Source organism: Romboutsia maritimum, assembly GCF_002251085.2.
GTDB lineage: Bacteria > Bacillota > Clostridia > Peptostreptococcales > Peptostreptococcaceae > Romboutsia_B > Romboutsia_B maritimum.
On sequence record NZ_NOJZ02000007.1, the window covers coordinates 1 to 57,671 of the forward strand.

General features: G+C 25.4%; 53 protein-coding genes and 1 other annotated feature (1 of these 54 running past the window's edge). Of the genes, 19 read left to right on the top strand and 34 right to left on the bottom strand.

The features are described 5' to 3' along the window. Positions 1 to 759: 759 nt before the first annotated feature. The 3 genes from CHF27_RS14690 to CHF27_RS05615 are packed head-to-tail and all read right to left on the bottom strand — an operon-like array spanning position 760 to position 3,591. Positions 760 to 921: a TraX family protein gene (locus CHF27_RS14690; RefSeq protein ID WP_115975994.1), complete on the bottom strand. Its 162-nt coding sequence runs from the start codon at positions 919 to 921 to the stop codon at positions 760 to 762. Beyond that, positions 912 to 2,837 (bottom strand): ABC transporter permease, encoded by a 1,926-nt coding sequence (locus CHF27_RS05610; protein ID WP_095406913.1) that lies wholly within the window; start codon positions 2,835 to 2,837, stop codon positions 912 to 914. The genes CHF27_RS14690 and CHF27_RS05610 overlap by 10 nt, the downstream gene beginning before the upstream one ends. Continuing rightward, positions 2,824 to 3,591: an ABC transporter ATP-binding protein gene (locus CHF27_RS05615; RefSeq protein ID WP_095406914.1), complete on the bottom strand. Its 768-nt coding sequence runs from the start codon at positions 3,589 to 3,591 to the stop codon at positions 2,824 to 2,826. The genes CHF27_RS05610 and CHF27_RS05615 overlap by 14 nt, the downstream gene beginning before the upstream one ends. Before the next feature lie 202 nt (positions 3,592 to 3,793). Between CHF27_RS05615 and CHF27_RS05620 the strand changes: the two genes are divergently transcribed. The 5 genes from CHF27_RS05620 (at position 3,794) to CHF27_RS05640 (ending at position 8,639) form a co-directional block, all read left to right on the top strand. After that, complete coding sequence (locus CHF27_RS05620; protein WP_095406915.1) at positions 3,794 to 4,468, top strand: response regulator transcription factor; 675 nt, start codon at positions 3,794 to 3,796, stop codon at positions 4,466 to 4,468. A 15-nt stretch (positions 4,469 to 4,483) separates the two neighbouring features. Further along, positions 4,484 to 5,488, top strand: a complete 1,005-nt coding sequence (locus tag CHF27_RS05625; protein WP_095406916.1) for a sensor histidine kinase — start codon at positions 4,484 to 4,486, stop codon at positions 5,486 to 5,488. A gap of 151 nt (positions 5,489 to 5,639) precedes the next feature. Then, positions 5,640 to 6,710, top strand: coding sequence for an efflux RND transporter periplasmic adaptor subunit (locus CHF27_RS05630; RefSeq protein WP_095406917.1), 1,071 nt, complete (start codon positions 5,640 to 5,642; stop codon positions 6,708 to 6,710). A gap of 1 nt (position 6,711) precedes the next feature. Further along, positions 6,712 to 7,395: an ABC transporter ATP-binding protein gene (locus tag CHF27_RS05635; protein ID WP_095406918.1), complete on the top strand. Its 684-nt coding sequence runs from the start codon at positions 6,712 to 6,714 to the stop codon at positions 7,393 to 7,395. Continuing rightward, positions 7,395 to 8,639 (top strand): ABC transporter permease, encoded by a 1,245-nt coding sequence (locus tag CHF27_RS05640; RefSeq protein WP_095406919.1) that lies wholly within the window; start codon positions 7,395 to 7,397, stop codon positions 8,637 to 8,639. The genes CHF27_RS05635 and CHF27_RS05640 overlap by 1 nt, the downstream gene beginning before the upstream one ends. A gap of 153 nt (positions 8,640 to 8,792) precedes the next feature. Here the strand turns inward: CHF27_RS05640 and CHF27_RS05645 are convergent, their stop codons facing one another. The 5 genes from CHF27_RS05645 to CHF27_RS05665 all read right to left on the bottom strand — a co-directional run bounded on the left by CHF27_RS05645 (position 8,793) and on the right by CHF27_RS05665 (position 12,494). Continuing rightward, the gene (locus tag CHF27_RS05645) at positions 8,793 to 9,338 is read right to left on the bottom strand and encodes an NADH peroxidase (RefSeq protein WP_095406920.1); all 546 of its coding nucleotides are present in this window, start codon (positions 9,336 to 9,338) and stop codon (positions 8,793 to 8,795) included. A gap of 102 nt (positions 9,339 to 9,440) precedes the next feature. After that, the gene (locus tag CHF27_RS05650; protein WP_095406921.1) at positions 9,441 to 9,974 is read right to left on the bottom strand and encodes a (Fe-S)-binding protein; all 534 of its coding nucleotides are present in this window, start codon (positions 9,972 to 9,974) and stop codon (positions 9,441 to 9,443) included. 21 nt (positions 9,975 to 9,995) lie between these two features. Further along, the gene (locus CHF27_RS05655) at positions 9,996 to 11,132 is read right to left on the bottom strand and encodes an aminotransferase class V-fold PLP-dependent enzyme (protein ID WP_095406922.1); all 1,137 of its coding nucleotides are present in this window, start codon (positions 11,130 to 11,132) and stop codon (positions 9,996 to 9,998) included. A 137-nt stretch (positions 11,133 to 11,269) separates the two neighbouring features. Continuing rightward, positions 11,270 to 11,491, bottom strand: coding sequence for a hypothetical protein (locus CHF27_RS05660; protein WP_095406923.1), 222 nt, complete (start codon positions 11,489 to 11,491; stop codon positions 11,270 to 11,272). Between the two features lie 94 nt (positions 11,492 to 11,585). Further along, on the bottom strand, positions 11,586 to 12,494 hold the full coding sequence (locus CHF27_RS05665; RefSeq protein ID WP_095406924.1) for a DMT family transporter: 909 nt from the start codon (positions 12,492 to 12,494) through the stop codon (positions 11,586 to 11,588). Positions 12,495 to 12,816: 322 nt separating this feature from the next. Between CHF27_RS05665 and CHF27_RS05670 the strand changes: the two genes are divergently transcribed. Together CHF27_RS05670 and CHF27_RS05675 are read left to right on the top strand one after the other, a co-directional pair. Continuing rightward, a complete protein-coding gene (locus tag CHF27_RS05670) occupies positions 12,817 to 13,734 on the top strand; it encodes a polysaccharide deacetylase family protein (RefSeq protein ID WP_095406925.1) in 918 nt (305 codons plus the stop codon). Positions 13,735 to 13,955: 221 nt separating this feature from the next. Beyond that, positions 13,956 to 14,609: a TetR/AcrR family transcriptional regulator gene (locus CHF27_RS05675; protein ID WP_095406926.1), complete on the top strand. Its 654-nt coding sequence runs from the start codon at positions 13,956 to 13,958 to the stop codon at positions 14,607 to 14,609. Positions 14,610 to 14,726: 117 nt separating this feature from the next. On the opposite strand, the gene CHF27_RS05680 is transcribed toward CHF27_RS05675, so the two are convergent. From CHF27_RS05680 to CHF27_RS05690, 3 genes are all read right to left on the bottom strand, one after another. Then, on the bottom strand, positions 14,727 to 15,002 hold the full coding sequence (locus CHF27_RS05680) for a BMC domain-containing protein (protein WP_095406927.1): 276 nt from the start codon (positions 15,000 to 15,002) through the stop codon (positions 14,727 to 14,729). 212 nt (positions 15,003 to 15,214) lie between these two features. After that, positions 15,215 to 16,420, bottom strand: a complete 1,206-nt coding sequence (tyrS, locus tag CHF27_RS05685; protein WP_095406928.1) for a tyrosine--tRNA ligase — start codon at positions 16,418 to 16,420, stop codon at positions 15,215 to 15,217. Between the two features lie 66 nt (positions 16,421 to 16,486). Beyond that, positions 16,487 to 16,740 (bottom strand) — a binding site (T-box leader). A 165-nt stretch (positions 16,741 to 16,905) separates the two neighbouring features. Next, positions 16,906 to 17,895 (bottom strand): DUF2232 domain-containing protein, encoded by a 990-nt coding sequence (locus CHF27_RS05690; RefSeq protein WP_408638581.1) that lies wholly within the window; start codon positions 17,893 to 17,895, stop codon positions 16,906 to 16,908. 157 nt (positions 17,896 to 18,052) lie between these two features. Between CHF27_RS05690 and CHF27_RS05695 the strand changes: the two genes are divergently transcribed. Together CHF27_RS05695 and CHF27_RS05700 are read left to right on the top strand one after the other, a co-directional pair. Next, on the top strand, positions 18,053 to 18,493 hold the full coding sequence (locus tag CHF27_RS05695) for a GNAT family N-acetyltransferase (RefSeq protein ID WP_095406930.1): 441 nt from the start codon (positions 18,053 to 18,055) through the stop codon (positions 18,491 to 18,493). Positions 18,494 to 18,569: 76 nt separating this feature from the next. Further along, positions 18,570 to 19,499, top strand: a complete 930-nt coding sequence (locus tag CHF27_RS05700) for a LysR family transcriptional regulator (protein WP_095406931.1) — start codon at positions 18,570 to 18,572, stop codon at positions 19,497 to 19,499. Positions 19,500 to 19,563: 64 nt separating this feature from the next. Here the strand turns inward: CHF27_RS05700 and CHF27_RS05705 are convergent, their stop codons facing one another. Together CHF27_RS05705 and CHF27_RS05710 are read right to left on the bottom strand one after the other, a co-directional pair. Further along, positions 19,564 to 21,063 (bottom strand): UDP-N-acetylmuramoyl-L-alanyl-D-glutamate--2,6-diaminopimelate ligase, encoded by a 1,500-nt coding sequence (locus CHF27_RS05705; protein ID WP_330409759.1) that lies wholly within the window; start codon positions 21,061 to 21,063, stop codon positions 19,564 to 19,566. 364 nt (positions 21,064 to 21,427) lie between these two features. Then, positions 21,428 to 21,886 (bottom strand): metal-dependent transcriptional regulator, encoded by a 459-nt coding sequence (locus tag CHF27_RS05710; RefSeq protein WP_243444955.1) that lies wholly within the window; start codon positions 21,884 to 21,886, stop codon positions 21,428 to 21,430. 153 nt (positions 21,887 to 22,039) lie between these two features. Here CHF27_RS05710 and CHF27_RS05715 point away from each other — a divergent pair, with 153 nt between their 5' ends. The 3 genes from CHF27_RS05715 (at position 22,040) to CHF27_RS05725 (ending at position 24,898) form a co-directional block, all read left to right on the top strand. Further along, positions 22,040 to 22,267 (top strand): FeoA family protein, encoded by a 228-nt coding sequence (locus tag CHF27_RS05715; protein WP_095406933.1) that lies wholly within the window; start codon positions 22,040 to 22,042, stop codon positions 22,265 to 22,267. A 41-nt stretch (positions 22,268 to 22,308) separates the two neighbouring features. Then, the gene (gene feoB, locus CHF27_RS05720) at positions 22,309 to 24,429 is read left to right on the top strand and encodes a ferrous iron transport protein B (protein WP_095406934.1); all 2,121 of its coding nucleotides are present in this window, start codon (positions 22,309 to 22,311) and stop codon (positions 24,427 to 24,429) included. A gap of 247 nt (positions 24,430 to 24,676) precedes the next feature. Further along, entirely contained in the window at positions 24,677 to 24,898 is a 222-nt protein-coding gene (locus tag CHF27_RS05725) for a hypothetical protein (RefSeq protein ID WP_095406935.1), read from the top strand. Between the two features lie 31 nt (positions 24,899 to 24,929). On the opposite strand, the gene CHF27_RS05730 is transcribed toward CHF27_RS05725, so the two are convergent. From CHF27_RS05730 to CHF27_RS05750, 5 genes are all read right to left on the bottom strand, one after another. Beyond that, complete coding sequence (locus tag CHF27_RS05730) at positions 24,930 to 26,000, bottom strand: glycosyltransferase (protein WP_095406936.1); 1,071 nt, start codon at positions 25,998 to 26,000, stop codon at positions 24,930 to 24,932. Between the two features lie 146 nt (positions 26,001 to 26,146). Continuing rightward, complete coding sequence (locus tag CHF27_RS05735; RefSeq protein ID WP_095406937.1) at positions 26,147 to 26,713, bottom strand: chromate transporter; 567 nt, start codon at positions 26,711 to 26,713, stop codon at positions 26,147 to 26,149. Further along, a complete protein-coding gene (locus CHF27_RS05740; RefSeq protein WP_095406938.1) occupies positions 26,713 to 27,249 on the bottom strand; it encodes a chromate transporter in 537 nt (178 codons plus the stop codon). Before CHF27_RS05740 ends, CHF27_RS05735 begins: the two co-directional genes overlap by 1 nt. Before the next feature lie 110 nt (positions 27,250 to 27,359). Further along, on the bottom strand, positions 27,360 to 29,048 hold the full coding sequence (locus CHF27_RS05745; RefSeq protein WP_095406939.1) for a dynamin family protein: 1,689 nt from the start codon (positions 29,046 to 29,048) through the stop codon (positions 27,360 to 27,362). Between the two features lie 4 nt (positions 29,049 to 29,052). Further along, positions 29,053 to 30,786 (bottom strand): dynamin family protein, encoded by a 1,734-nt coding sequence (locus CHF27_RS05750; RefSeq protein WP_158534728.1) that lies wholly within the window; start codon positions 30,784 to 30,786, stop codon positions 29,053 to 29,055. A gap of 154 nt (positions 30,787 to 30,940) precedes the next feature. Between CHF27_RS05750 and CHF27_RS05755 the strand changes: the two genes are divergently transcribed. Next, complete coding sequence (locus tag CHF27_RS05755) at positions 30,941 to 32,266, top strand: MATE family efflux transporter (protein ID WP_095406941.1); 1,326 nt, start codon at positions 30,941 to 30,943, stop codon at positions 32,264 to 32,266. Positions 32,267 to 32,318: 52 nt separating this feature from the next. Here CHF27_RS05755 and CHF27_RS05760 read toward each other — a convergent pair whose 3' ends face one another. The 5 genes from CHF27_RS05760 to CHF27_RS05780 all read right to left on the bottom strand — a co-directional run bounded on the left by CHF27_RS05760 (position 32,319) and on the right by CHF27_RS05780 (position 37,221). After that, positions 32,319 to 33,074 (bottom strand): ABC transporter ATP-binding protein, encoded by a 756-nt coding sequence (locus CHF27_RS05760; protein ID WP_095406942.1) that lies wholly within the window; start codon positions 33,072 to 33,074, stop codon positions 32,319 to 32,321. A gap of 5 nt (positions 33,075 to 33,079) precedes the next feature. Continuing rightward, entirely contained in the window at positions 33,080 to 34,096 is a 1,017-nt protein-coding gene (locus CHF27_RS05765) for a FecCD family ABC transporter permease (RefSeq protein WP_095406943.1), read from the bottom strand. After that, positions 34,086 to 34,994: an ABC transporter substrate-binding protein gene (locus CHF27_RS05770; RefSeq protein WP_095406944.1), complete on the bottom strand. Its 909-nt coding sequence runs from the start codon at positions 34,992 to 34,994 to the stop codon at positions 34,086 to 34,088. The genes CHF27_RS05765 and CHF27_RS05770 overlap by 11 nt, the downstream gene beginning before the upstream one ends. 222 nt (positions 34,995 to 35,216) lie before the next feature. Further along, positions 35,217 to 36,101: a sigma-70 family RNA polymerase sigma factor gene (locus CHF27_RS05775; protein WP_095406945.1), complete on the bottom strand. Its 885-nt coding sequence runs from the start codon at positions 36,099 to 36,101 to the stop codon at positions 35,217 to 35,219. 589 nt (positions 36,102 to 36,690) lie between these two features. Continuing rightward, positions 36,691 to 37,221 (bottom strand): type I restriction enzyme HsdR N-terminal domain-containing protein, encoded by a 531-nt coding sequence (locus CHF27_RS05780; protein WP_095406946.1) that lies wholly within the window; start codon positions 37,219 to 37,221, stop codon positions 36,691 to 36,693. A 451-nt stretch (positions 37,222 to 37,672) separates the two neighbouring features. Between CHF27_RS05780 and CHF27_RS05785 the strand changes: the two genes are divergently transcribed. From CHF27_RS05785 to CHF27_RS05800, 4 genes are all read left to right on the top strand, one after another. Continuing rightward, complete coding sequence (locus CHF27_RS05785; RefSeq protein ID WP_115975997.1) at positions 37,673 to 38,449, top strand: CAP domain-containing protein; 777 nt, start codon at positions 37,673 to 37,675, stop codon at positions 38,447 to 38,449. 271 nt (positions 38,450 to 38,720) lie between these two features. Further along, entirely contained in the window at positions 38,721 to 39,281 is a 561-nt protein-coding gene (locus CHF27_RS05790; RefSeq protein WP_095405096.1) for a hypothetical protein, read from the top strand. 36 nt (positions 39,282 to 39,317) lie between these two features. Then, on the top strand, positions 39,318 to 39,944 hold the full coding sequence (locus CHF27_RS05795; RefSeq protein WP_095405095.1) for a hypothetical protein: 627 nt from the start codon (positions 39,318 to 39,320) through the stop codon (positions 39,942 to 39,944). A 238-nt stretch (positions 39,945 to 40,182) separates the two neighbouring features. Then, positions 40,183 to 41,280, top strand: coding sequence for a DUF1002 domain-containing protein (locus CHF27_RS05800; RefSeq protein WP_095405094.1), 1,098 nt, complete (start codon positions 40,183 to 40,185; stop codon positions 41,278 to 41,280). Positions 41,281 to 41,364: 84 nt separating this feature from the next. Here CHF27_RS05800 and CHF27_RS05805 read toward each other — a convergent pair whose 3' ends face one another. Next, entirely contained in the window at positions 41,365 to 42,741 is a 1,377-nt protein-coding gene (locus CHF27_RS05805; protein ID WP_095405093.1) for a D-serine ammonia-lyase, read from the bottom strand. A gap of 287 nt (positions 42,742 to 43,028) precedes the next feature. On the opposite strand from CHF27_RS05805, the gene CHF27_RS05810 reads away from it, so the two are divergent. After that, positions 43,029 to 43,583 (top strand): helix-turn-helix domain-containing protein, encoded by a 555-nt coding sequence (locus CHF27_RS05810; protein ID WP_095405092.1) that lies wholly within the window; start codon positions 43,029 to 43,031, stop codon positions 43,581 to 43,583. 58 nt (positions 43,584 to 43,641) lie between these two features. Here CHF27_RS05810 and CHF27_RS05815 read toward each other — a convergent pair whose 3' ends face one another. Then, complete coding sequence (locus CHF27_RS05815) at positions 43,642 to 43,953, bottom strand: (2Fe-2S)-binding protein (RefSeq protein WP_095405091.1); 312 nt, start codon at positions 43,951 to 43,953, stop codon at positions 43,642 to 43,644. Between the two features lie 197 nt (positions 43,954 to 44,150). Further along, entirely contained in the window at positions 44,151 to 45,896 is a 1,746-nt protein-coding gene (locus CHF27_RS05820; protein ID WP_095405090.1) for a methyl-accepting chemotaxis protein, read from the bottom strand. Between the two features lie 259 nt (positions 45,897 to 46,155). Here CHF27_RS05820 and CHF27_RS05825 point away from each other — a divergent pair, with 259 nt between their 5' ends. Then, entirely contained in the window at positions 46,156 to 46,911 is a 756-nt protein-coding gene (locus CHF27_RS05825; RefSeq protein WP_243444956.1) for an SGNH/GDSL hydrolase family protein, read from the top strand. A 13-nt stretch (positions 46,912 to 46,924) separates the two neighbouring features. Here CHF27_RS05825 and CHF27_RS05830 read toward each other — a convergent pair whose 3' ends face one another. The 8 genes from CHF27_RS05830 to CHF27_RS05865 form a co-directional block, all read right to left on the bottom strand. Continuing rightward, positions 46,925 to 48,121, bottom strand: a complete 1,197-nt coding sequence (locus tag CHF27_RS05830; RefSeq protein ID WP_095405089.1) for a DHHW family protein — start codon at positions 48,119 to 48,121, stop codon at positions 46,925 to 46,927. A 14-nt stretch (positions 48,122 to 48,135) separates the two neighbouring features. Continuing rightward, positions 48,136 to 49,551, bottom strand: a complete 1,416-nt coding sequence (locus CHF27_RS05835) for an MBOAT family O-acyltransferase (RefSeq protein WP_095405120.1) — start codon at positions 49,549 to 49,551, stop codon at positions 48,136 to 48,138. Between the two features lie 348 nt (positions 49,552 to 49,899). Beyond that, a complete protein-coding gene (locus CHF27_RS05840; protein WP_095405088.1) occupies positions 49,900 to 51,540 on the bottom strand; it encodes a hypothetical protein in 1,641 nt (546 codons plus the stop codon). Positions 51,541 to 51,542: 2 nt separating this feature from the next. After that, positions 51,543 to 52,328 carry an ABC transporter ATP-binding protein gene (locus CHF27_RS05845; protein WP_095405087.1) on the bottom strand — a complete coding sequence of 262 codons (786 nt, stop codon included), beginning with the start codon at positions 52,326 to 52,328 and terminating at the stop codon, positions 51,543 to 51,545. Between the two features lie 180 nt (positions 52,329 to 52,508). Then, a complete protein-coding gene (locus CHF27_RS05850; protein ID WP_095405086.1) occupies positions 52,509 to 53,786 on the bottom strand; it encodes a SulP family inorganic anion transporter in 1,278 nt (425 codons plus the stop codon). 182 nt (positions 53,787 to 53,968) lie between these two features. Continuing rightward, the gene (gene proC, locus CHF27_RS05855) at positions 53,969 to 54,772 is read right to left on the bottom strand and encodes a pyrroline-5-carboxylate reductase (protein WP_095405085.1); all 804 of its coding nucleotides are present in this window, start codon (positions 54,770 to 54,772) and stop codon (positions 53,969 to 53,971) included. A gap of 18 nt (positions 54,773 to 54,790) precedes the next feature. Then, positions 54,791 to 55,429: a DNA-3-methyladenine glycosylase gene (locus tag CHF27_RS05860; RefSeq protein ID WP_095405084.1), complete on the bottom strand. Its 639-nt coding sequence runs from the start codon at positions 55,427 to 55,429 to the stop codon at positions 54,791 to 54,793. Positions 55,430 to 55,479: 50 nt separating this feature from the next. Next, on the bottom strand, positions 55,480 to 57,671 hold the 3' portion of the coding sequence (locus CHF27_RS05865; protein ID WP_095405083.1) for a PAS domain-containing sensor histidine kinase. The gene runs 568 nt beyond the window's last position; 2,192 of the gene's 2,760 nt are visible here — the last part of the coding sequence; the start codon falls outside the window, past its right edge; it ends in the stop codon at positions 55,480 to 55,482.

Genomic DNA, 57,671 nt, shown 5'->3' on the forward strand with positions numbered 1-57,671 from the left:
GTGGTTTAATTTCACTTGTTACTCTTATTCCCATAGCTATTACCTCTCCATCATTTAATTTTGTCTAATTTTTGAACAATTCGTTCTTTTGTAAGAATGTTCTAAAGAAATTAATATATTTTTAAAACTTTACAATTAAAAGTATTGATTTTACAATATACATCTACCTATAAAATATGTCCTTTATTAAGTAGAATTCAAAGTAACTTATCAAATATAAACTATAAAGTTATTAAAAGCTAAACTACATTTAATATCAAAAATATTATTTTTAGTTGCCTGAACTATTATGATTAGATGGCCTCATTATATATAAATATAAAGGTATAATATCTAATAGTTCTTACTTATTTCTTCAGCCATCGGGCATGTTTTGTTGTGATAAAAAAACGTTTTATTTTTTTCCTTGAGTTGTCATTTCCTAACTTATTGCCTAAGAACATTCTACAATGTTACCCTAGGTAAGGGTCAACAATAAAAAACGTTTTTTTGAGTATAAGTTTTTTATTTATCAAAGTTAAAAAATCATTATAATACATATACATTTCTCGACTAAAATTTCATATTTAGTACTTCTTTCAACAGATATTTCATATTAATTTGTATCTTATTATAACTTTTTTATTTTTCTTTAAAATTTGTATTTTCTAATTATTCAAATTTGTTTCTTGTTTTAAAAAAAATAAAGATAATTGTTTAAAACAATTATCTTTATTTTCTATTATAATAATACTATTTTTCTTTTTTTGTTACATTTTTTTACTTTAATAAAAATTCTAATAATGCTAAAATCCATAAATGTAATGGATAGAATACATGAAATAAATATTTAGAGAATTTATTATTCAACCCTCTTTCTCCATTATATGCTAATATAAACAGTATTACTGATATTGGTAACAGAGCATCTTTTAATCTAATACCATATCTTTAGCATATTTAAGTGTTATAAAATAATACATAAAATATCCTGTGTAATAAATTGCTAAAGTTACAATAACTGGCACAACTATAGATCTAGGCATAAGCTTTTGTAAAAGTGCCATAGCAAATAAATTATGCATAGTTCCAACAATCAAAGGAAGCAAGAAAACTATCTTTAATTGCTTTGATAACATCCTTTCTATATCTTTATTGTTTGCACCTAATTTTTTAATCATTATATATCTGTCTTTATCATCATAAATACTAGATAATTGTTTAAATAAAATTATACTTCCTGTACATAATAAAAATACAGCTGATAAAAATACACCTATAAATAACATTAATCCATTCATTTCTATTAAACTTCTATATGATGCTATTTGTGATGTAAAATTAAATGGATAATTAAACTTCATATTATCATTGACCACTTTTTCTATTTCTAAAGACATTTTTAATAATTCTTTTCCTTGAGAAACATCTATTACTCTTAATTTAACTAAATTATCTTTTTTCTTTAATAAGTCAAATACATTATCTTTTACTACAACTAAGTCAAAGGTTGACTGTTCATTTAACTGTAAATGATTTATATCTTCTTCTACTTTAAATGTTTTTTTATCATCTTTAATGTTTAATTTTGTATTAGCTATACTTTTAATAAAACTTCTACTATATTCATCTGAAACAAAATGAATATTTTCATCTGAACTTAAATCATTATACTCTTCACCTTTATATTTTCTTAAAGATTTAAAATCACTTTCTCTTATTATATTTATAGATGCCTCTCTATTTTCCTTAAATCCATCTTTTTTATATTTATAAACTATATCATAATTTACATCTCTTTTTAATAACTCTATTACTTTATCATACTTAACTTTATTAGATTTATAATATTTGTTAAGTATATTATCTACTTTTTTATTAACAGCTTCATTCTCTGCATTTATTGTAAAACTATATTTGTAATTTTCTTGTATATTTCTATTTATGTCATAATAAAATGAAATTGTAAATCCAAGTATAGTTGCACTTGTTGCTATAAGTATTGCTATTGTAGCAAGTATCTTTGAATTACTTTTTATTTTATAACTTAACTCTGAAAATGCTATTAAGTTTCTTCCTTTATAATATAAACTTTTTTTATTTTTAACTAAATTTAATATTAACGATACTGCTGATGAAAAGAATAAAAATGTTCCAGGAACTATTGTAACTAAAATTACTGGAGCAAATGAAATTTCTTTAATTATAAAGTCACTGTTTGCTATAGCATACGATAAAACAATCAATGCTATTCCTAGAACTCCTTTTATTTTTACAAATTTATTTTTACTTTGTTTCTCTGATTGCTTCTTAAATAAATCTATAAGTTTTTTATTTTTTATAACTAATATATTTCTAACACCTATAATTATAAATATTGCAATAAATACTATAATTGTTTGAATTAAAGCCTTTACACTTAAATTCATTTTTACTATAACAGATACTCCCATGATTTTTATAAGCATCATAGTCATAAGCTTTGAAAATAAAAACCCTAAAATAATTCCTATAATTATTGCTCCTATTCCCATTAAAAATGTTTCATATAAAAATATTTTTCCTATTTGATTTTTTCTCATTCCTAACATAGAATAAGTTCCTATTTCTTGTTTTCTTCTATTTAAGAAAAATCCATTTGAATAGTATATAAATAAGAAAGAAAATAGTGCTATAACGCTTGAAGCTGCATTTATACTTGTTCTTGATTTATCACCAAGTATAGATAATGCTTCATTATACTGTATCGATTTAAAGCTAAAAAATATAAATACACTAAATATTATAGATACAAAATACATAATATAATTTGAAAAACTATTTTTAACATTTTTTAGGGATATATTAAATAAGTTCATTTTTATCTACCCCTCCCAATAAAGCTACTGTATCTAGTATCTTATGATAAAACTCTTTAGTGCTGTCTCCTTTAACAAGTTCCGTAAAAATTATTCCATCCTTTATAAATAATATCCGATTACAATAACTAGCACTCATAGCATCATGAGTTACCATAAGTATTGTAGATTCATCTTCTTTATTTAATTTTGAAAAAGAATCTAACAAACTTCTTGCAGATTTAGAATCTAATGCTCCTGTTGGTTCATCTGCTAGTATTAAAGCTGGTTTAGTAATTATAGCTCTACAAACTGCTCCTCTTTGCTTTTGACCTCCAGATATTTCATAAGGATATTTATTCAAAATAGATTCTATATCTAGAGATTTTGCAACCTCTTGTATTCTACTTTCTATAACAGATACCTTTTCATTTTTTAACGAAAGAGGTAACATTATATTTTCTTTTACAGTAAGTGTTTCTAATAAATTAGAATCTTGAAATACAAATCCTAAATTATCACGTCTAAAATCAGCTATTTGATTTTGATTCATTTTACTTATATCATTATTATTTATATATACTTTACCTGAACTTTGATTATCTATAGTCGATATTATATTAAGTAAAGTTGATTTTCCTGCACCTGACGAACCCATTATTCCTACAAATTCACCTTTATTAATTTTAAAGCTTACTCCTTTTAGTGCCTCATATCTTGCACCTCTCTTTCCATATTCTTTTTTTATATTTTCTACTATTAATATATCTTTCATAATTTTCCTCCTAAAAGTAATTCTATGGTTATTATATATCGATGATTATTTTATAACCATTTATTTATATTAATAAAATGTTACATTTCTGTAAGTATTCATTATATTTCTTCATTTTTTATTAAAATTTGTTTAAAATATAATTATATATAAAATTTCTATATAATTTTTTATTATATATAATTTCACTGGGAGGAAAATTATGTTTAAAATAATGATTATTGAAGATGATATTGCTTTAAAAAATCAAATAGGAGAAGGGTTATCTCGTTGGGGACATACTATACATAAAATAAATGATTTAGAAAAAATCATAGAAGAATTTAAATCTTTTGAGCCCCAATTAGTTTTACTTGATATAAATCTTCCTTTTTATGACGGATTTCATTGGTGTAATGAAATTAGAAAAATATCTAAGGTTCCTATAATTTTTATATCATCTAGAAATTCAAACATGGATGTTATAATGGGGGTTAATTTGGGTGCTGACGATTATATCCAAAAACCTTTTTCAATAGACGTTTTAGTAGCTAAAGTTAATGCACTTTTGAGAAGAACTTATAACTTTGTTGATAATTCTTCTGATAAAATAGTTCATAATGGAGTTACTTTAGACTTATCTACTGCTGTTGTAAGTTATGATAATAATTCTATTGAACTTACAAAAAATGAATTAAAAATACTTCACGAACTTATGAAAAATAAAAGTCAAATAGTAAGTAGGGATAAACTCATGAAAAAATTATGGGATAGTGATTGGTTTGTAGATGATAACACCTTAACTGTAAATATAAATAGAATACGCTCTAAGTTAAAGGAGATAGACTTAGACAATTTTATTGAAACTAAGAGAGGATTAGGCTACATAATACTGTAGACTACTATATCAATTATGAAATTTAAAGATTTTTTAAAAGACCAATTAGGACTATTAGTTTTTGATTTAACCTTTTTATTTGTTACTATATCAATTATTGTTCTTTCACCAATTAATGAGCCATTATTTGATATTATATTTTATATAACATTATTAAATTTAACTTTATTATTAATCTATATTTTTATAAGTTATTTTAGAAAATTAAAGTTTTTTAATCTACTAGATAATGGATTAATCTCAAGTAACCTCAATAACCTTAGTTTACTTAAAAATACTAATGAAGAAAATTTATATCTAAGTATTATAAAGAATTATCAAAATCAATATGAAACTATGGCAAATGAAAATTTTAATAAATTTGAAGAAAACACAGAAATAATGAGTATGTGGGTTCACGATATAAAAATGCCCATATCTATAATAAAACTTATAATTGAACAAAATCAAAGTTCTTATTGTGAAAAAGTTTTAGATGAAGTTGATAATGAAGTTATGAGAATAGAAAATGCAGTTGAAAGAGTTCTTTATTTATCACGTTTAGAAGATTTCCATAAAGATTTTTTAGTTCAAGAAGTAAATCTTGAAAAAACTGTAAGAGAAGTAATTCGAAAATATTCAAAATATTTCATAGCAAAAAAAATCAAGTTAGAGTTATCTAATTTAAACTATATAGTTCTTTCAGATAAAAAATGGTTATTATTTATATTTGACCAATTAATAAATAACTCTTTAAAGTACTTAAATACTCAAGGTAATATATCTATAATTGGAGAAAATTCTAAAGGATATATTTCAATTAAAATAAAAGATACTGGTTGTGGTATAAAAACAGAAGATTTAAATAGAATCTTTAACAAAGGGTTTACTGGAAACAATGGAAGAAATAATTCTAAATCTACAGGACTAGGCCTTTATCTTGTAAAAGAATTATGTAATAAGTTAGATCATCGTATTTCAGTAAATTCAATTTATAACGAATTCACTGAATTTACTATAAATTTAAAGCAAAATATATAATACAAGATATTCGTTAAATCCTTAATTTTTTATAAATTTTTATTTATTTAGTTACAATTTTGACTTAATTTTTCATTTCCTTTGACTTATATATTAGTATAACATTATAATTTTACTATATGAATTATCTTATATACATAAGGAGGAATATATGTCTTTTTTTGAAAAATTAAATAAAAAAGTTAAAATAGGTATTTGTATAGGAATTGTTGTTTGTCTAGGATCTGGTGTATTCGTTTGGTGGAAAATAAAAAATCCTAACAATTCTGCCAAAGATCAAGCAGAAAACCAAATAGAAACATATACAATAGCGGACAATGAAAAAATATTTGTAAACGGAACTATAGTTCCTAAAGAATCAAAAGATTTTAATATATCTGCTGATAATGAAATTGATAAAATAAAAGTAGAAAATGGAAAATCCGTAAAAAAAGGTGATCTTCTTTTTACTTGCAAAAACAATGCTTCTATAAGCGAAATTGAAAGTTTAAAAGCACAGGTAGATGACTTAAAAAAACAAAACATCACAAACTCAGAAGGTCAAGCTGATTCATCTGTAACAGTTGAAATAACTAAACTTAACACTCAAATAAGTGTACTTAATAAAAAAGCTTATACTAGTGTATATGCTCCTTTTTCAGGTAAAGTTTATTTAAATGAGCCTTCTGAAAATGTTGAACAACCTACTTCATTTATGACTCTTCAAAGTAATGAGTTTTATATGAAAGGACAAGCTAACGAGCAAGACCTTGCTAAGATGCAAGTAGACCAAACAGTTAAAGTTTTAATATTCTCTACAAATCAAACACTTACTGGTAGAATAAGCTTTATCTCTGATAGACCATCTACTCAAGTAAATGATATGAATATAGAACAAGGTTCTTTATCTTATTATGATGTAAACATAGCTTTTAACGACGAAAATAAATTAGTTAATGGATTCCATGCTCAAGCTTCTCTTGAGATTTCAGGTGGTTATGCTAAAGTACCTTCATCTGCTATTTTAAAATCAGAAGAAAGTCCTTATGTATTTAAAGATTTAGATGGAATTCTAAAAAAACAAACTGTAGAAATTGAAAGTAAAAATGATGAATATACTGTAATTAAATCTGGTCTTAGTCCAAATGATATTATTTTAAGATACCCTACTGAAGATATGAAAGAAGGAGATCCTATTTATCCTGATAGTTCTATAAACTCAGAGGAAGGTACGGTAAACTAATTTGAGTTCATTGATAAAACTAGAAAAAATTCAAAAATATTATAAAGTAGGGAAAGATAAATTACACGTTTTAAAATCATTAAACTTAGATATTGAAACAGGAGAATTTGTTATGATAATGGGTAAATCTGGTAGTGGTAAAACTACTCTACTTAATATCCTAGGATTTCTTGATAAATTTGATAATGGTAAATATATTTTTAGCGGACAAAATGTTACTAATTTAAATGAAAACCAACGTTCTACTTTTAGAAATAAAAATATTGGCTTTGTATTTCAACAATTTAACTTGATAGAAACATTGAATATCTATAAAAACGTTGAATTGCCTTTAATATATGGTTCAAAAATGAAAAAAGATGAAATGGAAAAAATAGTTTATGAAAAATTAAATGCCGTAGGTCTTAAAGATAAAAGTAAACAATTCCCGCTTCAATTATCTGGAGGTCAACAACAACGTATTGCTATTGCTAGGGCTTTAGTTAATAATCCTCAAATAATATTTGCTGATGAACCTACAGGTGCTTTAGATAGTGAAACTAGCGAAGAAATTATGACGCTTTTAAAGGAACTTCATAATGAAGGTAAAACTATCATAATGGTTACTCATGACCAAGACCTAGTTAAATATGCTACTAAAGTTGTAAAACTTAAAGATGGTGTGTTTACTGAGGAGGGGTATTGATGAGATTAATAAAAAGTGCTATATCTAATTTAAGAGGACATAAGCTTCGTGTATTTATGGCTTTACTTTGGATTATAATTGGTATAACTTCAGTCATAATTGTAAGTTCTATTGGAAATGGTCTAGAGGCTCAAGTCCAAAAATCAGTAAGTAAAGTAAGCAATAATAAAATCAAAATAAAGTTTGAACCAAATAATTATAGCATGCAAAGCATGAGTGCATTTTTAAAACCTTTTACAAATCAAGATATTGAAACATTATCTTTTATTGAAGGTGTTGATAGAATAGCTCCAAGCAAAGAAGATTTTGATATGGGTTCAACTCAATTTGCTAGTGCTATGTTTGATAAGAAGACTTCTGATATAGAAATTTCACCTTTAAAGAAAGATTCTACTGTCAAAGCTATGTATGGCAGAAACTTTACTCTTGATGATGAAAATAGAAGAGTTGTAATGATTACTATTCAAAATGCTACAGACCTTTTTGATTCTCCTGAAAATTCATTAGGTAAAGGTATCACTATTAATAATAATATCTATGAAGTAATAGGTGTAGTTGATGAATCTTCAATTAGCACAGATTCTCAAAATGAAGACCCTATGTCTACTGAGGGTGGATATGCAACTGCTTATATTCCTAAAAAAGCTTTTGATGATTTAATGACTCATTTTGCCTATACTCCTGAAGTATTAAGTTTAGATTTAGTATGTTCTAAGGGATATGATGTATTTGATGTAGCAAATACTGTTATAAGTAAATTATATGAGCTTCATCCAGGTATAGACGGAACATATATGACAGAAGATCCTTCTGAACAAGCAGCTCAGCAAGAAGCTGAACTTCAATCTCTTACTTACAATGTAAATAGATTCATACCTATAATTACATTTGTATCACTATTTGTCGGTGGAATAGGTGTAATGAACATAATGTATGTATCTGTTATGGAAAGACAAAGAGAAATTGGTATAAGACGTGCAATTGGTGCTAAGCCAAGAACTATATTGTTTCAATTTTTAGTTGAATCAACATTTATAACAATTTTAGGAGGTATTTTAGGAATTTTAATTGGATTTATTTCTACTAAATATGTTTCTAATTATCTTCCATTTAAAGCTATTCCTAATTTAAAAAGTTTTGTATTTGCTAGTATTACTACTATTTTAGTAGGTATTATATTTGGTATAGTTCCAGCATTTAAAGCTTCCAGATTAGATCCTATTAAAGCTATTTATAAACAGTAACAAAATATAAGTTATCTTCTATAATATAAATTTTAAGAAGGTAACTTTTTAATTTTGATTATGTTAATTTTTATAAAATGTTTATAATTTCTTGCTAATAAAAAAAGTTATCTTAAATTTAAGATAACTTTTTTAACTTAATTTATATTAAATTTACTTTCTAAAATATCTTTCTAATAATCCTAAGAATGCTTTACCATGTCTAGCTTCATCTTTACACATTTCATGAACTGTATCATGTATAGCATCTAATCCTAATTCCTTAGCTTTTTTAGCTAATTTTAATTTTCCATCAGTTGCTCCATATTCAGCTTCAACTCTAACTCTTAAGTTTTCTTTTGTATCTGCTACTACTACTTCTCCTAATAATTCAGCGAACTTAGCTGCATGTTCTGCTTCTTCAAATGCTATTCTTTTATACGCTTCTGCTACTTCTGGGAATCCTTCTCTATCTGCTTGTCTACTCATTGCTAAATACATACCTACTTCTGTACATTCTCCAACAAAGTTAGCTCTTAACCCTTCTAGTACTTCTTCATCTACACCTTGAGCTACACCTATTCTGTGTTCATCAGCCCATACCATTTCTCCACTCATTTCTTCAAACTTTTCAGCTCCAACTTTACACACTGGACATACTTCTGGTGCAGTTTCCCCTTCATATATATATCCACATACTGTACATACAAACTTTTTCATAATTATTCTCCTCCTAATATTTTCACTTTTAAATTTATTTTTTTATGTTGTAAGATATATATACCCGAAAGTATTCACCTTAAACATATTTTATATATTTATTTATATTTCATAACCTAGTAGTAACATCATCTCTTCTATTTTTACTACATTATCTTCATTCCCCTTTTCATATAAATTCAAACATTTTTTTATACTAACTTTACCTTTAACTAGTTTTGTTGCAAAAGCTAAACAAGTCTCTTGCCCACATTTTTTACAATTTAATTTAGGTAAATATGCATATACTTCAAATGGACTAGGTAGTTTTTTCATTTCATCTGAAGGATTTATCTCTTCCCTTTTTTCATATACAGTATTTATAATATTTTTCAATGAGTCTAACGTTTCAAACGCATCAGTTTCATTTATTAATTTAGATATAGCTACTTTATCTGGATACATTGTTATAATTTTATGTTCATTATTAAAAACTAATGTATTTGCTTTCTTATTATAAATTGCTGTTTTTAAATATGTATTCATATATGGAAATATACCTCTAATATCTCTTGAAAAATTTGCTTTTATTCTTATTCTTAATGAATCTGTAGTGCATGGTTGAATGAAGTCTAAAGTTACTTTTTCTAAATACATTATTTCTACCACCCTTTTGTATTATAAATTATTTAATGAAGTTACTAATTTATTTATATCTTCTTTCTCATTAAAATATCCAATACCTATTCTTAAAGTTCCTATTGATTTTGTATTAATTAAATCATGGGCATTAGGCGCACAGTGAAGTCCTGCTCTAACCATTATATTATGCTTAGTATCTAGATAATGTGCTACATCTTCTGCCTTGTAATTTTTTATATTAAAAGATATCACACCTACAATATCTTCATTATTTTTAGGACCATAAATCTTTATATCTTTTACTTTTTTTAATTCTTCTAATGCATACTTAGTTAGTTCTTTTTCTTTATCATGAATTTTTTCTACTGTTTCTTTATTTATGAAGTTAATAGCTTCTTTTAATCCTACTATTCCTGATACATTTAAAGTTCCTGCTTCTAGTTTATTTGGATAATAATTAGGTTGATATTCATACGAAGAATCTCCACCTGTTCCCCCTGATTTTAATGGATTTATATTATAATTACAATTTATAACAAGTCCACCTGTTCCCATAGGTCCTAATAAACTCTTATGACCTGTAAAAGCTAGTATATCTATGTTTTCTTTTTCTACATCAATAGGATACGCACCTGCTGTTTGTGCTGCATCTACTAAAAATGGTATTTTGTTTTTCCTACATAATTTTCCTATTTCTTTAATTGGTTGGATAGTTCCTAACACATTTGATGCGTGTGTAAATACTACTAGAGCTGTATTTTCTTTTATACAATTTTTAACATCATTAATATTTGTATATCCTTTTTCATCTGCTGATACTTTTGTTATACTTATATTTCTATCTTTTTCTAAAGTTTTTAAACATCTCCATACTGCATTATGCTCTAAGCTACTTGTTACTACATGGTCATTTTCCTTTAGAATTCCTCTTAAAGCTAAATTTAAAGATTCTGTTATATTGGATGTGAAAATCACATTTTTAGGATTGTTGAAATTAAATAAAGATGCTATTAATTTTCTAGTTTCATAAACTAAAAAATCTGACTGCATAGCTTTTTGGTAAGAACCTCTTCCTGAACTTGTGCCATTATTTATCATAAAATCATATATTGATTTTGCTACTTCTATTGGTTTTGGATATGATGTAGCTGCATTATCTAAGTAAACCCCCATGATATTTCCCCCTTAGTTAAACTTTTCCTAACCTTTTTAACTTAATAATATCACAATTTTAATACTATTTATACAATAAGAGCTGTCTTAAAATATAAAATCTTATTTTTAGACAGCTCTTTTTTAACAATTTCAAATTATTCTGGGTTATCTTCTCTATTTTTAAATCTATATTTAGTTTTTATATTATTTATTCTATTTGTTGTTTTCTTACTATACTTACTTTCTCCTTGAGCTGCTAGTTTTACATTTACTTCTACTCCACTTTCATGTTCTATCCCTAATTCTCTTGCTGCTTCTATTTTCATAGCATCAGGTTTTTTATTATATTTCGGTACTCTATTAGGATGCTTTGGCATATTGTCACTTCCTTTTTAATAATTATTGTCTTAATTATTATTTAACAAATAAATTTTTTAATGCAATTTTATTTACTTGAATATATTGGATTTTTTATAAACCAGCACTATCTTCACTATTTTGTAATTTTGCTTCTTTCTTTTTCAAAAAAGACAATTTAGTTTCTGCTGTTATAATAGCACTAAATATTAACAGACTTCCTAAAATCATTCTTATTGTAACAGGCTCTTTTAATACAATAACAGATAAAATTGTTCCAAAAACTGCTTCTGTTGACATTATAATTGCTGCTTTTGGTCCTTCAACCTTCTTTTGACAAATAGTTTGACCTAAAAATGCTATTGTAGTACAGAATATACCTAAATATATTACTCCTATATATGCGCTTTTGTCTGCTACTATTTTTCCTTCTCCTATAAAAATTTGAACTACTAATGATAATATAAATGCAACACTAAATTGAATGACTGTTAATACTAATGGATTATGTTTATTTGCAAATTGACTTGTAAAAAATATATGAAAAGCAAAGGCAAAAGCAGAAATTAAGGTTAAAAAATCTCCAAAATTAACCGAAAAATCATGTTCTAATGATAATATAGCTATTCCTATTATCGCTATTATACTACTTATTATTCCTATTTTATCTAATTTATCTTTATAAATTATAAATCCTATAAACGGTACAATCACAACATTTACAGCTGTTATAAAAGCATTCTTAGATGGCGTAGTGTATGTTAATCCTATTGTTTGGACTACAAATGCTATAAATAAAAATATACCAAGTACTATACCGCTTTTTAAAGATTCTTTATTCAAATTAATTTTTATTTTTTTAAAAAATATTATACTTAAAAGTATTGAACCTATTAAAAATCTTAATGTTAATAATTGCAATGGAGTGAGTCCATTATCCAAAGAAACTTGGGTCCCTATAAATCCACTCCCCCAAATTATTGCAACTGATAATAATCCTATTTCTCCCATGTGTTTATTCAAATAATTACCCCCTTTTCTATGCTAATATTCTAATTTTAAATTGAATCTTTAAAATATACCCTAATTTAACATTAATGTATATATATGACTTTGTAAACCCCTTCTATTCATTTTAACAGTTTATTTCATTATACTTTTTCTTTTAAATCTTTACCTGTTACAACTATACTCATTTTAATTTCTCTATATATTCTTAATTTTGATATTTTTGTATATAAAATATATAATCTTGTAAATTTACCATTTTACTTTTTTCTATTTTTTAGATATAATTATACTATAATTATTTCGATTATGTTCGACATAAAAGGAGATTAAACAGATGAGAAAGAAAAAAAAGAAAACAACACTTATGATTGCTTTTATATCTGTTGCAATTGTAAGTCTTTTTTCTATGTTTTTTGGAAATACGCAAAATCCATTAAAAAGTATTCTCCAAAAAAAAGTTAGTACTATTAAAGAAGAAAAATTTGAAAAAGAGAAGCAGATTGAAGAAAAAAAACAGATTGAAGAAGAACAAGAAGAAAAATCCGAACCAATTGTAGGAGCAATAAAAGATTCCTCAACAAAATATGGATATGACTCACGCAAAATCTCGGAAAAATTAAATTCTTACGATTATTCAAATAATGGAGAAAAAATAGTGTTTCTTACTTTTAATGATGGTCCTTCTACTACTAATACACCTGCTATCTTAGATATTTTAAATAAACATCAAGTTAAAGCTACATTTTTCATACAGGGTAAATCCTTAGAAATTGATGGTGCTGGCAAAATATTAAAAAGAACTCTTGATGAAGGTCATTCAATAGGTTATCATACCTATTCACACGATACATCTTCATTATATCCTGATGGAAACTTAGATATAAAGTCATTTACTTATGATCTTAAAAGTACAGAGAAAGTATTTAAAAAAATATTAGGTGATAAATTTTTCTCTAATATCTTAAGATGTCCTGGAGGTTCTATAAATTGGAATAACATGGATCCACTTAAAAAATATTTAAATGAAAATAATATGATTAGTGTCGATTGGAATTCTTTAAATGCTGATGATCAAGGTAAAAGAAAAAATAATGAAGAGTTATTTCAATATGCCAAACAAACATCTGCTGGTAAAGAAATAGTTGTTCTTTTAATGCATGATGGGTATGGTAAAGAAGAAACAGTAAAATCTTTAGATAAAATTATTAATTATTATAAAGATAATGGGTATAAATTTAAAATTTTAATATAACATAAAGAGTATAGTTCGGTTTGTATAAAGTTAAATCTAACTATACTTTTTTAAATGGTTAATAATGTATAAAATAACTTAATTTCTAATATTTTTATGAATTTTAATTATTTTTCAAAAATTTTTATATATTTCGTTTTATTTTTTTAATTTTTTAGTTATAATCTAATAATATCAGGAAATATATTTTTTAAATTTAAACTTTTACGGAGGATTTATTTATGGGCAGATATAAAAAAGGGTTGAATACTTGTAATGACATAGTTACTATATCTAAAAAATTTTTTTATGAAAAAGGCTATTCTCAAACTACAATACAAGAAATTTGTGATGAATGTAATATTACATTAGGTAATTTTACTTATTATTTTAAAACTAAGCAAGATTTACTTAGACGTATATATCAAGACTATGTATCAAATATAGTAACATTCATCAATAGTAACGTTAATAGTAATTTAAATAGTCTTGAAAAATTTGTACTTACATCTTTTGTATATTACTATAATATATTGGAAGATGACATATCATTACATTTTCACTATAAGGTATTAAAAAATCATTCTCTTTATGCATTTATGTCTAACGAATTACTAGATAACTTATATACTCCATTTATTAAAGAATTTGATTTAGGTATTGATCAAAAAGAATTAGAAATTTTATATCTTTGTGATTTTGGAGCTAGAAGAGAGCTTACTATAAAACATATTGAAGATAATGTATTTAGTTCGAAAATAGATTTTTGTCTGAAATCTTGTATTATGACAGCTAGATTATTCAAAATTCAAGATGATTTAATAATAGAATGTTTAAAAACTCATAGAGAACTATTAAAAAGTGTAGATGTATGTAATATTAATCTGCTTAAATAAATTATACATTTCTATTTAATAAAAGCATTATAGTATATATAATTTTACTATAATGCTTTTATTTTTTTAAATACTCATTTTTTTTCTCATAGATTTTTCTCATTTTTACTTATGTTTTTATTCTCCCTTTGATAAAATTTCTATAACTCCCTTATGAGGATTTTCTATAACGTGTACTGCATAAATTTCACCTATACATCCAGCTGCTTCTGCACCTGCTTCAATTGCAGTTTTTACATCACCTATATTTCCGCTTATTACTATAGTAACTAGTCCAAATCCAATTTTCTCACAAGCCTCTAAGGATACATTAGATGATTTTAATATAACATCTGTAGCTTCTAATGCAGCTACTAATCCTTTGGTCTCTATCATACCTAAAGCTTTTCCCATATTTTCATCTCCTTTGAATTCGTTAGTTAATTATATATATGCCTAAAAAAAATATTTTTCCACTATATTTAAATGATTATATAAATTATCATTTATATGTTGTGTAATTTATATAATTTTTAATCTTTAATAAAAAAACTCCTTCAATTTATTGTGTCATAAAACAATAAAATTGAAAGAGTTTTTTAGTTATTTAAAATTTTTATTAAAACTTATTCTATTACAATTTTAACAAATTTCTTTTTACCTATTTGAACTACTAACTCGCCTTCTGGTTTAACCTTCATTAAATCAGTAACTTTTTCTCCGTTTATTTTAACTCCACCTTGTGTAGCTAATCTTCTTACTTCACTTTTACTTTTTACTATATTAGTATCAACTAATATAGTTCCTAAATCAAATCCATCAATACCTACTTGAACTATTTGTATATCATCTGGTATTTGACCTTTTTGGAATACAGTTTTAAATCTTTCTTCAGCATCTTTAACTGCATCTTCTCCGTGGTATAATGTAACTATTTCTCTAGCTAAATTCATTTTTATGTCTCTTGGGTTTACTCTATCTAAAGCTAAATCTTCTTTTATTTTGTTTACTACATCAGGATGAACATCAGTTACTAAATTGTAATATTTAACTATTAATTCATCTGGTATTTGCATAGATTTTTCGTACATTACTGCAGCTTCTTCATCTATTCCAATATAGTTACCTAAACTCTTACTCATTTTATCTTTTCCATCAAGACCTTCTATTAAAGGCATCATTATTACTACTTGAGATTCTTGATTAAATTCTCTTTGTAATGCTCTACCCATTAATAAATTGAATCTTTGGTCTGTTCCACCTAATTCTATATCTGCTTTTATAGCTACTGAATCATAAGCTTGCATTAAAGGGTAGAAGAACTCATGAACTGATATTGGCATATGATTTTCATATCTCTTTTTAAAATCTTCTCTTTCAAGCATTCTAGCAACAGTTATAGTAGCCGCTAATTTTATTACATCTTCAAAGTTTAATTTAGCTAACCATTCACTATTGAATCTTACTTCTGTTTTCTCTTTATCTAATACTTTAAATATTTGTTCTTCGTAAGTTTTTGCATTTTGTAAAACTTGCTCTGTAGTTAAAGCCTTTCTTGCTTTAGACTTACCAGTTGGGTCTCCTATTTTTCCTGTAAAATCTCCTATTATAATTATTACTTTATGACCTAAATCTTGTAATTGTTTCATTTTTCTAAGAACTACCGTATGTCCTAAATGTATATCTGGTGCACTTGGATCTAATCCTAATTTTACAACTAAAGATCTATTTTCTCTTTGAGCTTTCTCTAATTTTTCTTTTAAATCTTTTTCATCAATTATATCGTCTACACCCTTCATTATTATTTTAATTTGTTCTTCAACACTTTTCATTTTGAATCCTCCTAAATAATGTATTTTAACTTTATAATTTTTTAAATTAAAAAAGCCCTCATCCTATAAAAGGACGAGAGCTTAACTCACGTGGTACCACCTTAATTCATTAATATATAAATATTAATCTCTTAAAGTACACAAATTTTCGTATACTACTGCACTGTAACGTGTGCAAACACGATAGTCGCCTACTAGTTGTTATCTTTCGGAACTACTGCTCATAGATGTATTCAATCTAACTTATTTTGCACCTCTCACCTTCCGGTAACTCTCTGTTAAACTCTATTAGATTTACTTCTTCTCTTCATAGCTTTAATTTATCAGTTATTAATTCTAATATATTCGGATTTTAATAATTTGTCAATATTTTTTATTATTATATTCAATTATTTTTTTATTATACAACAAAAATAAATATTTTTATAATTCATTTAATTTTATTAATTTATTAATCATAACTTTCAATTTTTATTTATGCTTGTTTATTTATGTACTAAACTATTTGCATAAGAATTAATTATATTTATTTGTTCAATACGTATATTGATTTTTGTATCTAAAATAATGTTAAATATTATCAATATAACTGCTGTAATTTTAAACATTGTAGCTAATAAAGTTATAGTTACTAATGTTAAGATTCTAGCATATGATATTTTTTGATATTTTGATAAAATAAAATTTTGTATAGCTGTATATCCATCTCTAATTACAAAATAATAACATAAATATTTTGCTGACATTAATACAGTTTTTATATATATATTATTTGACTTTATTCCTAAAATACTTATTATTTCCATAGTAAATATGAAAAATACACATCCATAAAATACTTTTTTAGAACAACAAATAAATCTACCACATTTTTTAAAACTCTGCATTATTAATAGCTTTTTCTTTGAATTTCCTTTTAATATATTTAGTTTTTTACCAACTATTAATGATAAATAATATATACTAAATACAGTCCCAAAAGGAAACAACCCTATTACCATATAATACGCTATATCTACTATGTTTCTTGGTATATTAAATTTATTTACTAATATATCTGAGTATCCTTGAAATTCTTGCATAAAACTATAACCTATTAATGCTGAACCGTAAATATCTATAAATATCATTATAATTATTCCTAATATAGATCCATAAACCATATCATCTAAAATTGTCGTTGATTTTGATAATAAAAAACCACATAAAATTCCAATCATCATGCCTTGACTTATCCATATAGCAGTTCCTATATTTCCTAAAACTAAAGATACTATCAATACAGAACTTACTGAAGATAAAATTGTATATTTAATTTCACATTTTAAACATATTATACAAAAGAATATCGGCACTATAAAATCTAAATAAATACCATATCCTAGTCCACTTCCAACAGCTATTATAGTACTAACAATAAATAGAGAAGACAAAATAGCTGCTTCTGTTAATTTTTTAGTTGTACTCAAACACATCCCTCCATACTAAATATTTTTAATTAAACTTAGTATACCACTTTTTATTATTTTGAAATACAATTTTGTATTAACTATAAATTTAGCCTTAATAATTAACTAAATTACTGATATAATACATATAATATTTATTATAAAAACAAAAGGAGGCTATATTATGTTTAAAATAAAGCACTTTAACGATTTATCTATAAATGAAGTTTACGAAATAGCAAAATGTAGATATGAGGTGTTTGCTTGTGAACAAAGAATTTTTCAAGAAAATGATTTTGACGATATAGATAAAAATTGTTACCATGTTTTTCTTGAAAAAAATAATAAAATAATCGCTTATTCAAGAATAGTTCCAAAAGAATTTAGTTCTTATAATGAAATATCTATTGGACGTGTATTGGTTTTATCATCTTCAAGAAAACAAGGTATAGCTAAACAAATGATGTATGTTGCTATAGATTTTATAAAATTCAATCTACATGAAAATAATATAACTTTATCTGCTCAAGAATACATAAAAGATTTATATTTATCTTGTGGATTTAAAGAAATATCAGATGTTTATGATGAGGTCGGTATTCCTCATGTTAAAATGAGATTATAATATATAAATTTTCACTAATCTGCTATAATAAATTTTGTAAATGTAATTTTATTTAATTTTTTATAGGGGTGAAATTATGACTTTTGAACAACTAAAATCTTTTTTAGCCATTGTAAAACATAACCACTTCACTCTAGCAGCCCAAGATTTATTTATTTCTCAATCATCTATATCTAAACAGATAAAATCACTTGAAAAGGAAATAGGTGTTGAACTATTTAAAAGAGAACATAGAAGCATTAAGTTAACTCCTGCTGGTGAAGAATTCTTACTATTTGCTAAAAAAGCTGTGCAAAACTGTGATGAAATAAAATCTATTATGAACAAATATAGGGTTGAGGAAAGTACAACACTTTCTATCGGTGTTACAGACACTATGGTAGAATATGGACTTGCTACTTTAATAGGTGATTTTCATAAAGAATACCCTAATATACATATAGAACTAATAGAAAGAGGTAATAAATCTATTTTAGAATATTTAAGTACATCTAAAATTAATTTAGGATTCATTAATACATTAAATACATACAAAGATATACTAGAATCTCACGAATTATTTACAGACAATTTAGTTTTAGTTACTTCTAATAATAATAATTTAGAAGATACTAAAAGCATAAGTTTATATGATACTCATAAAGAAAAATATATTTCACTCAACTCAGATTCTTCTATGCATAACATTTTTCTTAACATTTGGGGTAACTTAAATTTTTTCCCAGATATATTATATATAGATAGTCATACTAAGACTTTGTTAGCTTTAGTATCTGAAGACATAGGTATAACAATTATACCTTGTACTGTTGCTAATTCATTTAAAAACAATATCAACAAAAATATTAAGATTATAAATTTGAAAGATAATATTTCATCTAAAATTCTTTTAGTTAACAGTAAAAATAGACAACTTACTAAAAATGAAGCTATCTTTAAAAAATTTGCGATAAAGTGGTTTAATGTTCAAGTAAGTAATGAATCTACTCAACTGGATAGTTACTAAAAAGTAAAAGACCGTCTTAAATTTTTTATTTTAAGGCGGTCTTTTAAATAATTTTAAAAATATTTTATAATATATCCTTTTTTTCTTTTATACATTCTCTAGCAATTTCTCTATCATCAAAATAATATTTAACATCTCCTATTATTTGATAATTCTCATGACCTTTTCCTGCTATTATTACTATATCTTTAGGTTTCGCAATATTTATAGCTCTTTTTATGGCTTGTTTTCTATCTTCTATTATCATGTAATTTTCTTTATCTTTATTTATTCCAGACATAATTTCTTCTATAATTTTAATTGGATTTTCATTTCTTGGATTGTCTGATGTAATTATTAATATATCCGAATACTCTTGTGATATATTTCCCATTATAGGTCTTTTAGTTTTATCTCTATCTCCTCCACAGCCAAATACCGTTATTATTTTACCTTTAGAAAACTCTCTTACTGTACTTAATATATTTTTTAAGGCATCTGGTGTATGTGCATAATCTACTATTACACTTATTCCTAAATCATTTTTTATATTCTCTAATCTTCCTTCTACACCACTTGTATTTTCTAATCCTTCTTTTATAATATCAATTGATATATTTAGTATATAACATACACTTATAACTGCAAGTGTATTATAAATTGTAAACTTACCAGGCAATGGTATATTTATTTTTTCTTCATATGTTGGTGTTACTAAAGTATAAGAAACACTATCATAATGTAGATTTATATCCTTAGCCATAAAGTCTGATTTATTATTTATTCCATAAGTATAACATTTAGTTCTTAAATTTTTTATATTAGATAGTATAATTTGACCATTTAAATCATCTATATTTATAATATTTGCTACTTTTGTTTTAAAAAATAATAATTCTTTAGCTTTTCTATATTCATCTATATTCTTGTGAAAATCTAAATGTTCTGGGGTAAGATTTGTAAACACTCCAACTTTAAAGTCTATATCTTCTACTCTTCCTAATACTAATGAATGGGATGAAACCTCCATAGAGCAATATCTACATTTATTTTGAACCATTTTATTTATATATTTTTGTAAATCTATGCTTTCTGGTGTAGTATTTTGAGATTCTATACTTCGGTTTCCATCATCAATTTTAATGGTTCCAATCATACCAACCTTATTGTTTATCCCTAAAATTTGCTTTAGTAAAGTAGTTATTGTAGTTTTTCCATTAGTTCCTGTTACACCTATTATTGATATTTTATCTGATGGATTTTCATAGAAATTAGAAGCTACTTTTGACATGGACATTCTAGTATCTTTAACTTTTATAACTGTTATATTTTTTTTACTTTGAATATTTATATCTTCTTCTACTAAAAAAGCTTTTGCTCCTCTTTCTAGTGCTTCTTGTATAAATTTATGACCATCTATATTAAAGCCCTTAATACATATAAACAAGCTTCCTTCTTTAACTTGTCTAGAGTCATAATTTATATCAGTTATATCTCTGTCAGCTTCTCCTATTATTTCTATAACTTCTAGATTTTCTATAATTTTAGATAGCTGTATATTTATCCCCCCCTTTCTAATACATATTAAATTTTATTTTTTATTTTCTAAAATATACTAAATATATGATTATTACTTGAATCTATTATAAAAAATCACTTTTTTTATATAAAATTTTACTTTTTTATTAAACTTATTTTTTATAGTTTTATATTGTTGACATGAGATAAATTTAAAACTATAATTATATTAAGAATTACATATTGAAATAGAAAATTAGATATTTGAAGATATCTTATTTAAGTCAGGAGGCTTTAGCTTTCTGACTTTTTTTATTTCTATAATCAATGTTGACTATATATTATATGTTAACTTTTATTCTATATTCTACTTTCCCCAAAAGTAAGAATTATACCTAACTTATAAGATGGGTTCTACCCATCTTTTTCTTTTACTCTTTTTTTTGATATTCTCTAAATTCTTTAAGAATTTCTTCATTTTTATTTAAAAAATTTATTAGTTCATCAATTTTTATAAGTGTTTCTATACTTATTGTATGTTCAATTTTTTCCGTCTCCTCATGAATACATTCATTAACCCCTATAACTTTTAAAAATTCTTGAACTATATTATGTCTATCTAGTAATCTTCTTCCTATCATAGTCCCGATTTCTGTTAAATGAATTGAATCGTATTTCTTATACATTAATACCTTTTTTTGATCTAATTTTTTTATCATCTTAGTTACAGATGGTGGCTTTATATTTAATGACTTTGATAAGTCATTTACTTTGATATCTTCTTGATTTAAAGACAATCTATATATCATCTCTAAATAATCCTCTTCACTAGGTGTTAAAGAGTTATTTTTCATATATTCATTAAAGGTATAATACTCATTTCTTTTCAAAATAGTAACTCCCCCTATTTCAATTCTTATTTTCTATTATATTTTTTAATATTACATATATTACTATATTTAGTAACAAATTAATATTTATATGCATACTTTAAAATTAAGAATGTTAGCTTAGGCTAAAAATTTAATTACGGAGGTGAAATTATGACTAAGCTTACAGACATCCAGGTTAAAAACACAGTTAGAGTTGAAAATCTTTTATCTAGTGGTAATGTTAGAGAGAGAATGTTAGCACTTGGTCTTACTGAGGGTGCTTTAATAGATGTAATTAGAAAAGGTCCTAAAAATAATTTAACAATTTATAATATTAGAGGCAGTAAAATTGCATTAAGAAAAGAAGAAAGTAGTTTAATTTTAGTTTCTTCTATTTAATTTTTCAATTTATTTAATTTTTTTATTAGGGGGATACAACTATGGGTTTAACACATGAATCCACTAAAGCTAAATCATTAAAAGATATGTTTGATATAGAAAAAAAAGAAAATCAGTTTGTAATAGCATTAGCTGGTAATCCTAATACTGGTAAAAGTACAGTGTTTAATTACTTAACAGGTCTTAAGCAACATACTGGAAATTGGCCAGGTAAAACAGTCGCTACTGCTCGTGGTGACTTTAATTATAATAATACTGATTATTCACTTATAGATTTACCTGGCACATACTCTCTATTTGCACTATCTCAAGAAGAAATAGTTGCTCGAGACTTCATATGTTTTGGGAATTTAGATGCAGTTATAGTAGTTTGTGATGCAACTTGCCTTGAAAGAAATCTTAACTTGGTATTTCAAGTTATGGAACTTACAGATAAAGTTATTTTATGCGTAAATTTAATAGACGAGGCAAAAAAGAAAGGCATATATATTGATAAAGAAAAATTAGAACAAAAACTAGGCATTCCTGTAGTTTTAACTGCCGCTAGAAAAGGTACTAATATGGATGAACTTCAAGAAGTAATTTATAAAGTTTCCTTTAATGAATATAAATTTAGTAATAAACCTGTAATTTATAATAACCATATAGAAGATATGGTTAAATTGATACAACCTGATTTAGAAGCTTCAATACCTTCTATAAGTTCTAGATGGTTAGCCCTTAGACTTATAGATGAAGATGAAAGTATCTTTGAATCTATGAACAAATATATCGATGGTGACTATATGAATGAAATACTAAAAATAAAAGAAAAGCTTCATAATGACATAGATAAGCAAAAAATTAGAGATGAATTCACCAAAATAAATTATGACGTAGCTAAAGATTTAAGTGATGAAGTATATAATATAAGTTCAAAATCTAAACTAGATAAAGATGAAAAAATTGATAGTATATTAACTTCTAAAAAATTTGGGCTTCCTATTATGTTACTTTTGTTATCTAGTATATTATGGATTACTATACAAGGTGCAAATTATCCCTCTAAGTTATTAGCTACTTTACTATTTGGTGTTGAACCAACCTTTACTTCTGTATTAAACTCAATTAATTGTCCTATATGGTTAAATGAATTATTAGTTCTTGGTCTTTATAGAACTCTTGCGTGGGTAGTATCAGTTATGCTCCCTCCTATGGCAATATTTTTTCCTTTATTTACTCTACTTGAAGACCTTGGATATTTACCAAGAGTTGCTTTTAATTTAGATCATTTATTTAAAAAAGCATGTGCTCATGGTAAGCAATGCTTGACTATGTGTATGGGATTTGGTTGTAATGCTGCTGGTGTTATTGGTTGTAGAATTATAGATTCACCTAGGGAACGTTTAATAGCAATACTTACTAATAACTTCGTTCCTTGTAATGGTAGATTTCCTACTCTTATTGCTGTATCTACTATTTTCTTTAGTTCTGTAATATCTAACTCCTTTGTATCAAGTGTTACTACTTCTCTTTGTGTTACTTTATTAATAATATTTGGAGTTTTGATAACATTACTTATATCTTATACATTATCCAAAACCCTATTAAAAGGTGTTCCTTCTACTTTTACATTAGAACTTCCACCTTATAGAATTCCTCAAATAGGCAGAGTTATATATACCTCTATAATAGATAGAACTTTATTCGTACTAGGCAGAGCTGTTTGCGTAGCTATCCCTGCTGGTGTTATAACTTGGTTATTTGCTAATATATATATAGGAGATTTAAGTTTATTATCTTATGTTGCAAATTTTTTAGATCCATTAGCTAAACTAATTGGCCTTGATGGTTTTATACTTCTTGCATTTATTTTGGGATTTCCTGCAAATGAAATAGTAATTCCAATCCTCTTAATGTCTTATTTAGCTACTGGCTCTATGCTGGAATTAGATAGTTTAAATGCTTTAGGGCAAGTATTAAGAGACCATGGCTGGACTTATTTAACAGCTTTAAATGTAATGCTATTTAGTTTACTTCACTGGCCATGTGCTACAACTTTAATTACTATAAAAAGAGAGACTGGTAGCTTTAAATGGACTATATTAGGGTTCTTAATTCCTACTGCTATAGCATTTATAGTATGCTTTTTAACAACAACTGTATATAAGATTTTTATATAAATTTTATAGGATATATCAAAATAAATTTTTATATTTTGATATATTCTATTTTTTGTCTCTTTTATTCTTATATATATTATCATTTTCTACAATATATATTCTTAATTAAAGTCATTTGTTGGTTTTATTTGTAGAAATTTAATTTTTTTATAGGATATTTAAAATTATTTATGAGATGATAGTTAGTACATAATATAGTAAAATTATATTAAAGGACATGTTAAACTTAATACAGGGAGGTTTTACTATGTTTATCTTCATTCTTTTAATTTCAATTCTAACTTTAATTTATTTTTTATCTATGGTATGTATTCAATTTAGTCATATAACTAATATCAATTTACAATTTGGTATGGATGTAACAAAATTATACTCTGATGATAATTTTAAAGATAATCATCATTATATTAATAAGTTAATTAAAAATTCAGCTATGCTATTATACAAAATTACAAATACTTTTAAATAATTTACATAAGGGGATATATCAAAATATCCCCTCAATAATTTTTTAAAGAATTAAAAAATTCTTCATTTTTAATTACATATACATTATTAGGATTTATTTCTAGACATTTTTTATGATGATAATAAGATTTAGCTATATTGTTAATCTTAAAATAACATACACATAGATTTAAATGTGGTTTGAATCGACAACAGCATAAGTTAATACATTGATTGCAATCAGTTGGTATTTCTAATGATAATATCATTTCATACCACCTTATTGCTTGCATATATTTTCCTTCTTCATCAAATGAATTTGCAATATTATATAAAATTTCACCTCTCGGCTCTGAATATTCAAATGTTTTATAAAAATACGTTCTTGCTCTAACTTTTTCTTGTTTTAATAAATAGCATTCGCCTATTTTAGATAATGCATCTATCATTTCTTCTTTCCAAACATTTTTTGTTATAAACTTATTTAAAACATTTATACAGTCATCATAAAATCCATTGCAGTATAGTTCTTTTCCATAGTAATATAAATCTCTATCACTTAATTCAATTCCCTTTTTTATATTAATTTTGTATATTTTAAGGTTTCTGTCATTATTTAATTTTATTTTATCATGTATAATTGATACATCACTATCAAAAACATTTCCTGATCCTTTTATATACTCATGGACAAATCCAGTCCACTTAAAATCTCTATTTTTTTTAACTATTCTATTTCTTCTTGATATTATTCTAGGATTATTATTTTCATCCATACACATATGAGTTTCTGTTGTAACTAAGTCAATATCTTTATTTAGGTTTTTCTTTAAATCTATTAGTCTTTCTTTGCTTTTATCAGTTAAAAATTCATCAGCATCCATCCACATTATATAATCTTTTGTTGCTTTACTAAAAGAAAAATTTCTAGCATCTGAAAAATTATCTTCCCACTTAAAATCATATATATTTGAGGTATAACTGCTAACTATTTCTTTAGTTTTATCCACTGAGCCTGTATCAACTACTATTATTTCGTCAACTACATCTTTTACACTATTTAAACATCTTTTTATAACATCTTCTTCATTTTTTAATATCATACATAAACTTAAAGTAAGCATATCTATATACCCCTTTGCTATATACTTATATATTAATATATGATAATATTACATTTTTTGTTAAAATATAATAAAAAAGAACTATTTAAAAATGAATTTCATTTTTAAATAGTTCTTTTTTCATTTACTATATATGTAATTGTAGTTTATAATCCAAATACTATACCCGCTATTGCACCTATTACTAAATACAACACAGGATGTTTTTTATATTTATTTGAAACAATAAGTAATACTATAAATAAAATTAATGACTTATAATCAAATATATTTATTATACTTTTATTTTGTATATACTTATCCCAAGTAATAACTGATAATTTTACTATTTCAAATCCTGCTATTGCTATAAGTCCAGTTACTGCAGGTCTCAATCCAAAGAATACAGAATTCACCAATTTATTCTCTCTAAATTTATTAAAAAAACGAGCAACTATAATAATTATTATAAATGATGGCATTACAAGCGCTATAGTAGCTACTAATGAACCTATTATTCCCCCTGCTTCAAATCCTGCGTAAGTAGCCATATTTATACCTATTGGTCCTGGTGTTGATTGAGATACTGCTACCATATCTGCTAACATACTCTTATCAAACCATGGATATCTTGACTCTATATCATATAAAAATGGTAATGTAGCTAGTCCTCCTCCAACAGCAAATAATCCTGTTTTAAAAAATTCGATAAATAATTGTATATATGTAAACATTATTTTTCTCCTCTATATTTAATTATAATGCCTAATATAGATGCTGATACAACTATATAAACAGGAGAAATATTTAAAAATCCACCTATAATAAACGTAGCAACAAAAATTATAACTCCTACTTTATCAACTACAGAATTTTTCCATAATTCAAAAATTGCATTTAAAATTAGCACCGCAACTGCCACTCTAATTCCTGAAAATGCGTGTTGTACTGATACCATTTTGGAAAAACTTTTTAAAAATGACGCTATAATCATTATTATTAGGAAAGATGGAAACACTACGCCTACTGTTGCAAAAAGAGCTCCTGGAATTCCTTTTATTTTATATCCTACAAATGTTGCTGTATTAACAGCAATCACTCCTGGCGTTGCTTGGGAAATTGCATAATAATCTAATAATTCTTCATGTGTTGCCCATTTATTTTGTTCAACAACTTCTTTTTCTAACATAGGAAGCATTGCATATCCTCCTCCAAATGTCAGAGCACCTATTCTAGTAAATGCCTTAAATAAATTAAATAACTCTTTCATTTTACACCCCTATATAGTAATATCACAAATCAAAAATATATTCAATTTATTTATAAATAAAACTGATAATTAAAATCTTTCAAAGAAAACATTAACTATCAGTTTTATTCTTAGTTATTTATATATTTTTTTAATTGTTTAATATACAATTCTAATTCATCTATTAATTTTTGTAATTCATACTTATTCATAAAAATACTTTTAGAGCTTTTAAATATTGATTGTGTAGTATCTACTATATCCTTACTAGAATTATAATAACCTTCTTTTAATTCACTTATTATATTAATTTGTAATTCTTGTATAAAGTTATCTATATCATCTAAAATATCTTTATTTTTTTGATTGCTTTTCACTTTATGATACACTAATTTTGCCAAAGCTCCGGTTATAGTTCCAGCTAATAATAATGGTGGGCAATATGACATCATTGCAGAACCTATTGTAAGTGTAGCTGATGATGAACCTATAGATGCTGCATAAATTGATGCAATTGATCCTGATGTAGCTCCTAATATTGCTCCTGTGCCTACTGTTGCTAACATTTCATTTAAATCAACTTTATCATCATCAAACTTAAATACTGGTGCATCTAATAATTTTTTTTTATAATTTATGTTGTTTATATGTTTATTTATATCTTCATTTATCTCATTGTTTATTTCCTTTAAACATTCAGTCCACTCTTCAAAAAACAAATTATCTAACTCTGACTTCTTTTTATTTATAATTCCATTTATATATTTTTCATTTATATATACACTAGCATTTTCTATATTATCTTTTATATTATTTAGTTCATCTACTAAAAATATTTCATTAACCCAATTCTCTATTTCAAAGTTAATTTTAGAATTTATATAATTAAATTTATTATCAAGCAGTTTTTCATATCTTATAAGTTCATCATTTAAAACTGATATACTCTTTTTATAATCATGATGATTTATAATCTCTTTATGAATTATTGCTTCTAATGATAAAGACATACTACTTAATTTTGTTTCATCGCAACTATAATAAACATTTTCTATGTATTTGCTAAGATTTAAAAAATTTTCTTTTAATTCCGAGTAATTAGATATAACTAAATCGGTACTTCCTACCTCTGCATTTTTACTTATTCTATCTTGATATTCTAAGTAAGAAGATATCATAAAAAAGTCATCCATATAAATTCCATATTCATTTTTTATATACTCTTCTATTTCTAATTTATTTGACTCTAGCAAATCACATTTGTTTATTATTCCCACTAATGGCTTTTTATATGATACTATTAAATCCAATACTTCTTCTATATCATCTTGACCTAAGTGAGTTGCATCAAATAAGAACAATATTAAATCAGCATTTTGAATATATTTTAATGTTTTTTGCTCATTTTTTACTGTTATACTTTTTAAACCCGGTGTATCTACTATATTTATTTTTTTTAATTCTTCTAAGTCTACACCTATCCTTCTAATATCTTCATAAATTTCATCATATTCTTCTTTGTCATATGTTATTTCTATAATATCAGAAGTAGCTTCTAAAACATCCACCTCACTAACTTCTTTAGATAAAAATGCATTTATAAAACTAGATTTACCTGATTTAACTTCTCCTACTATAACTATTTTTAAAGGATTATCAATTTTTCCTTCTAATATTTCTATATTATCCAAAACATCATTTAAATTTTCAAGTACTAAATCTTTAAATGGTATATTATATTGATTTTCCATACATTTTCTAACAGGAGATTTAAATAATAATTCTTTTATATCACTTATATGATCTATTCTATTTTTCAAAATATCACCCCAAATTTTTAAGTGTTATATCTATATCATTTATATTTTTTATATGTTCTTTTATTAACTCATATTCTATATATTTATTTTCAAAGCTTTTTTCTCTTAACTCATTTATAGTTATCTCTATAAAATTTAATTGTTCATCTAAGCTTTTAATACAATCCTTTACTATATTGTCTATCTTACTTATTAATAGTTTTTTAATATAATTTTGATTATTTGTGCTTTTTTTAGATTGTTCTATATCAAATGAACTTAAAATTCTGCTTAATGAAGTACTTTTTTCTTTTGTTTTACTTAGTATTACTTTTGTTTTATAGTCTAAAATAATATATTTACTTTTAGAAAAATTTACTCTAAAATCAATTTGCTTTATCTCTTTATTTTTATTAAAGTTTGATTTTATATATAATGAATCATAAAGTTTTTCTAAATTCAAATTACACATATCTTCAATTGACTTTAAATTACTTTTTAATTCTCTAAATTCTAAATCACAAATATATTTATCATTTTTTAACTTATTTAAATGTTCTACTATATATATTCTTATATTTTTAATTTTTTCATATAAATCAAATTCTCCTTCATTATATTTAGATATATCTTTGTATAATTGTCTTTTATAATTATTTATTTCATTATTTATACAATCTTTCATGATTTTTAAGTTTTGATATTTTGATTTAATTTGACTTTCTTGTGACACTTCTTTAAATTTTTCATTTATACAATTAATCAAATCATTTATGTTACTATCATATATAAATTCTTCATTATCTGATACAATTCCATTTATAGCTTTTTTAGCTGATATAAAAACTATCTCTGTAAATTTATCTTTATAAATTTGATTTGCTTTATTTTTAATCTTTATTGTATTTTGCTTGTCATTTTTATGTATTATGTCCATTTTATTTATCACTGCTATCATACTCTTATTATTATCATATAAATTATTCATTTGTGTAATTTCCTCAATTAATGTATTACTTTCCTTAGATACAATATTTTGTGCATCTAAAATCCATATAACGCCGTCTGATCGTAAATAATACTCCTTCATTCTATTTACAGTATTTTTAAGTAAGTTTTGGTTAAGACCTGGGGTATCTACAAGTATAAAATCATCTAAAATACCACTTTTATTTAAAAAATATCTTACTTGTACAATATTCGATTTGTATAAATATTTACTTTCTAATTCTTTTTTATAATTTTTTAATGTAGGAATGTCTACTTGTTTATCTTTTTTATAATTTTTTAAAATACTAGATATGTATTTTTTTGATTCCTTAAATTTTTCTTCTTCTTTTTTAAGTGATTTTATTCCACTGTGTAAAGATTTTGTTACTTTATTGCTATCTTGATAAGTTATTTCCATTTTTTCTATATCTGATTTTATAAATAAATCTATCTTCCATGTATTAGGTAAATCATTAGTAGTTATTATTTTTTGACCTAATAAAGAATTTACTATTGTTGATTTACCATAATTGCCAGAACCTATTACAAATAACAAAAATGGATTTTTTAACTCATTTATACTTTCTATATTTTTTAAAATTTGTTGTTCTAGATGTTTTATAAATATTATTGTTTTATTTTCTAAATTTAAATCCTTATTAAATTTACTAGGATATTCTATATTTTTTTGAATTATTTTAATTTTATTAAGTAATTCATTAAGTATAGATGACATTTTTAAAAATTCTTCTTTTCTGCTTAAATACACTTGTACCATCCCTTCATACATTCTTATTAATAATATATGTATATTAAAATATATCAAGACCTAAACTACGTATTAGAACAACCGTTTTTAATATTAGTCATTCACTTAATTTACATTTTGTGGTAATATATAACTTATTTTGAGGAGGTTATTAATGGAAAAATCATTTTCTAAAAAATTTACACCTATAGAGTTTCTAAAATTTGTCTCTCCTGCGATTATATCTATGGTATTTATATCTTTATATACCATAATAGATGGAATTTTTGTATCTACATTAGTTGGATCAGATGCACTTGCTAGTATAAATGTATCTTTTCCCATAATTAATATTTTTTGTGGATTTGGTATTATGATGTCAACTGGTGGAGCTGCTATTATTTCCATTAAAATGGGTGAAAATAATTATGATGAAGCTAACAACTCTTTTTCATTTATTTTACTTTTTTCTATTATTACAGGAATTTTATTTATGATAATTTCTATGTTCTTTGTTGAAGATATGTGTATAGCCTTAGGTGCTACAGATAGACTATTACCATATTGTGTAACCTACGCAAAAATATCTATTTTATCTGCACCTTTTTTAATTACTAAGCTTTTATTTGAATATTTTACTAGGACAGATGGAAATTCTAATTTCAGTTTATTTTTATCTATAATTGGAGGTGTAACTAATATTTTTTTAGACTATGTATTTATTAAAATATTTAATATTGGAATTTTAGGTGCTGGTCTTGCTACTTTATTAGGTATAATTATATCTAGTATTATAGGCCTTATGTATTTTTTATCAAATAAATCTACACTTAAGATTGTAGTTCCTAAAATTGATTTTAAACTTGTTTTAGATGCTATGATTAACGGTTCTTCTGAGATGGTTACTGAGTTATCCACTGGATTTACAACTTTTTTATTTAATATTGTAGCTTTACGATTTGCTAAAGAAGATGGTATTGCAGCACTTACTATAATTCTTTATGCTCACTTTTTAATGACATCAATTTATTTAGGATTTTCAGCTGGAGTAGCACCTCTAATTAGTTATAACTTTGGTGCAAATAATTACGATAAATTAAAGGAAACATTTAAGTATTCATTAAAATTTATAGCTATCACATCTATATTAGTATTTATTTTTTCTTTAATTTTTACTCCTTTCATTGTTGGGGTATTTGTAAAACCATCTGATGATGTGTTTTATTTGGCATTGGAGGGATTAAAGATATTTTCAATTACATTTTTATTCGTTGGTATAAATATTTTTGCTTCAGGATTTTTCACAGCTTTTCATAATGGAAAAGTTTCAGCTGTTATTTCTTTTAGTAGAGCATTCTTATTTGTTCTTATAGGAATATATTTTTTACCTAACTTATTGAAATTAAATGGATTATGGCTTACTGTTCCATTTGCAGAACTTATGACTATATTTATATCTATTTTGTATATTAAAAAGTATAAGTATAAATACAATTATTAATATACCGCTCGAGCTAAATACAAAATAGGAGTAATCTCTAATAACTTAGAGACTACTCCCACTTTTTTAGTATATTTATCATAAATTTTTTTATATCTAATCCATAAATATCTTTTAATATTTCTTCTTTTAATACTTCTTCTGGCTTTCCATAAGAAATTACATTCCCATGATTTAATATAAGTACATTATCTGCAAAATACTGTACTAAATTCAAATCATGCAATACTCCTACTACTATTTTATTGTTATCTTTAATCCATTGTGTTAAATGCTCTAAAAGTTCTATTTGATGTTTTAAATCTAAATGATTTGTAGGTTCATCTAATAATATAACATCTGGATTTTGTGCCATAGTTCTCGCTAGAAATACCCTTTGTAATTGACCTCCTGATAATTCATTAATCATCTTATCTTTATAGTCATATAATTTTACTTTTTCTATACTATCTAATATTATATCTCTATCGTGTGATGATAAACTTGAAAATGCACCTTTAGAATGAGCATATCTTCCTAAAGCCACTGTTTCATATACAGTATATGGAAAATAAATTTGTGAAATTTGGCTCATTAACCCTATTTTAGTAGCTAATTCTTTTCTATCTAATGAAGATGTGTCTTTTCCATCTATTTTTATACTTCCTTTATAATCGATAATGCTAGCAATAGACTTTAAAAGAGTACTTTTCCCACATCCATTTGGACCTACTATACATAAATTTTCTCCTCTATTTACAGTTACATTAACACCTTTTATTATATCAACATTATCATACCCACTATAAATATCATTTATTTCTAACATTTACATCACCTAGCTTTATTAAAATATACATATGCAAAGAATGGAGCTCCTATTATAGCTGTTATAGCTCCCACGGGTAATTCTCCCGGTGAAACTATAGTCCTTGCGATAAGGTCAGTTATAACCATCAAACATCCTCCAAATACAAATGACATTGGGATTACATATTTATGTTTAGACCCAAATATTTTTCTTACAACATGTGGTGCTATTAAGTCTACAAATCCAATAGTACCACTTAATGATACTGCACCTGCTGTAAGAACTGTTGAATAAATAAATAATTTTTTCTTCACTTTTTCAGTATTAACTCCAACTGCCTTTGCTTGTTCTTCTCCAAATGTAAGTATGTCCATTTCCTTAGTGTATCTAAAAACTCCTAACATTCCAACTATGAAAAATGGTATTATTACTAATACATAAGACCATCCTTTCATTGAAAAACTTCCCATTTGCCAAAGAGCTATACTTTTTAAATCTTGAGAGAACAAAGCTGTTAATGTTGTAAGCATCGCATTTACAAATAATGAAAATACCATCCCTGCAAGAATTATTGTGTTATTAGACATAGTTTTATCTATTTTTGATGAAAATAATATAACCATATAAACTGTACCAAGTCCAAATAAAAAACCAACTATAGGCAATGTAAATACTCCTAAAATCGGTATTGACATTCCACTCACTATTACAAATCCTGCTCCAAATGAAACACCGGAAGAAACTCCTAATGTATATGGCGATGCTAATTGATTTTTAAGCACAGACTGAACAACTGCCCCACTTGTTGCTAGACATCCTCCTACAATAAAAGCTAATAGAACTCTTGGTAGCCTTAGTTTCCAAATAATAGATACATTTTTAGGATCTATACCTTCATTCAACCTCATCTTAAATATCTTATTCCCTAGTATTGACATACTATCCCATAAACTCACATTAGAACTTCCTATTGATATTCCCATACAAATAATTATAAATACTAATACCATACTAACTATTACTAACTTTTTACTTTTCATAGTTCTCTGGATAAATAGCTTTAGCCATTTCATCTAATGCTATTAATATTTTATTTGAAGGTCTAGATGATGAATTTGCATTTATCTGGTAAACTTTATTTTCTTTTACAGCATTTATATTTTCCCATCCTTCACGTGATTTTATTTCTTGCGTAGGATTTTCTATATAATTTACATTTGTTAATATTACATCTGGATTTTTTTCTATTACAGATTCTGAACTTGGAGATATCCATGCTTTTTCTTCTTTGAATATATTTTGTGCTCCAATTAATTCTATCATTTCATTTAAAAATGTTGAATTTCCAAAACTATAAAGATTTGGAGATGGTCCTATTTCAAAATAAACTTTCTTTTTATCTTTTATATTTTTTCCTATTTCTGATACTTCTTGTATTTTTGACTTCATATTAGTTACTAACTCTTTTCCTTTTTCTTGTTGTCCTACTACATCAGAAATAAACTCTATATCTTTATATATACCATCTATACTATCACTACTTGGAATGTATACAACTGGTATTCCTGAATCAGAAACTGATTTGAAAGGATCTTGTCCTGAACCTGTTTTATTGTGTCCTGAAGCTATTACTATGTCTGGTTGTAGCCCAACTATTGCTTCTGCATCTGGATTTGAAAAATCAATTTTTGTTATATCTTTTTTTACACCTTTAACATCACTAGAATATGTATCTATAGCTATTAAATTATCGCCTAAACCAAGATCTACTAAAACTTCTGTATTAGATGGTGCTGTTGAAATTATTTTTTCTATTTTGTTTGGTATCTTTACTTGTGTTCCTTCTCTATCTGTAACTACTTTATCCTTTTTGTTACTACATCCAGCCATTATAAACATAATCGCTACCATTAAAATTGACAATATTCTTTTTTTCATAAATTTTTCTCCTTGTTTTTTAAATTATATATAGCCCTTTTTTAGTTTGTGTACTACAATATATAATTATAACTCATTATAAATTAATAAATTTATTGCATAGATAATTATAATTAATATTTGCATTTTGTCAATAAATTCCATGTTTTTATGTTTTATTCTTGGTCATAAAAATAAGATAGGGCTATTATAATAAATAAACCCTATCTCATATAAATACAATTAATAAAAATGTTTTAATTGCTTTAATCTACTTGGGTGTCTTAGTTTTCTTATAGCTTTTGCCTCTATTTGTCTTATTCTTTCTCTCGTTACGCCAAATACTCTTCCAATTTCCTCTAATGTCTTTGGATCGTCATCATCTAGACCAAATCTCATTCTTAAAACTTTTTGTTCTTGTTCACCAAGTCCTACTAATAATTCCTCTATTTTTTCCCTTAAGTTATGTTGTTCTACTTCATGCATTACTACATCATCAAAATTTGCATCTGATGGAATAAATTCTACTAAACTACTATCTTCATCTTCTTTTATAGGAGTATCTAGTGATACTATATTTTTATCACGTTTTAATATATCTATAACTTTTTCAACTTCGAGTTCACAAATTTCCGCAAGTTCTTCTAATGAAGGTTCTCTTTGAAGTATATTAGAAAGCTCTTGTTTCTTTCTTTTTACAAAGTTTATTCTCTGATGAAGGTGTACTGGAATTCTAATGGTATTTTCACAATCATCTATATATCTTGTTATGCTTTGTTTTATCCACCATGTAGCATAAGTACTAAATTTATATCCCTTTTTATAATCATATTTTTCAACAGCTTTTATAAGTCCAAGGTTACCTGCTTGAATTAAATCTAGCATATCAACACTTTCTTTTCTATATTTTTTCGCAATACTTACAACTAGCCTATAATTTGCATTTATAAACGTTTCCTTAGCTTCTGGTGAACAATTAATTATTGCTTTTGCTAATTCTACCTCTTCTACTGCAGACAACATTTTGTACTCTTCAATCTCTTTTAAGTACATTTTCATTGCATTTGATGCATTTGATGAGTCCCCATAAATATAATTTTCATAAGTATGTTCTCTTTTAGCCCCCATAATCTAACCCCTTCTATACATATAGTTTATTAATTGGAATATAAAGTGTCTGTAGTTTTATTTAGTTTTATAATATGATTATTACAATAAAAAAATGCCTGTTCAATCACTCTTAAATGTCAATAATTTTATTTATCTAATATTCTACAATCATATCGAAAAACCTTCCTTTTTATTTAAATACTTGTAAAATAATATTTAAATTTATAAATTTAACATTCATATTATTGATTTATTTATTCTTATACATAATATTAGTATTATTTAACTACATAAAAACTTATATTTTTCAAACTAAATAAAAATATTACATTAATTATTAATATAATTTATTTTTAATATAATTCTACTAGTAGTTTCAATTTTCCTTCTTTTTTGTTGTTTATTTTAAATAAAAATTTGTCACAAAAAAGAATAAAAGGCCACACAATGTGCGACCTTTTATTCTCGAACGACGTTATAAATCCCTATATTAATAAATCCTTAGCGTTTGCCCCAACACTTACGGTTTTATAGAGAAATTTTTAACCATTTAATAATAACATCATTAAAAATTATAGTCAAGTTCTGTTATTATGTAATATTATTTTTAGTGTTTATCCTTACAACATCCACCGTCTTCATGATTACATCCACACTCATGATCTTCATTATGCTCATGATTATGTCCACATCCACATCCTTCTTCATGATGATGTTCTGCTTCTAATTCTTTCATTTTTTCTTCCATTTCAAAAAATTCTTTAACCATTTGGTCATATGTAGGTAATGAAGCTTCTGTATTATATTCTTCTCCTGTCCAATCTGCATACATCATTTCATTACCATTAGTTAATATTAATCTACCTGCCATAGTTATGTTATCTACATCTTCAAGGAAATCTATTTGTTTTTGTACTGTTTCGCCCTCTAATTTAACATCTTCATCCATACATCTTATTATCATTACAGGTGCATAGTAATCTTCACTATCTTTTACATTTACAACTACATCTAACATCCCTTCTGCATCATCTTCAAACTCAGCTAAAGGTACATCAGTATCTATCATATCTTGTGGAACTAATAAGTCCTCCATTAAATACTTAATAACTCTTTCTTTTACTAATTGTTGTGACATAGTAATTCTCCTTTCATTTCTTTAATCATAAGTTGTCCAAACTTTTCCTCTTTATAGTATACTACATTAATCAATATTTCAATCTCTTCATTAAAATATTTTTTAATATGAATTTTAATATTCTTTAATACAAAATTTGACTTCAAATTCAAAACAGATATTCAATATAATATATTAAATTGTTAAACAAAATTAATACAAATATCAGAAATTTTCATATTAGTTTTGTTCTTTGTTTATATTTTGTAACTTTTTTGTAACTTTTCATTTCTTATATATCCTAGTATATAACCTACTTTCAGCATTTTTTTATCCATTTTTACATATCTTTACAGTAAAATGTGACACTTTTCTGTGTTACTATAAGTGCATGAAGGGTAACCCCTAAGGTAAAGGTTACAATTCAGTAACAAAATCTAATTTTTCAAATATAATAGTGAGGTGTTTAGATATGACAAAAAAAATAAAAACTTTATTATCTTTAGGAGTAATAACTATAGTTACAGCTTCTAACATGGTACCAGCAAATGCATTAGTTAAAATTGATAGTGCTAAATTTATACCAAAAGGTGTATCATATTTATGTATAAATGGTGTAAAATATAAATTTCCTGTAAATTCAAACTGCATAAATAAACCATCAGCACCAGGTACTGCTACAGATAAAAATGAATATAACTCTGGTTCTACTGAGAAGCCTGTTACTACTCCGGATAATAACCAAAATAACTCTGGCTCTACTGAGAAGCCTGCTACTACTTCAGATAATAACCAAAATAACTCTGTTTCTACTGAGAAACCTGATAGCAACACTGGAAATAATGAGCAATCAGCTGGAAATTTTGCAGCTTTCCAACAAGAAGTTCTTAGATTAGTAAATATAGAAAGAAATAATAGAGGAATAAGCTCTCTTGTATTAAATTCTAGTTTATCTAATGTAGCTACTATGAAATCACAAGATATGATAAATAAAAACTACTTTGACCATAACTCTCCAACTTACGGTTCACCATTTGATATGATGAAACAATTTGGAATAAGTTATAAAACTGCTGGTGAAAATATAGCAATGGGACAAAGTACTCCAAAAGAAGTTGTTACTGCTTGGATGAATTCAGAAGGTCATAGAAAAAATATATTAAATTCTAGCTTTACTGATATTGGAGTTGGAGTTGCAAAAAATTCTAACGGTACTATATACTGGACACAAATGTTTATAGGAAAATAAAAACTATAAAATAATATAATATCAAAAATTATAAAAAAATGGTTAACTTTTCAAAAGTTGACCATTTTTTTATATTGAAACGAATTATAATGAAAGATTTTTTAAGTTAATCACATATATCTATACACTATTTTCTGACTTTTTAATATGTGTTTTTTAAATGTGACAAAATTATATTTCATGTAGCAACTTTAATGATATTTATTAATATATTATATTAGAAGGTTTTTAACTTTCGATTCATTTAAATATGTAAATTGGAGGAATATAAATGAACATAAAATGTGCACAACCATTTGAAATTGAATTTAAAACTGGTATTTTAGTTGACTGTACAATGGATGCAAAAAGAAAGAAAGATGATATAAAAGATTTTACTATCGCTGTAAATACAGATAAATTATTTATTTCTGTTGTAGAAAATAAAGTTGATCTAAATCCGTCAATAATTGTAGATAATCCTTGTAAAGGTGGAGATTCAATAAAAGTAGACTCTGCTCTAGTAAATGAAATTCATGCTAATGGAGTTATCACTTACGTTCTTGCTGCTGATTTATTATTATCTAGTAGTAATGTTACTATTGTGCCACCTCAAACTCAAGGTTGGTCATCTTCAACTAGTAATACTGGTCATATTTGTTTAGATGATAAGCTAATTGGGTACGCAGAAAACTTAAATGATAAGTATGAACTAAAAGTTACTATTTCAAATCTTATTTTAGAAGATATAAAAGAAGTAACACAAGATAATCAATTCTTATATGTAATATCTGGAGATGTTAAGGTAGAAGCTGTTAAGATTACCCCTCCTGATCCTGATCCTGCTGGATAATTTTCAATAAAAATAATCATAAAAGGAGAGTTTTCTATGAATAATAATCTTGATAACATTTTAACTAAAGATGCTGTAGAATGTAATAATATTTATGTAGAACAACCACCTATCTATCTAAGTGTTTCAAAAAATGATTTTAATAATATGGGAATAGGCGATCCTTTAAATCCTTATAACTATCCTGCTATTATATCTAAGGTTACTGGAAGTTATAATAATGTTAAACCTACATGTGCAAAAGATTTAATTACCACTGTTTTTAAACCTACTACTTTAATTGTATCTTGTGATGAAAATTTAAATAGTGAAATTAAACAAGAAATACCAGCATTAGTCGAACTAAATCAACTTAGAGTTCTTGCATCTTGTTTATACAATCCGATTTTAACTTCTACTGGTATTGGTATTTTTGCCGTTAGTCAAGAATTCGTTGGATTGGATCAAATAATTGGATATTATGGTCCTAATGATACTATTCCTTCTCTTGATGATTTTAATATACATTTAAAATTAAAAGATGGAAATCCTAATGATCCTGATAATCCAGGTGGAATAGGATTTGATGGTATATTATTTAGACCAGATGATGAAAATTATCCAAACGGTCCTGGAACTTACTTCTTTAGAATAATCGTTTCAGCTAGAATAGATATTAAATAACATATATAATATATCTATGTTTTATTAACAAATATACAAGGCTGTTTTTACACAGCCTTGTTTTATTATAATTTGCCTATTTTTTTATCGTGTGTTACAATCTTGTAATCGAATTCTATTGTTAAATAGTTTATAGTATATTTAATGATAATACAAGTTATTGTATAATATACATATGTGTATACCTGTTTGATAAAAATATTCAAACTAAACATTTATGAAATTTGGGAGGAATACTATGAAATTCAAAAAAAAAATTAGCTCATTATTAATATGCGCTACTCTTATATTAGGAAGTGTTAATCTATCATTCGCTGATGGATCAAAAGTAGTTACACTTGGAGCAAACTTAAAACCTGCTCAAAAAGAACAAATGTTAAAATACTTTGGTGTAAATGAAAACGAAGCTGTAGTATTAGAAGTTAACAATGCAGAAGAAAGAAAATACTTAGAAGGTGTTGCAAGTGAAGCACAACTTGGAAAAATAACTATTTCTTGTTCTTATGTTGAACCAACTAATAAAGGAAATGGAATAAACGTTAAAACTGCTAACCTTACATGGGTTACAAGTTCTATGATAGCAACGACTTTATCTACTGCTGGTATTGAAGATGCAAATGTAATAGTAGCAGCACCTTTCCCTGTATCAGGTACAGGTGGATTAACTGGTGTTATGAAAGCATTTGAAGATGCCACTGGTAAAAAATTAGATGAAAAAAAGAAAGAATTAGCTACTGAAGAACTAGTAGTTACTGGAGACTTAGGTGATGAAGTAGGTCAAGAAAAAGCTACAGGTGTTATAAATGATATAAAAACAGAGATAATAAAAAACGGAACTAAAGATGTAGCTCAAATAGCAGATACTATAAATAATATAACTAATAACTATAATATTACATTATCTCCTGAACAACAAAAATTAATAGAAGATATGATGTTAAAAATATCTAATCAGAACTATGATTATAATAAAATAAAAGATACATTATCAAATGTTTCTGATAACATAAGCAAAGATTTACAAACGATGGGCGAAAGTATTAAAGATTCAGGATTATTCTCTAAAATAGGTGATTGGTTTAAAAACTTATTTGCTAAAGAAAGTACTAGTAATAAAGAACTAGGTATATTAGAAACTACTAATGATGATTTACTTGGTCAAAATGCTAAGATAGATGCTACAGATGATAAAGCTATACAATTACCTGATAGCGACCAAGTAGAAGGTTTCTTTGCTAAGATGTGGGGTTGGGTTACAGGATTATTTGATAATAATAACTCTGAACCTACTTCAAAAGAAAATACGTCTACTGAAAATACTACAAATGTTAACTAATTAATCAAATTTACAAACTACCTTTTTACCTATATTTCAAGGAAAAAAGGTAGTTTTATTTTGCTTATAATTACTCAAATTCATCTAAATTTCTATATGTTTATTTTTAATAAATTTTATACCTTTGTTATAATAATCATCCATTATTTCTTTTGGAACCATACTTCCACCAGTTGCCCATGCAATATGATTTATGTTTTGAAGTTTATCTTCAAGATTATTATCTTTCAAATATTTTTTTCCATCTTTACTTGTAAGTATCTTTACTATGCCGACCAAACCAGCAAGAGCTGATGGCTCTAAGAATATATTCTCATTATCAGCCATCATAGCTAATAATCTATATAGATTTTCATCTGTTATTGTGTAACATCCACTCATTAAATTTTCTAATGTTTTCCCAACGAAACCAGATGCACGGCCTACTGCTAATCCATCTGCAGCTGTTATATTATCTATTCCGAAATCTTGTACACTTATTTTATCATGTTGTCCAGTCATTGATCCTATCGTCATACATGGTGAATGTGTTGGTTCAGCAAAGAAAAAATGAACATTATCTTTATATAAAAGTTTAAGACCAAATGCAACACCTCCAGGTCCTCCACCTACTCCGCATGGAAGATAAACAAACAGAGGATTATTATCATCTATATTTATATTCATTTCTTTTAATTGTTTGTCTAATCTGCTTGCAGCAACAGAATATCCTAAAAATAAGTTTTTAGAGTTTTCATCATCTACAAAATAGCTATTTTCATCTAATTCAGATTGCTTTCTTCCTTCGTCAACAGCTTTGCTATAATCAGATTCATATTCTATAACCTCTACCCCTCTACTTCTTAGAAGATCCTTTTTCCACTGTCTCGCATCTGCTGACATATGTACAGTAACCTTAAATCCTAGCTTAGCACTCATTATACCTATACTTAAACCTAGATTTCCTGTAGAACCTACTACTACAGAGTACTTAGAGAAAAATTTTCTAATCTCATCACTGTCTAATTTCTCATAGTTGTCTTCTAATGTTATTATATTATTTTCTAATGCTAAATCTTCTGCATGTTTTAAAACTTCATATATTCCACCTCTAGCTTTTATAGATCCTGATACCTTAAGATGACTATCACATTTTAATAAAAGATTTCCTAAAAGTTCTTTACCACATATTTCTTCTAACTTATTTTTCATATTGTTTATTTTCACTGTTTTAGATTCTATTATTCCCTTATCCTCTTTTGTCTCTGGAAATACCTTAGCTATATATGGTGCAAATCTATTTAGCCTTTCTTGAGCATCTAATACATCTTCTTGTGAAATAGAAACTTTTTTCATTCCTTCTTCAAAGTCACTATAATTAGAATTAATCCATAATACTTCTTTTAAATCTATCATTTCTTTTAATTGTGGATATTCTTCTATCCACGTTGATATTTCCTTACCTAAAACTTTTGCACTCATTATGATTTCTCCTTTTTATATTTCATATAATATTTACTAGTTATATTTGTACTACATCAATAGTTTTTCTCAATGTGTAAACCTTTCATTAAATTACACTTACTTTTCATGTATTAAAGTAAATATAATTTACTTTTTAAATATATCATTTTTTTAATTTCACGTCAATACAATTTAATTTTTATTATATTTTTTAAATATAATTTAATTTTATTGATAAAATTTCTTTAAATTGATATAATTATTTAGATAAAATTAGTTTAATATATAAAAAAGAGGTTATAAAAATGAGCGATTTAAATATATCAGAAAATATTACTAAATTTAGAAAAGAAAAAAATCTAACTATTAAAGAACTTGCTACTCTTGCAGGAGTAACCCCTTCTTTGCTTAGTCAAATAGAAAAAGGTTCTGCTAATCCATCTCTTAATACCTTAAAGCAAATTTCAAAAGCTTTAGATGTGCAATTATTTAATTTTTTTATACAAGATGTTTCTAGCGAAAATTTAGTAGTAAGACACAATAATCGTAAAAAGATGATTTTTCCTGAAACAGATAATTTTACTTATGAATTATTAACACCTAACTCTAATAGTACTATTGAGTTTATGCTGATGAAGATACCACCTGGACTATCTTCTTCTGATCAACTTTTTTCTCACAAGGGAGAAGAAGTTGCATATGTATCCAAAGGTAGTGTTAATATTTATTTAATGAATGAAATTATTACACTTACTCCTGGTGACAGTGTTATGATTCCTCCTCATGTAAATCATAAATGGGAAAATATAAGTGAATTAGAATGTGAGATTTTATTTGCAGTAACTCCTCCATCTTTTTAATTTACAAAATAAATGAGTTGGCTCTTTATAAAGAACCAACCCATTTATTTTATTATCTTTAATTTTCTATAATATCAGCTATTAAAGTCTTACATCTTGTGCATATAGTTCCTGCCTTAGTTGTTTCACAAACTTTCTCTACTGTATTTGCTCCATTTTCTTTAGCTTTAAGAATTTGGTAAAGAGATATATTTAGACAGTTGCATATAGTTTTGCTTTTATGTACCACTTTTATTACTTCTTGTATTTCATTTTCGTATTCATCATCTACTATGACTATATCTACTATTTTTTTAATGTCTTCTATATTCCTTGCACCCTTTTCTACTGCTTGTCTTATAATTAAGTACTCTTGTGTTGTTAATTTCATTTTTTACCTCCATTTTTAGCGTCTAAATTATTTAATTCTCACTAAGATAATTAATACCCTTTTATAGAAGTTTTAATCCATATTTTTCAAATTCTTATATTTTTTAATATTAATCAGTAAAAGACCTTCATGTAAAAAATGGAAGCATAAAAGCTTCCATTTTTAGTAATTCATAAATTATAGTATTTATTATTGTATTATTCATTCATTCCAAAATAATTAATTTCATCACTATTAAAATTTATTTGTTTATGAGAACCATTTGTATCTTTTAATCTAAAGTTCTCAATAAGTGATTTCATCATCTGTGCTTGTCCACTTAATTCTTCACTAGCAGCAGCACTTTCCTCTGATGTTGCAGAGTTAGTTTGTACTACCTCTGAAATTTGTTCTACTCCTAATGTAACTTGAGCAATCGCACTAGCTTGTTCATCAGATGCTTTAGCTATTTCATCAACTAATACAATACTTTGATTCGTTGTATCAATTATTTTTTTAAGTGACTGAGCTGTATTATCTACAATCTTACTTCCATTATCAACTGCTTGTATTGAATTTTCAATAAGTGTAGCAGTATTTTTTGCAGCTTCTGCTGATTTAGCAGCAAGATTTCTTACCTCATCAGCAACAACAGCAAATCCTTTACCAGCAGAACCGGCTCTAGCGGCTTCAACAGCAGCATTCAATGCTAATATATTTGTTTGGAATGCAATGTCATCTATTGTCTTTATAATTCTACCAATTTCGTTAGAAGTAAATGAAATCTCCTCCATAGCTTTAACCATTTGTTTCATTTGTTCATTACCATCTTCAACTTCACGACCAGCGCTTACTGATAAAGCATTAGCTTCTTTTGCATTATTTGCAGTATCTTTAATTTTATCAGATATTTCTATAATAGTTGCAGATAACTCTTGAATTGCACTTGCTTGTTCAGTTGCACCTTGTGCTAACATTTGTGATCCACTTGACACTTGATCTGATGCCGCCCCAACTTCTTCTGAAGCTACATTTATTTGTGTCATTGTTTCACTTAAATCATTAGTTATCCTAATTACTGAATTTTCAATATTTTTAAACACTCCTATGTATTCTACTTCAGGTTCAACATCAAAATTACCTGATGCAACATCTCCTAAAACACGAACTGTGTCATTTATAACTTCCTTAGTTTTGTTACTCATTTGACGCATACTGTTTGATAAACAACCTAATTCATCTCTTGATTCATAATTAATATTAATATCAAAGTCACCTTCAGCCATTTTATTTGCAGCTATTTCTATTTCTTCAATTGGCTGCTTTAAGCTCTTAGTAATAAACAGACATATAAATACTCCTGCTATTATATTAACTATACCAATTACTATAGATGTAAAAGTTGCTTTTGAAGATGTCTCTTGCACTTCTTTATTAAACTTAATACCACGATCTTGTGCATCTTCATAAAGTTTTTTTGCTTCTTCTTCACTCTTAGTATATGATTTATAATATTCACCATCTTTTTTTACTGACATTTCTTGTGCTGCTTTATAATCTTTTTTTTCTATAAGTGAATAAATTTTTTCGTTTTGTTGTCTTAGCTCAGCTATCGAGCTTTCAAGGTTATCAATTAATTTTTCATCTCCCATAAAAACATCACGAAGTTTTTTAATTCTTTCATTAATACTATCAAAATCTCTCTGAACTAAAACTTTAAATTCTGACGAATTGTTTGAAGCAATTGAATTCATAAGATTTTGGTCAGTAGAAACTATATCTCTACAAATCCCCATAGATTGACTTGTTGATTCATAAGGACCATGAAATAAATCTTGACTTAGTTTTTCTGCTTGTTTTAAATTAGATATTGCATAAAAATTTGTAAACGCTGTAATGATTAACAATACAAAAAATGATATACCTATTTTTTTACCTATTTTTAAATTTTTCAAATTTTCCATTTACATTTCTCCCCATACTTTTGATTTATTAAAATTTTTGATACATATATTTATATAATATATATTATATGTAATTTTACATATTTTTACATTTTACATTATATTATTACATTTTTGTAGATTATAAGTCAATTATTTATTTTTAAAGATTTTAATTTTTTAATATCATATAATCTTCAACCTAAATTCGGTGAAAATTCTAAGGAATAATATACATCTTAATAATCATACTATAAATAAAAGCAAGGAGGTTAAACATTTGAAAAAGAATTTACACATACCATTTTTTATTATTACAATAATTTGTATATTTTCTATTCTACTTTTTAATAATAACGCATCAATAGACGCTAATAATAATACTGGTTCTATAATAAATAATCCTGATATCTATTTTAATAAATGGTCTAATAAATCTTGGGTTACTTTAGGAGACAGTATAACTAGAGCAAACGGATATCAGTCAATAATTAAGCCTATTTTAGGATTTTCAAATATTGATAATCAAGGTATAAATGGTCAAACTATGGCCTATCAAAATAAAAACAAATCAACATATACTATGGGTAAAAATATAGACTATAATAAATATGATTTAGTTACTATATTTTCTGGAACTAATGATTTTAGATATAATAAAAAACTCGGTTCTATTAAACCTCTTGGAAGTAAGAACTTTGATAAAAATACATTTACAGGTTCTTATCAATTATTAATAGAATATATCTTATCATCTAATCCTAATATAGACTTAGTATTAATAACACCAATTCAGAGAAATCGAGATGGATATAACGTTAATTTTAGAAATAAAGTAGATAGTAAGCTTATTGACTATGTAAATACAATTAGAGAGTTAGGTAATATGTATTCAGTACCTGTACTTGATTTGTATTCAGAAAGCGGAATAACTGAAAAAACAATGGATACATTTACTAGAGATGGACTTCATCCTAATGACGTTGGATATAAGCGTATATCAGAAAAAATATATAGATTTTTATTGAATATATAAAAAGACAGAAGTTTTAATTCTTCTGTCTTTGTTCTTTCATTACATCTATCATCATTTTAAAATCTGTGTTATCAAACATAAACATAGCTATATCTGCATCACTATCTCTCATAATTTCATCTATAGACATTCCCAAAGTTTCAGTATATCTAGGATCTACTAATTGTACTTCTGAAAATATGTCTGCATATAACCATGATGTAGGTGCTTGATAAGAGTCTCTAAATATAATAATTTTTTTATTACATAATGCATTTTCATTTCTAATTTTTAATATAGAGCAAGCATTTCCAAACATATATGCTCCTCCATATAATATCTCATCTTCATTTCTACGAGTTGCAACAACATCTTCTTCATTAACTTCTTTTTCAGTTTTTCCATTATATTTAAAATACTTATACTTAGGTTTATCTTTTAAATGTACATATGGAATAGTTTCATCCACCTTTACTATTTTATTAAGATTTTTATTATAACTACCTAAAAAATATCCTTTATCAAATAATGTTGTAGTATAGTTGTCCCAAGAGACATTATCTACTATATTCATCTCTTCTATAATATTTTTAAAGCCTTCAAAAGCACCTATTCCATTCCAGTGATGGTCAGTCTTAAAATATAAATTCTCCATCTCAGATTTGCTAAATTTATTTAAAAAATATTTATCTACATCTATAAATTTTACTATATCTTTATTAATATATTCTTTAAACTTATTCTTATTATTAAGAGAATTATCTAAACCATTTGTATATTTAGGGTATAAATGAGACAACATGCTTTCCTTATGAGGTGTCGATGCATAAAAAATCTGTTTATTAGTATCTTTTCCTATTTTTGATAATTCATTTATTTGATCAGCCGTAGCTTTTAAATCTTTATCTGAGATTATTTTAGCAGGAGTTGGTAAAATCCAATTATTATCAAGTACATAATAGCTTTTTATCTTATTTGCTCCTAATGCCATCTTTACATTAGTATAGAAATTTGATAATTCCTCTCTAAATGCAAATTGGTCAGAAAAATAATTCTCAAATTTACTTATAAATTTACCCTGTTTTATATCTTTTATTGTTGGCATTTGTTGTAATGTTCTATTTTCTGAAATACTTACTTCTTTATCTCTATTTATAATATTTATAAAAAATATTCCCATTAACATTATAATAAATGGAATCGCTATCCACTTTGCTTTCCTTTTGTTCATTATTATTTTCCCCCTTAAAACCTAAAATATAAAAATGGATTATAAGTAGAATTAATTAACATAATAACAATAATAAACATCAATGACATTATTAATGTAGAATGCATAAAATATATGATATTACTCTCTACTATTTTTTGATTTTTTAATTTAATTAATTTTTTTATTTTCGAAATTATAGGTGTAGATAATATTATTGCTAAAATCACAATACCACCTGAATCATTTGCATAATTTAAAAATGCACTATTACATAATGGATTTTGATTAATACCACTCAAAACTTTTATAAATTCTGTTGCTTGTATTATATTTTCAGCTCTAAAGAATACCCATCCTATCATAACAATTAATACTAAATACATGTGTCTAAAAATTCTAGGTGACTTAGATAATAATTTTCCTAAAAATGCTTTTTCTATAGCTATAAGCACACCATAATACAATCCCCATGCCATAAAAGTCCAGTTAGCTCCATGCCATATTCCAGTTAAAGACCATACTATAAATAAATTCCTATATTGCTTTAGGAGACTTACTCTATTCCCTCCTAATGGAATATATACATAATCTCTAAACCAACTTCCTAAAGATATATGCCATCTTCTCCAAAATTCAGATACAGATTGAGAAATATATGGATAATCAAAGTTTTCTAAAAAGTCAAATCCAAACATCTTACCAAGGCCTATTGCCATATCACTATAACCACTAAAATCAAAATATATTTGAAGTGTATAGCATATTATTCCCATCCATGCTTCTAGTGTTGATAAATCTACTATTGATGCTGAGAAAACTCCATCAGCTATAAGTCCTAGTTGATTGGAGAATATAACCTTCTTAGCTAATCCAACTACAAATCTATTAACACCTACTGCAAACTTGTCCATAGAGTGTGTTCTTCTATCTATTTGCTCATCTACAGTCTGATATCTAACTATAGGCCCTGCCACGAGTTGAGGAAATAAACTTACATATAAAGCTAAATCAAAAACGTTTCTTTGAACTTTACCATCATGTCTATATACATCAATAACATAACTCATTGTTTGAAATGTAAAAAACGAAATTCCAAGTGGTAATGCTATTTTAGGTAGAACTAAATTTATTTTAAATAAACTATTAATATTGATTAAAAAGAAATCTGTATATTTAAAAATAATTAATATTCCTATATTTAATATAATTGATATTATTAGCCAAACTTTTCTTTCATTTTTCTTATCAGATGAAACTTTTATACCAAAAATATAATTTACTAATATTGATCCTATCATTAAAAAAATATATTTTGGTTCTCCCCATGCATAAAAAAATAAACTTGCAATCAATAATATATAGTTTTTAAATTTACTACCTGATAAATAGTAAAAAACTAAAACTATTGGTAAAAATAAAAATAAAAAAACTAAACTGCTAAATACCATATAATATATATCAATTTTTATAATAAAAATTGATATAACCCCCTTTCTTATGTTAAAAACTACTTTTATAAGTAAAAAACTTACTTGTCCTATCACATTATAACAAATTTTAGTAAAAAATTATATTATTATTAATTCCATAGTGTATATTCAAAACATTCATTTAATTTATTATTAATTAATATTTTTTAATATTTAATATTGATAACCATTTTCATATATGTTATTATATAAATATACAATTCATACAAATTTAGTAATAATATGTCCGATCCTTAAGTTCCCCTAAAACTAAGGATAAAGCCGTATCAATTTAATCTTGATACGGCTTTTTTTTATATAATTAACCTATATTTTAAATGTTTTATTCCAAAATAATCTTATAGCAATTACTAAAATACACGCATATATCCAAATTACTAATGTTAAATTCATCATATTAATACCAGCATGAATTGCTGCCATTATCCCTAAAAACAATACTGATTGAATCATAGTTATAATGCTCGAACCAGAGTTGGATACTTGATATTTAGTTGAAAAAGGAAGTTCCTTTTTGTTTACTTTAAATATAAACATTGATATTAATATTGTAGATAAATATATTAATATCAAATGCTTTATAACTCTTACTCCAAATATCATTATAAATACAATAGATATGACTAAAAATATTGGTGATATAAATCTGTATAAAATAGCCTTGAACATTCCTGTATAAATATACTTTTTATTATTTATTGGAAGTATTTCATATATCCAAGAAGCCTCATATTCATTAGAATATCTAGTCATAGTTATTATGTTAGTAACCATAATAACAAACATATATGCAGTAAAGAAAAATGAACTTTGTTTCATTTCCATTAAGAATGATTTAATGCCAGTTCCATCATATGCTGAAATTATCATAAATATTGGCATAAACATTGCCATAGCTAAAGATGGATATGCTTTCATCTTAAAATCTCTATCTTTACTTAAAATATCATTTACAAAAATAAAAAATATCATATCTTCTTTATTTCTACATATAAGTTTACTAACTTTATTCATTAGGCTTTCTTTATTTTTCTTTTTATTATAAGTATTGTCACTTAATTTATGTAAACTCTCTTCAAATACAGGTATTAATTTTATATATAATATTATAGATATAATAGGTACCACTATAGATAATAAACTTAATATAATTAAAATAGAGTTTATTTCTTCGCCTTGCAATATATTGAAATTTGATCCGAACCACATTGGAGGTATTAGTATATTCCATACTTTAGGACTATAAACATAACTAAAATCCATTATATCAAATGCTCTAGCTATAAACTGATACCCAAATGTAAACATAAGTAAAAATCCAATTTGAACTATGTTAATCATATCTTTAAGCTTTTCCCCTTTAAAAAGCTTAAGAATTATAAGATACATTATCGCTGTAACTATAATCATTAATATATCTATTAAAAATATACTTATTAAAAATAATAAGAAAAATCCCATTCCATATTTCAATGATAAAACTAATGCACCAAATGATATTGATAAGCTTAAAAGTGATATATATATAAATATATGAGTCACTTTTGCTGCATTTAAAGTTTTTAAATCTACTCCTTTTGTATATAATATTTCTTTGTCGTTTACGTCTAGAATAACCGTAGAGAAATCAGATATGAAAATTGTTAATATTATTATCATAAAAATTCCAAGATAACTAGTCATCTTAACTATAGGAGCTATATCCATAGCAATAATTGGTGCTGTAAAAAGTCCTACAATTAAATATATTATTAAAGAAGCATAAAAATGGTTAGTTTCCTTTTTTGGTTTCTTTTCATTTTCCGAATAATTTAAATTTGAAACTCTTCTTGAATCCATTAAAAGCTTTGATTTTATAATCAATCTCATTAGGTCATAATTTACTCCAACCTTTATATATATTCCCTTAAATAAATCTAATATTTTTAAAGCAAAAAATTCTTTCATATTTATACCTCTTTTAAAATATTTACAAATTCACTAGATAATCTAGTATGCTCATCAAAACCTGTTATTTCATTAAAAATTTCTTCTAAAGATCCATTAAAGTTTGAGTTTTTTATTTCTTCAAAATTTCCATCTGCTGCTATATTTCCATCATTTAAAACTATTATTCTATCACTTATTTTTTCTACGACTTCCATTATATGAGAAGAATAAAAAATTGTCTTACCTTCTTCTTTTAACTTTGATATTATTTCTTTTATAAGCATAACACTGTTTGCATCTAAACCACTTAATGGTTCATCCAAAAATAATATATCTGGATTGTGTAAAAGAGCTGATATTATTATTACCTTTTGCTTCATTCCCTTTGAAAATGATGACAATCTTGAATCATAAGCTTCATCTATACCTAGAATATTCATAAGCTTACTTGCTTTTTCATTACATTTTTCATAGTCTAATCCATATAATTGACCAATAAAAGTCAAGTACTCTCTTGCAGTTAAACTTTCATATACTTTCGCCACTTCTGGTACATATCCAATTCTTTTTTTATATCCTTCATTTGAATGAGATATATTACTTCCAAATATACTTACTTCTCCACTATATTCTTTTATTAAACCTAGTAGTATTTTTATAGTAGTACTTTTCCCTGCCCCATTTGGTCCTATATACCCTATAATATTCCCTTCATAGATGTCTAAATTAATCCCCTTTAATACTTCTTTTTGTCCATAACTCATTTTTAAATCTTTTATCTCTATTATCTTTTGCTTATTCTCCATATTTCCTCCTAATGTTACTAATTATGTAACTTTATTATATCATATCCTAATATTTAACATATTTATTTTACTATAACTGTAATCAAAAAAACTCCAACAAATATAATATATTTACTAAATCCTAAATATAATATATTTACTGAAGCTCTTTTAGTTTTTATAAATTTCTATTTATTTTATCTATACAGCATTTTCTAACTCAATTTCTTCTTCTTCTTTTGAACTTAATCTATTTATCATAGTAAATAACATATGAAGAGCCATTCCAACTGCTATAGCTACTACTAAATCGAAAATAATCGTTAAAACAAATGTAGCAACTAAAACTATTATATCTCCTTTTGGAAGACTTAACATTTCTTTAAATTCGCCCCATTCTCCCATGTTATAAGATACCACTATAAGTATAGCTGATAAAACAGTCATAGGTATCATTTTTGCTAGAGGCATTAAAATCACCATTATTAATAATAACATAATTGCATGAATTATCCCTGATATAGGACTTCTTCCTTCATTTTTTACATTAGCTGCTGTTCTAGCTATTGCTCCTGTTGCTGGAATTCCTCCAAATAATGCAGAAACTATATTTCCTGCTCCTTGAGCTATTAACTCCATATTTGAATCATGCTTATCATCTATCATCTTATCTGAAACTACACATGACAGTAATGATTCTATTCCTGCAAGTAATGCAATTGTTAAAGCAGGTTTAACTAATTCTTTTATTGTATTTAAGTCTACTTTTGGTATTGTAGGCATTGGAATTGCCGAAGATATATTACTATATACACTTCCTATAGTATCTATTTGAATATTAAATACTTTTACTACTGCTGTAGCTATTACTAAAGCTATTATAGATCCTGGTATGCTTTTATTAACTTTCGGCCAGTATATCATAACTAGTATACATGCTAAACCAACTATAAATGCCATAAAATCAAAAGTATCCATAGTTTGTATGTAACTTGTAATTTTTCCTATACATTCTGCTGGTGCATTTTTTATATTAAGACCTAAGAAGTCTTTTATTTGAGTAACTAATAAAGTTATAGCTATTCCACTTGTAAAACCTACCGTTACAGTTTTAGGTACATATTTTATTAATGAACCAAACCTTAAAAGGCCCATTAAAATTAACATTATTCCTGCCATTATAGTTGATATTATAAGTCCTGTCATTCCATACTGCTGTACTATTCCGTAAACAATTACCACGAAAGCTCCTGTTGGTCCCCCAATTTGTACTTTACTTCCCCCCAAAATAGATATTAGACCCCCTGCAAATATTGCAGTTATAATTCCTTTTTCTGGTGATACGCCCGAAGATATAGCAAGTGCTATTGATAATGGAAGTGCTATTATTGCTACAATTATCCCTGCTACTATATCCTTTATAATTTGTTCTTTACTTAATTCCTTGTTATTAAGCATTTTAAATAACTTAGGTGACATTTAGTAACTCCTTTCAACATTTTTTCATCCTTATTTATAATACTCCTACTGTATACTAAAGTCAAAAATATTTTGTATTTTTTTAATACATTACTATTTTAATTAGATTTCTAACTTAGAAGGAATAATGTTAATTATAAGTAGTTAACTATCAAGTCACCTTTAATTAATTCAATTTTACCTTACTCACTCATCTTTTTAGATTTATCTACACATGCACATATTGCTTTTATTATTGATGAACGCATACCTTCTTCTTCTAATACTCTAACTGCTTCTATTGTAGTTCCTCCAGGGGAACAAACCATATCTTTTAATTCTCCTGGATGTTTTCCTGTTTCTAAAACCATTTTTGCCGAACCCATAACTGCTTGTGCTGCAAATTTATAAGCTTGTTTTCTTGGCATTCCAGCAATTACAGCTGCATCTGCCATTGCTTCTATAAACATAAATACATACGCTGGACTAGATCCACTTACACCTATAGCTGAATCTATTAAATTTTCTTCTACCACTTCAGATTTTCCAAAAGAATCAAATATCATTTTTACTAACTCTAAATCTTCATCTGTTATATTTTTATTTTTACAAATAGCCGACATTCCTTGTCCAACTAGTGCTGGTGTATTTGGCATAGTTCTTATTATTTTTTTATCACTTTGAATTACTTCTTCTATTGATTTTATAGTTTTTCCCGCTGCTATTGTAACTATTATTTTATCTTTATCTATAAATTCTTTTACTTCATCTAATACTCTATTATATACATTAGGCTTGACTGCTACTATTATTATATCTGAGTTTTTAACTACTTCCTTTGAGTTTTTAGTAACATTTATCTTAAATTCATCTTTTATTTTATCTAATGTAGATGTAGTTCTTGCAGAAGCTATAATTTTATTTGGATGTAATAAATTGGATTTTATTATTCCTCCTATCATAGCACACGCCATGTTCCCCGCTCCTATAAATCCTATTTTTTTCATAATTTTTCTCCTACATTTTCATTTATTTTTTACTGATACATATTTATTGTCTTTTATATAAAATCTCCATAAATAATCCTTTGCCTCTTCTGCGTAGTCAATATTTATTCGTTTGCCCATTTCCATGTTAATATTTTCATCACTAAGCACTTTTTCTTTTTCATTATTATAATAAAAATCACTTATGTACAATTGTCCATCTGTTATACTTTTACAATTTAAGCTTCTATCAATTTTTAATGCTTTGCAAAGTTTTCCTGGACCATTCGTTATATTTTTCTTCTGGTAAGATGTTAAATCTTTATAATCCTTTTCATATCTATTAAATGAAATATCATCTACACCCATTATAGGTTCTATGCCTCTTATCAATACACATTCTGGTATATTTTCTTTATTTGCTGATATATTTAAACAATGATACATTCCATAGATTAAATACACATATATATGTCCCCCATCTAAATATAATGGCTTTGTTCTGTCAGTTTTTTTATCACCGTATACATGTGCTCCCTTATCACTTACTCCCATATATGCTTCTGTTTCTACTATCTTAGTTACTATGTACTTATCATCATACTCTCTGATAAGATATTTTCCTAATATATCTTTAGCTAAATTTATTCCATCTTTTCTAAAAAAACTTATATTCAAAATATCACCTCTACCTGTAAATATAGATTTAATCTAGATAGTTTCTTTTTTTATTTATAAATATCAAAAAATTCTATTTCAATTTTTTCTATATTACTATTGTAATTATCCTTAACATTAACAGTTTCTACTACTTCTTTTATTGGAAATAAAACCGTAACTTTAGTGCCTTCTCCAATCTTACTATCTATATACATATCCCCCTTTTGAAGCTCTACTAATGATTTTGTAAGATATAGTCCTATTCCACTACCAAATTCATTAGATATATTACTATTTTCTATTTGTTGAAATCTTTCACATATAAAATTAAGTTTTTCCTTTTCTATACCAACACCACTATCTTTTATACTTATTTCCACCATATTATTTTTTTTATTTACTTGTACTTTTATCTGTCCATTTTTTGGCGTGAATTTTATAGCATTAGAAAGTATATTTAGTATTACTCTTTCCATAGCTTCTGGATCTAAACCTACTATTAAAGATTCTTGATTAGCTTCAAATGTTAATTTTATATTTTTCGATTCTGCATATGCTAAAATAGAGGTAACTATTTTTTCTGTAATATAAACAATATCAAAGTTTGTAGCATTAAATTTATATAAATCTGATTTAACTTGAGATATATTTATTATGTTTTCAATAAGCCTTAAAAGTCTAAACATATTTTGCTTAGTGATTTTTATGTGTTTATTAACTATGTCATTTACATCTTTAATTTTATTTTTTTTATATAAACTTTCTATTAGTTGAGTAGAGCTATATATATTATTTAAAGGAGTTTTTATTTCATGAGACATATTTGTGAAAAATGCCATTTTTAGATTATCATACTCCCTTTGTCTAATTAAATCTCCCTTTATTTTTTCAGCTTCTTTTTCCTCTTTAATATCTTTAATTAATCTAAGCTTAGCTTCTCTTTCTCCAAATATCATTTTTTTTGAAATTATTCTTATTTCTTTATTTTCTTTATTTTCATTCTCTATATTTATTATCTTATCTTCACAACCTAAATAAATATTATGTATATACTCCTTTATTATATTATTTCTATATTTTTGAACTATTAAGCCTCTTTTATCTTCATTTATTCCTAATAATAATTTTAATTCTTTATTAGTATACAAAACTCTGTTAGTTTTTATATCTTCAACTAATATAGCTTCTGGAATCGCATCTAAAACTTTTTTATAAATTATCTTTTGATCGTTTCTTTTCTTCCTTATTATCATTTCTTCAGTTACATTTTTAATATTTAATAGCTTAAATAATTCTTTTTCAACAATATAGTCTTTAATATTAACTTCCACTATTTTATAATTTTTATTATTATTTAAAACTAAATAGTTTTTCACATAATCTCCATCTTCACAATAATTAAGCTTATCTATGTTCTCTTTTATACTTCTGTTAATGATTTTATACTCTCTTGTATCAAATTCTTGTACTTTCACTTTTTCTATAAATTCAGCCATAGAGATATTTTTCAATTCATCCTCAGGATATCCAAATTTTTCTTCAAATTTCTTATTTACACTAGTTATTTTATCTTCATAATTAGTTTTACCTGTAGTTTTCATCATTATCGCACAAGGAATATTGTATACTATTTTTTTATATTCCTCATTTAATGATATTAATTCTTCTTCCATTTTCTTTTCTTTCGTAATATTAATAAGACTTATTAAATATCCAGTGTTTTCTTTATAACTACTTTTAGTTACATTTAACATATATATTTTATCATTTAAATATATTATTTCATCTAACGAATTGTTATTATTTATTTCTCTATATAAATTTTTTAATAATTTTTCATTATAATTATTCCCAAAAACTTCACTGAAATTTGTTACTTTCTCATTAAATACTTGTCTAAATTGATTATTTTTATGTATTATATTAAAATTTTCATCTGTTACAATAGTTAAACTAGGCATAAATAAAAAAGTAGTTTTTAATAATTCATTTTTTTTATTTATGCAATTTTTCAATTTATTTTGTACTAAAATTTTACTTTTTATTGATAAATTATCAAAATCAATTTTTTTAGAATTTATATCTAATACCTTATTATTTTTATCTAACTCAATAAATGGATATATCAAATTATATTTAATGGTACATCTATATCCATAATAAACATAATTAAATAATAATAATAATGTGATAATAAAAAATATCTTGTAATTAAATATCTTATAAAATAAATATGTGATTTGTGATATTATTATATAAT

Excerpts from the sequence above, each read along its gene's own strand:
- CHF27_RS05610 (WP_095406913.1), bottom strand. The coding sequence starts at position 2,837 with ATGAACTTATTTAATATATCCCTAAAAAATGTTAAAAATAGTTTTTCA.
- CHF27_RS05615 (WP_095406914.1), bottom strand. The coding sequence starts at position 3,591 with ATGAAAGATATATTAATAGTAGAAAATATAAAAAAAGAATATGGAAAG.
- CHF27_RS05620 (WP_095406915.1), top strand. The coding sequence starts at position 3,794 with ATGTTTAAAATAATGATTATTGAAGATGATATTGCTTTAAAAAATCAA.
- CHF27_RS05625 (WP_095406916.1), top strand. The coding sequence starts at position 4,484 with ATGAAATTTAAAGATTTTTTAAAAGACCAATTAGGACTATTAGTTTTT.
- CHF27_RS05630 (WP_095406917.1), top strand. The coding sequence starts at position 5,640 with ATGTCTTTTTTTGAAAAATTAAATAAAAAAGTTAAAATAGGTATTTGT.
- CHF27_RS05640 (WP_095406919.1), top strand. The coding sequence starts at position 7,395 with ATGAGATTAATAAAAAGTGCTATATCTAATTTAAGAGGACATAAGCTT.
- CHF27_RS05645 (WP_095406920.1), bottom strand. The coding sequence starts at position 9,338 with ATGAAAAAGTTTGTATGTACAGTATGTGGATATATATATGAAGGGGAA.
- CHF27_RS05650 (WP_095406921.1), bottom strand. The coding sequence starts at position 9,974 with ATGTATTTAGAAAAAGTAACTTTAGACTTCATTCAACCATGCACTACA.
- CHF27_RS05655 (WP_095406922.1), bottom strand. The coding sequence starts at position 11,132 with ATGGGGGTTTACTTAGATAATGCAGCTACATCATATCCAAAACCAATA.
- CHF27_RS05660 (WP_095406923.1), bottom strand. The coding sequence starts at position 11,491 with ATGCCAAAGCATCCTAATAGAGTACCGAAATATAATAAAAAACCTGAT.
- CHF27_RS05670 (WP_095406925.1), top strand. The coding sequence starts at position 12,817 with ATGAGAAAGAAAAAAAAGAAAACAACACTTATGATTGCTTTTATATCT.
- CHF27_RS05675 (WP_095406926.1), top strand. The coding sequence starts at position 13,956 with ATGGGCAGATATAAAAAAGGGTTGAATACTTGTAATGACATAGTTACT.
- CHF27_RS05680 (WP_095406927.1), bottom strand. The coding sequence starts at position 15,002 with ATGGGAAAAGCTTTAGGTATGATAGAGACCAAAGGATTAGTAGCTGCA.
- tyrS (WP_095406928.1), bottom strand. The coding sequence starts at position 16,420 with ATGAAAAGTGTTGAAGAACAAATTAAAATAATAATGAAGGGTGTAGAC.
- CHF27_RS05690 (WP_408638581.1), bottom strand. The coding sequence starts at position 17,895 with ATGTGTTTGAGTACAACTAAAAAATTAACAGAAGCAGCTATTTTGTCT.
- CHF27_RS05695 (WP_095406930.1), top strand. The coding sequence starts at position 18,053 with ATGTTTAAAATAAAGCACTTTAACGATTTATCTATAAATGAAGTTTAC.
- CHF27_RS05700 (WP_095406931.1), top strand. The coding sequence starts at position 18,570 with ATGACTTTTGAACAACTAAAATCTTTTTTAGCCATTGTAAAACATAAC.
- CHF27_RS05715 (WP_095406933.1), top strand. The coding sequence starts at position 22,040 with ATGACTAAGCTTACAGACATCCAGGTTAAAAACACAGTTAGAGTTGAA.
- feoB (WP_095406934.1), top strand. The coding sequence starts at position 22,309 with ATGGGTTTAACACATGAATCCACTAAAGCTAAATCATTAAAAGATATG.
- CHF27_RS05725 (WP_095406935.1), top strand. The coding sequence starts at position 24,677 with ATGTTTATCTTCATTCTTTTAATTTCAATTCTAACTTTAATTTATTTT.
- CHF27_RS05730 (WP_095406936.1), bottom strand. The coding sequence starts at position 26,000 with ATGCTTACTTTAAGTTTATGTATGATATTAAAAAATGAAGAAGATGTT.
- CHF27_RS05735 (WP_095406937.1), bottom strand. The coding sequence starts at position 26,713 with ATGTTTACATATATACAATTATTTATCGAATTTTTTAAAACAGGATTA.
- CHF27_RS05740 (WP_095406938.1), bottom strand. The coding sequence starts at position 27,249 with ATGAAAGAGTTATTTAATTTATTTAAGGCATTTACTAGAATAGGTGCT.
- CHF27_RS05755 (WP_095406941.1), top strand. The coding sequence starts at position 30,941 with ATGGAAAAATCATTTTCTAAAAAATTTACACCTATAGAGTTTCTAAAA.
- CHF27_RS05760 (WP_095406942.1), bottom strand. The coding sequence starts at position 33,074 with ATGTTAGAAATAAATGATATTTATAGTGGGTATGATAATGTTGATATA.
- CHF27_RS05765 (WP_095406943.1), bottom strand. The coding sequence starts at position 34,096 with ATGAAAAGTAAAAAGTTAGTAATAGTTAGTATGGTATTAGTATTTATA.
- CHF27_RS05770 (WP_095406944.1), bottom strand. The coding sequence starts at position 34,994 with ATGAAAAAAAGAATATTGTCAATTTTAATGGTAGCGATTATGTTTATA.
- CHF27_RS05775 (WP_095406945.1), bottom strand. The coding sequence starts at position 36,101 with ATGGGGGCTAAAAGAGAACATACTTATGAAAATTATATTTATGGGGAC.
- CHF27_RS05780 (WP_095406946.1), bottom strand. The coding sequence starts at position 37,221 with ATGTCACAACAATTAGTAAAAGAAAGAGTTATTAAGTATTTAATGGAG.
- CHF27_RS05785 (WP_115975997.1), top strand. The coding sequence starts at position 37,673 with ATGACAAAAAAAATAAAAACTTTATTATCTTTAGGAGTAATAACTATA.
- CHF27_RS05790 (WP_095405096.1), top strand. The coding sequence starts at position 38,721 with ATGAACATAAAATGTGCACAACCATTTGAAATTGAATTTAAAACTGGT.
- CHF27_RS05795 (WP_095405095.1), top strand. The coding sequence starts at position 39,318 with ATGAATAATAATCTTGATAACATTTTAACTAAAGATGCTGTAGAATGT.
- CHF27_RS05800 (WP_095405094.1), top strand. The coding sequence starts at position 40,183 with ATGAAATTCAAAAAAAAAATTAGCTCATTATTAATATGCGCTACTCTT.
- CHF27_RS05805 (WP_095405093.1), bottom strand. The coding sequence starts at position 42,741 with ATGAGTGCAAAAGTTTTAGGTAAGGAAATATCAACGTGGATAGAAGAA.
- CHF27_RS05810 (WP_095405092.1), top strand. The coding sequence starts at position 43,029 with ATGAGCGATTTAAATATATCAGAAAATATTACTAAATTTAGAAAAGAA.
- CHF27_RS05815 (WP_095405091.1), bottom strand. The coding sequence starts at position 43,953 with ATGAAATTAACAACACAAGAGTACTTAATTATAAGACAAGCAGTAGAA.
- CHF27_RS05820 (WP_095405090.1), bottom strand. The coding sequence starts at position 45,896 with ATGGAAAATTTGAAAAATTTAAAAATAGGTAAAAAAATAGGTATATCA.
- CHF27_RS05830 (WP_095405089.1), bottom strand. The coding sequence starts at position 48,121 with ATGAACAAAAGGAAAGCAAAGTGGATAGCGATTCCATTTATTATAATG.
- CHF27_RS05835 (WP_095405120.1), bottom strand. The coding sequence starts at position 49,551 with ATGGTATTTAGCAGTTTAGTTTTTTTATTTTTATTTTTACCAATAGTT.
- CHF27_RS05840 (WP_095405088.1), bottom strand. The coding sequence starts at position 51,540 with ATGAAAGAATTTTTTGCTTTAAAAATATTAGATTTATTTAAGGGAATA.
- CHF27_RS05845 (WP_095405087.1), bottom strand. The coding sequence starts at position 52,328 with ATGGAGAATAAGCAAAAGATAATAGAGATAAAAGATTTAAAAATGAGT.
- CHF27_RS05850 (WP_095405086.1), bottom strand. The coding sequence starts at position 53,786 with ATGTCACCTAAGTTATTTAAAATGCTTAATAACAAGGAATTAAGTAAA.
- proC (WP_095405085.1), bottom strand. The coding sequence starts at position 54,772 with ATGAAAAAAATAGGATTTATAGGAGCGGGGAACATGGCGTGTGCTATG.